Raw genomic sequence first — 54987 nt, forward strand, 5'->3', positions numbered from 1 at the left:
CCCGCCCCGAAATGGCCCGCATCTGGGAGCCGGAGAACCGCTTCCGCATCTGGTTCGAGATCGAGGCGCACGCCTGCGACGCGCAGGCCGAGCTGGGCGTGATCCCGAAGGAGGCCGCCAAGGCGGTGTGGGAGCGCGGCAAGTGGGAGATCGACCGCATCGACGAGATCGAGCGCGAGACCCGGCACGACGTCATCGCCTTCCTGACCAACCTCGCCGAATATGTCGGTCCGGAAGCCCGCTTCGTCCACCAGGGCATGACCTCGTCGGACGTGCTGGACACCTGCCTCGCCGTCCAGCTGACCCAGGCCGCCGACCTGCTGCTGGCCGACATGGACGCCCTGCTGGCCGCGCTGAAGCGCCGGGCCTATGAGCATAAGAACACCGTCACCATCGGCCGCAGCCACGGCATCCATGCCGAGCCGACGACCTTCGGCCTGAAGCTAGCCGGCCATTACGCCGCCTTCGCCCGTGGGCGCGAGCGTCTGGTCCAGGCGCGCCAGGACATCGCCACCTGCGCCATCTCCGGCGCCGTCGGCACCTTCGCCAACATCGATCCGCGGGTGGAGGAGCATGTCGCCGCCAAGCTCGGCCTGTCGGTGGAGCCGGTGTCGACCCAGGTCATCCCGCGCGACCGCCACGCCTTCTTCTTCTCCGTGCTGGGCGTGATCGCGTCGAGCGTCGAGAATCTGGCCACGGAAATCCGCCACCTGCAGCGCACCGAGGTGCGCGAGGCGGAGGAGTATTTCCACCCCGGCCAGAAGGGCTCGTCGGCGATGCCGCACAAGCGCAACCCGGTGCTGTCGGAGAACCTGACCGGCCTGGCCCGCATCGTGCGCGCCGCCGTCGTCCCGGCACTGGAGAACGTCGCGCTGTGGCACGAGCGCGACATCTCCCACAGCTCGGTCGAGCGGATGATCGGCCCCGACGCCACCGTCACGCTGGACTTCGCCCTGGTGCGCCTGACCGGCATGATGGAAAAGCTGGTGGTCTATCCGGAGCGCATGCAGAAGAACCTGGACGACCTGGGCGGGCTGGTCTTCTCGCAGCGCGTCCTACTGGCCCTGACCCAGGCCGGCATGAGCCGCGAGGACAGCTACAAGGCGGTGCAGCGCAACGCCATGCAGGTGTGGGAGAAGGGCGGCAACTATCTGGACCTGCTGTCGAACGACGCCGACATCGCCAAGCACATCGGCCGCGACAAGCTGGAGCCGATGTTCGACATGACCTACCACACCAAGCATGTCGACACGGTGTTCAAGCGCGTGTTCGGCGAGTAACAGGCGTCTCCTATTGAATGAGGGGCGTCCGGGCCGTTACGGCGTCTTCCGCAGGGCGGCAAAGACTTGCCGGTGGATGACAAACGGCCCGGCCGCACCTACTCTATCTCGATAAGCGTGTGCCCGGGCGGGGCAATCCTGAACAGAGCGAGGACCAGACCCATGGCGATGGAAGCCGCCACGATCGAAAAGCTCATCAAGGAAGGCATCCCGGACGCGGTCGTGGAGATCGCGGACCTGCGCGGCGACGGCGACCACTATGCCGCACTCGTCACCTCCGCCGCCTTCAAGGGCAAGAGCCGGGTGCAGCAGCACCAGATGGTCTACGCATCCCTCCAGGGAAAGATGGGCGGCGAACTGCACGCCCTGGCGCTGACCACCGCGGTGCCGGAAGGCGCCTGACGCAAGGCTGCCGGAAGGCGCCTGATCAAAGTTGCAACGGACAAGGCCCCGGCGCCGCCGGGCCTTAATCGGAAGGGTTATCAGGTCATGGTCGATCAGAACGTCGTCGAGCGCATCGAGCAGGACATCAAGAACAACGATGTCGTGCTGTACATGAAGGGGACCCCGGTGTTCCCGCAGTGCGGCTTCTCCGCCGCCGTCGTCCAGGTGCTCAGCCACACCGGCGTCAAGTTCAAGGGCGTCAACATCCTGGAGGACCCGGGCCTGCGCCAGGGCCTGAAGGAATACTCGAACTGGCCGACCTTCCCGCAGCTCTACGTCAAGGGCGAGCTGGTCGGCGGCTGCGACATCGTCCGCGAGATGTACGAGTCGGGCGAGTTGCAGACCCTGATGGCCGACAAGGGCGTCGCCACCGCCGCCTGACCGCATCGCCGGTCCGGTGAGAAACGGAAAAGCCCCGCTCCGGCGGGGCTTTTTCATGCCCGGCACCTTTTCCATGCCGGGCATTTTCGATACCCGACGCCAGGATGACGTGTAGCGATGCCGGCCGCGCAGCCCGGCCATGCCCGGCGGCCCGCTGCCGGATTGCCCAAACAATGTGCTAAACGGACGGTATGGCTCAGACCCCGCCGCCCGCCAAGGCCCCGACCTCCACAACCGCCGCGTTCGTCGCGGCGCTTGCCTCCTACCTGATCTGGGGGCTGGTCAACCCCGTCTTCTTCAAATCCCTGGGCGATGTCGGCGCGGTGGAGATCGTCGCCCACCGCGTGGTGTGGACCGTGGTGCTGGTCGGCATCGGCGTGCTGGCGACCCGCGGGCCGGCGGCCGTCGTCGCCGCGGTCGGCAACTGGCGCCGGCTGGGCATCCTGGTGGTCACCACCCTGCTGGTCACCGTCAACTGGACCGTCTTCATCTGGGCGGTGGTGAACAGCCGGCTGGTCGAAGCCAGCCTGGGATACTTCATCAACCCGCTGGTCAATGTGCTGCTGGGTGTGCTGTTCCTGAACGAACGGCTCAGCCGCGGCCGGATGCTGGCGGTCGCCATCGCCGCGGCCGGCGTCGGCAGCCTCGTCGTCAGCTATGGCGCCGTGCCCTGGGTCGCGCTGTCGCTGGCACTGTCCTTCGGCTTCTACGCCCTGGTGCGCAAGAAGGCGGCGATCGATCCGGTGATCGGACTGCTGGTGGAAACCGCCCTGCTGCTGCCGGCGGCGCTGGGTTATCTGCTGTGGCTGGGCAGCGACGGCGCCTTCGGCCATGGCTGGGGGGAAAGCACCCTGCTGGTGCTGGCCGGACCGATGACGGCTGTGCCGCTGGTGCTGTTCATGATCGGCGCGAGCCGGCTGACCATGACCACCCTGGGTCTGCTGCAATATGTCGGGCCGACCGGGCAGTTGCTGCTGGGCGTGCTGGTCTATGGCGAGGCCTTCACCCACAGCCACGCCATCACCTTCGCCTGCATCTGGGTGGCCCTCGCCGTCTTCACCGCCGACGCGGTGCACAGCCACCGCGCCACCACCCGCGCCGCGGCAGCTGCGGAGTAGGGGTCAGCGCGGCGTCAGGCCATGGGCGATGGTGTGGGCCAGCGTGCCGACCATCGCGCAGATGCCGGCATCGTCGCGGCCGAACACCACCTGATCGAGAAAGCCCAGCCCGAAGCTGAGCGTCGCGATGCCGGCCGCCACATTGGCGAGGTCGGCGTCGGCGGCGATGGCGCCGCGGTCGCGATAGCCCTCCAGCCGCTTCAGCAGGCAGGGGATGCGGCTCTCCGACAGGGTGCGCGCCATCTCGTCCGCCACCGCCTGATCGACCAGGGCGCGGGCCAGCACGACGCGGGTGAAGTCGCGGCATTTCCAGCTGTGCTTCAAATGGGCATGCAGGAAGCGGGCGAGATCGGTTTCCAGATCGTCGTCCGGCGGCGGCAGGTCGCAGCCACCGGACTCCTCGCGCCAATAGCGCTCGACCACCGCCAGCAGCAGCCCGCTCTTTCCTGAGAAATAGCGCTGGATCAGCTGTTCGTTCACCCCGGCCCGCCCGGCGATCTCCCGGGTCGTCGCCGCGTCGAAGCCGCGCTCGGCAAACACCACCTTGGCGGCGTCGAGCAGCGCGCTTTCCGTCGCGGCACGGTCACGCTTGCGCGCGCCGCCCTCGCAGGCGCCCTCGGTGCCGTTTCCGGGGCAACAGCCGTCGGCTTCAGTGCTTGCGTCCAAGACCCGTCCCTCTCCAGTCCGCCCCGCCGCCGTCATGACGGGCCGCTTCACGATAGGCAGCGTCATGTCGGACGGCTTCATAATAAGTATGCAGATACATACTTGACAAGCGGCAGGCGTCGGTTCAAGTATGTACTCACATACATACAAGCCCTCACCCCAAAAGCCTATTGCCCAACAGGGGGTATTCCCGCCATGCCGCACAGCAACGACACGCACAGCACCGCCACTCCGGATCTGTTCACCCCGCTGCGTCTCGGCGCGATCGAACTGCCGAACCGCGTCGTCATGGCGCCGATGACCCGCAGCCGCGCCGGCGACGGCAACTGCCCGACCGCGCTGACCGCCGAATATTATGCGCAGCGCGCATCCGCCGGCCTGATCATCACCGAGGCGACGCAGGTCTGCGACACCGCCCAGGGTTATCCCAACACGCCGGGCATCCACACCGACGCCCAGACCCTGGCATGGCGCGCGGTCGCCGACGCGGTGCACACGGCCGGTGGGCGGATCGTCACCCAGCTCTGGCATGTCGGCCGCATTTCCCACCCGCGCTTCCAGCCCAAAGGCGCCGCCCCGGTCGCCCCGTCGGCCATCGCGGCGAAGGGCCAGCTCTACACCGGCGCCGGCATGGAACCCTTCCCGGTTCCGCGCGCCCTTGAAACCGCCGAAATCCCTGCCTTGGTCCGTCATTTCGCCGACGCCGCCAAGCGCGCCGTCTTCGATGCCGGCCTGGACGGCGTCGAGATCCACGCGGCCAACGGCTATCTGATCGACCAGTTCCTGCGCGACAGCACCAACACCCGCACCGACCGGTATGGCGGGACGGTGGAGAACCGCTGCCGCTTCCTGCTGGAGATCCTGGAGGCGACGGCCCATGCCGTCGGCGCCGACCGCATCGGCGTCCGCCTGTCGCCGACCGGCGTGTTCAACGACATGAAGGACAGCGACCCGCTGCCGCATTTCCTGGCGATCACCAAGGCGCTGAACCCCTTCAACCTCGCCTATCTGCATGTGATCGAGGGCAAGCCCGGCCACCACATGGCCCCGCCGGAGGGCGCGCCGCACGTGGCGTCCACCCTGCGCGCCGCCTACAAGGGTCCGTTCATCCTGAATGGCGGCTACAGCCGCGGTGACGCCGACGCGGCGCTCGCCAACGGCGAGGCCGATGCGGTCAGCTTCGGCGAGGCCTTCATCTCCAACCCGGACCTGCCCGTGCGCCTGCGTGCCGGCGCCTCGCTGGCCGAGCCGGACCGGACCACCTATTACGGCGGCGATGCCAAGGGTTACACCGATTACCCGGCGCTGGAATCAGTCGCCGCCTGACGAGTTTGCGGTCCCAAATTCCCCGAATGGGGCCGCAATTCCTCTCGACGTGAGAGAGCGCGTCGTGAGCGCGTCGTGAGACGCAAATCCCCCCTGCCCCCGGCCCGGTTCCCCCCTGGGCCGGGGGCTTTTTTTGGGGGGACTGCCTTATCTGGCCGGGTCGCTCACGCCGCCCCGCCCTCTCCGTCCAACCCGCGGGCAAGTGCCGCGATGGTGCCGTAGCCGACCTGATCGGCCGGGTCGATCTCCGCCATCTTGGCGAGGATCGCCAACGCCTTGTCGCGGTTGTGGCGGCGCAGTTCGATGAAGGCCAGCGCCTTCATGGTGAACAGGAAGAAGCGCGCCGGCCCGGCCGCCGTCCAGTCGGTGGAGCCTGCGGTCAACCGCGACCAGTCGGCGGGAAAGCCGCCCTGGAGAGCCGCGGCATCCAGCCCGATGCGGGCCACCCGCTCCGCCTCCCCCAGCTTCTTGCGGTTGAAGTAGAATTTGTAGAGCGCGTAGAAGACCGGCAGCACCCGCGGTCCCTTGCGGTGGGCCTCCCACAGCAGCGCCTCGCAGGCCTCGGGCACGTCGCGGGCCTTCACCGCCTCCTGCAAAAGCTCGTCGATCTGTTCGGGCACGTCGCCGAAGGCCATGCGGCCGTTCGACATCCGGAGTTCGATCGGTTCGTCGCTCATCGCTTCCCTCGCCTGTGTTTTCCGCTGCTGCAATCAACCATCCGACGCACCGACGACGCCCCCATGGTACGCGCGGGGACGCCGGGAAAGACCACATTATTTTTGTGCGGCGAAGTGTCGCGGCTGTCGCGAATCCGACACGCACCAAACCCGACAAAACCGTTTGTAGGCGAAACATTGTCGGACTTTCGCCACGCCTGCCTGACCTGACAATCCTGTTGTTTCAATGACTTGATAGATTGGCACACCGCTTGCTTTTAACCTCGTCAGATTGGCCGGCACCCCGGCAACGCGGCTTGAGGAGGCGGGACATGGTGACTCTGACGGATGCGGCGGTCTCCACCCTGGAACAGGTCCTGGCGAAGTCCGGCGGTGCTGCCGCCGGCTTGCGGATCGCGGTGACCGACGGCGGCTGCGCCGGCCTGAAATACCAGATGGGCCTGGAGGCGGCGGCGGGCGACGACGACACGGTGCTCAGCTTCGGCCCCGTCACCATCTTCGTCGACGCCAACAGCCAGCCCTTCCTGTCGGGCGTGGTGGTCGATTTCGTCGAGGGCATCGAAGGCTCGGGCTTCAAGTTCGACAACCCGAACGCGACGAGCAGCTGCGGCTGCGGCAAGTCCTTCTCGGCCGGCGACGGCGGCGGGGGCTCCTGCTCGACGTCGTCGTCGAGCTGCGGATCGTCAGCCCCCTACTCGACCCACTGATCCCGCTTTCAGATAGCTCTTCCCCTAGGCGCGCACCCCACGGAAAGGCAGCAGCGACATGTGGAACTACACCGACAAGGTCAAGGAACACTTCTTCAACCCGAAGAACTCCGGTGTCCTGGACAGCGCCAACGCGGTCGGCGAGGTCGGCTCCATCACCTGCGGCGACGCGTTGCGTCTGATGCTGAAGGTCGATCCCGACACCCAGGTCATCCTGGACGCCAAGTTCCAGACCTTCGGCTGCGGCTCGGCCATCGCCTCCTCCTCGGCGCTGACCGAGATGATCATCGGCAAGACGGTGGACGAGGCGCTGACGCTGACCAACCGCGACATCGCCGAGTATCTGGGCGGCCTGCCGCCGGAGAAGATGCACTGCTCGGTCATGGGTGCGGAGGCCCTGCGTGCCGCCATCGCCAACTACAAGGGCGAGGAGTGGGTCGACGACCACGAGGAAGGCGAGCTGATCTGCAAGTGCTTCGGGGTCGACGCCGCGATGATCGAGCGCGCGGTGACCGTCAACGGCCTGACCTCGCTGGAGGAAGTCACCCACTACACCAAGGCCGGCGGCTCCTGCCAGACCTGCCACGAGAAGATTGAGGAGGTGCTGGAAGCGGTGATGGCCAAGACCGGCGCGCTGAAACCCGCCGCGAAGCACACCCCCGGCACCGTCGGCCTCGACGCCATCAAGCCGCTGCCGGCCAAGCCGGAACCGGCCGCCGCGCCCAAGCTGACCAACGTGCAGCGCATGCAGGCCATCATGTCCGCCATCGAGGAGATGCGCCCGCAGATCCAGCGCGACGGCGGTGACGTGGAGCTGGTCGACATCGACGGCAAGGACATCTACGTGCGGCTGACCGGCGCCTGCTCCGGCTGTTCGCAGTCGGCCGGCACCATGATGGGCGTGCAGATGAAGCTGGTCGAGGCGCTCGGCGAGTTCGTCCGCGTCAAGCCGGCGTCCCTCATGCCGGCCCATGCGGGCTAAGGGGAGGAACCGGCGATGACGATCCCGAACACGACCATTCCCAACCGGGGCATCTATCTCGACAACAACGCCACCACCCGCGTCGACCCCGACGTGCTGGCGGAAATGCTGCCGCTCTTCACCGAGCATTTCGGCAACCCGTCCTCGATGCACGCCTTCGGCGCGGCAGTCGGCGGCAAGATCGAATGGGCGCGCAAGCAGGTGCAGGCTCTGCTGGGCGCTGCGCATGACAGCGAGATCGTCTTCACCTCGGGTGGGACGGAAAGCGACAACACCGCGATCCTGTCGATCATCGAGGCCTATCCGAAGAAGCGCGAGATCGTCACCAGCGTGGTCGAGCACCCCGCCGTGCTGGCGCTCTGCGACTATCTGGAGAAGAAGCGCGACTACAAGATCCACCGCATCCCGGTGGACGGCAAGGGCAACCTCGACATCGACGCTTACCGGGCGGCGCTGTCGGATCAGGTCGCCATCGTGTCGATCATGTGGGCCAACAACGAGACCGGGACGATCTTCCCGATCGAGGAACTGGCGCAAATGGCCAAGGCGGTCGGCGCCGTCTTCCACACCGACGCCGTCCAGGCGGTCGGCAAGATCCCGATGAAGCTCGCCGACAGCGCCGTCGACATGCTTTCGCTGTCCGGCCACAAGCTGCACGCCCCCAAGGGCATCGGTGCGCTGTACGTCAAGCGCGGCCTGCGCTTCCGTCCGATGCTGCGCGGCGGCCACCAGGAACGCTCGCGCCGCGCCGGCACCGAGAACGCGCCGGCCATCGTCGGCCTGGGCGCCGCCGCCCACCTCGCCCTCAGCCACATGGGCGAGGAGAACACGCGGGTGAAGGCGCAGCGCGACCGGCTGGAACAGGCGATCCTGGCCGCCGTGCCGGCCTGCTTCGTCACCGGCAACCCGGACCACCGGCTGCCCAACACCTGCAACATCGCCTTCGAGTTCATCGAGGGCGAGGCCATCCTGCTGCTGCTGAACGAGCAGGGCATCGCCGCGTCCTCCGGATCGGCCTGCACCTCGGGGTCGCTGGAGCCGAGCCACGTGATGCGTGCCATGGGCGTGCCCTACACGGCGGCGCACGGCGCCACCCGCTTCTCGCTGTCGCGCGACACCACCGACGCCGAGATCGACCACGTCATCGCCGTGGTGCCGGGCATCATCGCCAAGCTGCGCAGCCTGTCGCCCTACTGGCAGCAGGAAGCCGGCAAGCCCAAAGAGTTCGCACCCGTTTACTCGTAACACCGGAATCGCAGGCCGGGTCGGTGGCCCGTCCCGGCACCCCGCCCGACGACACCCCGTCGGGGCGGGTCCCCGGCCCGGCCTGCGACATTTATCAACGGGGACAGCCGGTCCCCGCGCGCGAGGTGCCCCCATGCCCACCACCTTCGCCACAATCAACGACACCACGCTGCGCGACGGCGAGCAGACCGCCGGCGTCGCCTTCACGCTCGATGAGAAGATCGCCATCGCCAAGGCACTCGACGCCGCCGGCGTGCCGGAGCAGGAAATCGGCATCCCGGCCATGGGCGAGGAGGAGCGCGAGGGCATCCGCGCCGTGGCGTCGCTGGGGCTGAAAGGCCGGCTGATGGTGTGGTGCCGGATGCATGACGCCGACCTGAAGGCGGCGCTGTCCTGCAATGTCGGCTTCGTCAACCTGTCGATGCCGGTGTCGGACATCCACATCACCAGGAAGCTGAAACGGAGCCGCGCCTGGGCGCTGGCCGAGATCGAGCGCCAAGTGAAGCAGGCGCGCGACCATGGGCTGGAGGTCAGCGTCGGAGGCGAGGATTCGTCACGCGCCGACATGGATTTCCTGATCGCCGCCGCCACGGTGGCGCAGGAAGCCGGCGCCCGCCGTTTCCGCTTCGCCGACACGCTCGGCGTGCTCGATCCCTTCCAGACGCGCGCCTGCATCGAGCGGCTGCGCCGCGCCACCGACCTGGAGATCGAGATCCACGCCCATGACGATTTGGGCCTCGCCAACGCCAATTCGCTGGCCGCGGTGCTGGGCGGCGCCACCCACGTCAACACCACGGTGAACGGGCTGGGCGAGCGCGCCGGCAATGCCCCGCTGGAGGAGGTGGTGGTGTCGCTGAAGCACCTCTACCACATCGACACCGGCGTCGAGACGCGCTCGCTCGGCACCATCAGCGATCTGGTGGAGCGGGCGTCCAACCGGCCGGTGGCGGTCAACAAGTCGATCGTCGGCGCCGCCGTCTTCACCCACGAGGCCGGCATCCATGTCGACGGGCTGCTGCGCGACCGCAGCACCTACCAGAATTTCGACCCGGCCGAGGTCGGGCGTGAACACCGCATCGTGCTTGGCAAGCATTCCGGCACCGCAGCGGTGAAGCTGGCCTATGAGGGGCTCGGCATCGCCTGCGACGACGCCGCCGCACAGGCGGTGCTGCCGCGCGTCCGCGCGCTGGCCACCCGCGCCAAGCGGCCGCCGACTCCCGAGGAACTGCACGCCTTTCTGGAGGCGGCGACATGACGAAGGCCAGAACTCCTCCGGGAATCGTCGCCCTGCTGCGCGAGGACGTCGCCTGCGTGTTCGACCGCGACCCGGCGGCGCGCAACGTCCTCGACGTGCTGACCTGCTATCCCGGCATCCATGCGCTGGTGATCCACCGCGTCGCCAACGCAGCCTGGCAGCGGGGGCTGCGCTGGCCGGCGCGTTTCCTGTCCTATGTCGCCCGCGCGGTGACCAACATCGACATCCATCCCGGCGCCCGCATCGGCCGCCGCTTCTTCATCGACCATGGCGCCGGGGTGGTGATCGGCGAGACGGCGGAGATCGGCGACGACGTGACTCTCTACCACGGCGTGACGCTGGGCGGCACGTCCTGGACCAAGGGCAAGCGGCACCCGACGCTGATGGACGGCGTGCTGGTTGGTGCCGGCGCCAAGATCCTGGGACCGATCACCGTCGGCGCCGGCGCGCGGGTCGGCGCCAATTCGGTGGTGACCAAGCCGGTGCCGCCGGGCATGACCGTGGTCGGCATCCCCGGCCGGGTGGTGCGGCCGGAAGCACACCGCCAGTTGTCCGACCCCCACCTTTCCAATCACGGCATCGATCTGGAACATCATCTGATGCCCGATCCGGTCGGCAAGGCCATCGCCTGCCTGATCGACCACATAAACCGCATCGAAGCCCGGCTCGAGGCCCACACCGCAGCGGAAACGTCACAGTTTCCTGCTAAAAGCATCCGCCTGTCGGAATTTCGCCTGAACGACATACACAGCGATATACGCTTGGACGGTGTGGCCTGCAGTTCCTGCGGCAACATCTGCGACCAGGAGGGGTGCGCCCCCTCGCCTTCCACCCAGCAGCACGCGTGAGGAGCCTTCGACGATGAGCGATTTCACCGACGACCTCGACGATCTGGAGACCGCGGAAGACTTCCTGCGCTTCTTCCACGTCACCTACGACCAGCGTGTTGTGAACGTGAACCGGCTGCACATCCTGCAGCGCTTCCACGATTACCTGTCCGACGACATCGGCATGGAAGGGCTGGACGACGACGGCACGGCGGCGCGCTACCGTTTCCACCTGGAACGTGCGTACCAGGATTTCGTCGTCTCCAACGCTATCGCGGAAAAGACCTTCAAGGTCCACAAGGAAGAGGCGCGCAAGATGGCCGACCGCTTCGTCCCGCTGGACAGCCTGCTGGGCACGCCGGTCGGCTGAACCGCCGGCGCCGTTTTGCGGAGCAAGGGGGCGCCTGCAGCGCCCCCTTTGTCGTCAGTGGATTTTGCTCTCGTTCGGGCTGCCGTCGCGGCGGTAGACATGGACGTGGTAGGCCGCCATCGGATTTTCGTCGAGATAGCGGAGCAGCTCCTGCTCCGTGCGTGGCGTGGCGCCGCGGATCAGCACCTGCCAGGCGGGCTCCATCGTCGCGCGCATGGTCTCACTGTGCGGCAGCATGATGAAGCCGGCCCATTCCGGGTCGAAATCGGCCAGATAGCTCTTGGTGTAGTGCTTCATCATCGCCGCGTCGTTGACGTTGACGCTTTCCATGTTTTCAAAACAGACGCGCAGATCCATCGCCGGTCTCCTCATGCAAAAAGGCCGCAAACCCGCAGATAACCCGTCCGACAGTTTGCAAGGGACGGGTGCAGGCCCGCGATGCTCGCTCGTGAAAACAGCCTTAACAGTCAGATGGTACGCCGCAGGTGTGAAAAACAAGGGTTCGCGGACAGCCCAGCCGACGCTTTTCCACCCTCACCCATGCAAGGGACGCAGGCTGCACCATTGGTCATAACCCCGCCTTTTCAGGTTCGCCGATTGCACGACTCCTGTAAAATCATTGTGACACTCCTTGCACGATCATGATGACCGACCTATCGCCTGCCTCCGACAGTCCTGTCCGCATCCTCATCGTCGAAGACGAAAGCCTCGCCGCCATGGCTTTGGAGGAGGTCCTGGGCATGCTCGGATTCGCCGTCGTCGGGATCGAGGACAATGCGGATGACGCGGTCGCGACGGCGGAGCGGCTGCGTCCGGACATCGTGATGATGGACATCCGCCTGCGGGGGCCGCGCGACGGGATCGAGGCCGCGGCGGCGATCCGCAAGCGGACCGGCATCCGCTGCATCTTCACCTCCGCCTTCGGCGACCCCGAAACCCGCCACCGCGCCGCCGAATGCGATCCTTTCGGCTTTGTCCGCAAGCCCTATTTCCCGGCCGAACTGCAACGGGCGCTGGGGCAGGCGACAGAGGCGTTGCAGAGCCGGGTGTAGAAAAGCGTCGGCGGAAGCCTCCTCCCTTCCGAAAACAGATCGGCCCCCGCGCGTCACCGCGCGGAGGCCAACCGGTTCAGGGGAAAGACAATGGAAGACCGGATCAGCCGAACTTGTAGCTGATGCCGTACCCGCCACGCGGATAATCCCAGGCGATGTTGCCCTTGTCCTGGCAGACGACACGGCAGGTACCGCATTCCAGGCAGCCGTCGGTCACCAGCGTCACGCCGCCGGTTTCGTTCTTGCTGTAGCAGGCCGCCGGGCAGCAGAAGGTGCAAGCCTGCTTTTCGCAGGTCTGGCAGGCCTCCACGCTCTTGATCTGGATGTGCGGCCGGCTTTCGTCGACGATGTAGCGGTTCTGATAGAGCTTCTCTTCGACCTTCACCATCATGGTCATCGCACGGCCCTCACCAGCTTGATTGCGTCACCGACCAGTCCCATCACCGAGCGGCGCTTGATGAAGGACTTCATGATCTGCTTTTCCTTCGACTTCTTGTCGACGCTGTCCACGGTGAACCAATTGTGGGCTGCCGCGGTGATTTCGTCGGGATAGGCGCCGAAGAACTGCTTGTTGCCATGCATGATGCCGGGCAGTTCGCGATACTTCTTCAGATCCTTCATGATGAAGCTGTCATCCAGCTTCTTCTTGTAGGCGGCCAAGTTCGGCGCGCTGAAGCCCTTGCCGGCGGACTTCAGCTCGATCACCGTCTCCGCCGCCATCCGGCCCGACGCCATGGCAAGGTTGGAGCCCTCGCGGTGGGCGGCGTTGTTGAAGTGGGCGGCATCGCCAACGACCATCCAGCCATCGCCATAGAGCTGCGGAATCGCCTTGTAGCCGCCCTCCGGGATCATGTGGGCGGCGTATTCCTTCATCTCCGCCCCTTCGATCAGCGGCTTGATGACGGGATGCTTCTTCAGATCCTCCAGCATCCGGTAAGGCGGGCAATCGCCGTTCTTGAAGTCGGAGATCAGGCAGCCGATGCCGATCGTCAGCGATTCCTTGTTGGTGTAGAGGAAGGCGGTGCCGACCATCCCCTTGGTCACCTTGCCCATGATCTCGATGACGACGCCCTCGTCCTCCTTGATGCCGAAGCGCTGCTGGATCAGCTCCGGATCGATGAAGAGGATTTCCTTGACCGCCAGCGCCACATTCTCCGGTGCCGCTTCGTCCTGCAACCCGGCGCGCTTGGCGAGCAGGGCGTTGACGCCGTCGGCCATGATGACGACGTCGGCGTGAATCTCGCCGCCTTCGCGGTCGGTGCGGACGCCGATGACCTTGCCCGACGCATCGCGGATCAGCTCGGTCACCGTCGTCTCGCAGATCTGGAGACCGCCAACCTTGCGGATCTGCTCGCCCCACCATTTGTCGATGTTAGCGCGGATGATGGTGTAGCGGTTCGGCTTGTCGCTGTTGAAGGCTTCCGAGCGGTAGTTGGTGCCGACGTAATTGTCGTCACCCAGCAGCCAGACGCGCTGTTCGATGATGTGGCGCTCGGTCGGGCAATCGTCCCGGAAGTCCGGAATGATCTTCTCCAGCTCATGGGCGTACATGATGCCGCCCTGGACGTTCTTGGCGCCGGGATACTCGCCGCGCTCGAGCTGGAGCACCTTCAGCCCCTGCTTTGCCAACGTGTAGGTGGCGGCGTTGCCGGACGGGCCGGCACCGATGACGATGGCGTCGAACTTTTCGACCATGTCGACAGGCTCCTTTCTCGTCCGGCGGTCAGCCGGCCATGCGGTTGACGGAGAGGCGGCGGCCGAAGGCATCGGTCAGCGCCGGCAGGATCTTCAGCGCGTCGCCGACCAGCCCGAGATGGGCGAAGTCGAAGATCGTCGCGTTCGGATCGGTGTTGATCGCCAGGATCAGGTCCGACTTCTCCATGCCGACCCGATGCTGGATGGCGCCGGAAATGCCGGCGGCGATGTAGAGCTTGGGCCGCACCGTCTTGCCGGTCTGCCCGACCTGACGGTCGTTGGTCGCCCAGCCGGCCTGGACCAGCGGGCGGGTCACTCCGACCTCGGCGCCCAGAATCTTGGCGAGATCGAAGACCAGCTTCATGTTCTCGACCTTGCCCAAACCCTTGCCGGCCGACACGATAATGTCGGCAAAGGCCAGCTGCGCCTCGTTCTGCTCGCGGTCGGCGATGAAGTTCAGGACCTTGGTGACGATGTCCTCTTCGCGCAGGTCCGGCTGGATTTCGATGACGCGGCCGATGCGGGCGTCGTCGCGCTCCGGCATCGCCATCACGCGCGGGCGCACCGTCGCCATCTGCGGCCGGTAGGCCAGCGTCTGGATGGTGCAGAGCAGCGTGCCGCCGAAGGTCGGCCGGGTGGCGGCCAGCGAGCGGTTGTCGGCGTAGATGTCCAGCTCGGTGCAGTCGGCGGTCAGCCCGGTCGCCAGCGTGGTGGCGATGGCGCCGGCCAGATCGCGGCCCAGCGTGGTGGCGCCCAACAGCACGATTTCCGGCTTATGGGTGTTCACCACGTCGGTCATGACGCGGCAATAGGGATCGGTGCGGTAATCGGCCAGTGCCGGATCGGTCACCTTGTAGACGATGTCGGCGCCATAGCCGATGGCGTCGCCGCAGATGCGGTTCAGGTCGGGGCTTTCGGCACCCAGCACCACGGCACCGACCTCCACCCCCAGCTTGTCGGCCAGCTTGCGGGCTTCGCCCAGCAGCTCCAGCGACACGGAGTGGACGATGCCGCGCTCCTGTTCGACGATCACCCAGACGTTCTTGTAAATTTTCAGGTGTTCGGGAAGCTGGAACTTGCGGCCCTGGGGCTTGCTCGGTTCGCTCATCGTCGGGTCTCCCGCGGGTAAATCGTCAGAGCCCGGCCGCGGCGCGGGCGAGCAGGTCGCCGGCCAACTTGGGCTGGGCAGCGAAGATGGCGTCGATGGCGGCGGCGGCCATCGCGTCGGGGGTGTCGGCGTCGGCCACGATCATCTTCGCCTTCTCCGCCCGCGGCTTCGGCACGAACACCTTCGACACCACGGTCGGCGAGCCCTTCAGCCCGACGCGGCCTTCCTCGGCTCCGGTGAAATCGCGGCTCCAGGTCTTCAGCTCGTAGCGGGCGGCGCGGAACAGATCGTCCATCTTGCCGAAGCGGATGGTGTTGGTGCCCTCCAGCATGGTGATCATGCAGGGGAGCTTCGTCTTCAGCACCTGCACGCCGCCTTCGGAGCGGCGCTGCACCACGATCTCCTTCGAGGCGGTGTTCAGATCCTCGATCCTGGTGATGTAGGTCAGCTGCTCGAAGCCGAGGCGGGTGGCGATGCCGGGGCCGACCTGGGCGGTGTCGCCGTCCACCGTCTGCTTGCCGCAGAAGACGATGTCGACCGGGTCCTCCTCGGACAGCTTCTGGATGGCCGAGGTCAGGGCGTAGGAGGTCGCCAGCGTATCGGAGCCGGCGAACTTGCGGTCGGTCAGCAACACTGCGTCGTCGGCTCCCAGCGACAGCGCCTTGCGCAGCGAGGTCTCCGCCATCGGCGGCCCCATGGTCAGCACGGTGACGCGGGCGCCCACCTTGTCCTTCAGCCGCAGCGCCTCTTCCAGCGAGAACAGGTCGAAGGGGTTGATGATGGCGGGCACGCCCTGCCGCATGATGGTGTTGGTGACGGGATGGATGCGGATCTGGGCGCTGTCGGGCACCTGTTTGATACAGACGACGATGTGCATCCCGTTCTCCTTGGCTTCCGCTCTCGCTGTGGCGCGCATGTGGGTTTGGGGCCGGCACCGGGCCGGGATACACCCCAGACAGCAAGCAGCGTGCCAGCCGGCGGAGGCCGGCCAAGTCACGGGAAACACTGGAGATTTTCAAAAGTCGGAAAGTGCCCTCCCCGTGTCGCAAAGGCGACAAGGGGAAGCTGATGTCGGTTTCGCTACAGCCGCGGCGGGTGCGGGCTCAGACCGTTTCGATGTGGGCGACGACCCGGTCCAGCTCTACGCCGATACGGGCGACCATGTCGGCGATGCCGTCGAGCCGGTGGTCGATCACCGCCAGTTCCACCGCATCGGCGGCGGCGGCAAGGTCGCGGGCGCCGACGGTGCGCGAGGACCCCGCCAGCTTGTGGGCGGCCTGCCGAACCTCGTCCCAGATCTCGCCGGCCAGCGCGTCGACCAGCCAATGGTGCGAAGCGCTGTTGGAGGTCACGAACTCCCCCAGCAGATGCCGGACGAACTCGCTGTCGCCGTCGAACAGCGCGGTCAGCGCCTCAAGATCGAGCGGCGGCAAATCGGCGATGGCGGGAGCGGCGGCAGGAGCATGCCGGGGCGAGGGCTGGGGTTCCGGTTGCTGCAACCCGCCGGTCACCGGTTCCTTGTTCTGCAACGGATCGTCCAATTCCTCGCCCTCCCCGCTTTCGCCGTCCGCCGGCGGCAGGAAACGGTCCACCACCCGGCGCAGGTCGGCAAGGCTGACCGGTTTCGCCAGCGTGTCGTCCATGCCCGCGAGAAGGCAAAGCTGGGCCTCGTTCTCCGTCGCGTTGGCGGTGATGGCGACGATGGGCAGGCGAGCCCCGCTTTCCCTCTCCGCGGCGCGGATGCTGCGGGCCAGCTCCATGCCGTCCATCTCCGGCATCTGGCAGTCGGTCAGCAGCAGGCCATGGCCGCCGGCCCGCCACAGGGCCAGCGCCTGGGCACCGTCCTCCGCCGTCTCCATCACATGGCCGAGCAGGGTCAGCTGGCGCTGGATGACCTGACGGTTGGTCGGATGGTCTTCCGCCACCAGGATCAGCCGGCCCCGTGCCCGCGCCTCCTCCACCGTGGGCAGTCGGCGGCGGCCGGCGGCCGGGGCGGCGGGCTCCGGCGCGGGTTGCCGGTCGGCGCGCCCGCCCTCCCCTGCCGCCATCCGGCCGGCGGCGGCCAGGATGGCGCGGACCAGCCCGACCCGGCGCACCGGCCGGCCGAGCACCATTGTGCCGGCACCGGAGGCACCAAGCTCCGCCGCATCGCCGGAACTCAGCGCGTCGCCACCGATCACCACGCGCCCGCGCACCCGGCCGCGCGGGTCGCGGTCCAGCGCCGCGGTGTCGGTGCCGAGCGTGGCGACCAGAACATCGCAGGCGGCGGTCGGCAACAGGGTGCGCAAGGCGGCGTCGGCGTCGGCCGCCTCCACCACCTGCGCGCCGTCGGCGTTCAGATAGCGGGCGAGAAAGCCACGCTCCTGCGCATCCGCCGCCAGGAGCAGGACGGTCACCCCCTGCAGCGGCGCCCGCTGCGTCACGGCCGGTTCGTCCACCGCAACCAGATCGGCGGCGAAGGTGAACCAGAAGGTGGAGCCGACATTGACCTCGCTGTTGACGCCGATGTCGCCGCCCATCAGTTCGGCCAGGCGCCGGCAGATCGACAGCCCCAACCCGGTGCCGCCGAAGCGGCGGGTGGTCGATGCCTCCGCCTGGGTGAAGGGGCGGAACAGGCGGGTCTGGTTTTCCCTGGAGATGCCGATGCCGGTGTCGGTCACCGCGACGCGGATGATGACGCGGTCGCCGTCGAAATGCGCCAGTTCCACCCGCACGGTGACCGAGCCGGACTGTGTGAACTTCACCGCATTGCCGGCGATGTTGAACAGCACCTGCCGGATGCGGACCGGATCGCCGACGACCTCCGCCGGCAGGTCGGGGTCGATGTAGGTGACCAGCGACAGCCCCTTGGCCCTGGCCCCCGGCGCCAGCGTGTCGGCCACCCCCTCCACGACATTGGCGAGCGCCACCGGCACCCGCTCCAGGTCGAGCCGGCCGGCCTCGATTTTTGAGAAGTCGAGGATGTCGTTGATGATGGTCAGCAGGGCGCCGGCCGATTCCCGCACCACGCTGACCAGTTCGCGCTGGTCGCCGGTCAGGCTGGTGTGCTCCAGCAACTCCAGCATGCCTTGGATGCCGTTCATCGGCGTGCGGATTTCGTGGCTCATCGTCGCCAGGAACAGCGACTTCGCCTGATTGGCCGCCTCCGCCTCCGACCGCGCCGCCTCGGCCGCCACGCGCGCCGCCACCAGATCCTGCGTGCGCTCCGCCACCTGCCGTTCCAGGCTGCGGTTCAGCTCGGTCAGTTCCTCGTACAGGTGGACGTTGTCGAAGCCGATGGCGACCTTGGCGCAGAACACCTCCAGCAGCCGCCGCTCGTCGGCCGTCAGGGCGCGGCCATGCCCGAGATAGACCACGGTGTCGTGCCGGCGGGTGGCGGAGCGGAAGACCAGGACGCTGTGCCCGCGCTCATAGCGGTTGCGGCCATCGGCCAGCGCTGCGGTCACCGCCTGCGCCGCGTCGGGCGGCAGCGCCAGGAACAGCGGGATCCCCTCCATCCCGACATGGCAGCCGGCACCGCCCAGCACCAGCGGCTCCGACGGCCGCGGCCCGTCGCACAGGCGGCTGACCAGCGCCACCCCGCCCGACACCCCACCCGACATCAGTCCATTGGCCGGCGGGCAGACGCCGACGATCTGGGCCACGGCATGGCGGACGAACTCCGCCATCGTCCGCTTGCCCAGCAGGGTGGAGGAGGAGTCCAGGATGCGTTCCAGCCCCTCCCGGTGGTCCTCGATGGCGGTGATGTCCTGATAGCCGCGCAGCGCGGCGACCACAGAGGTGAACAGCTTCTGCGCCGTCAGCTCGGTCTTCGATTTGTAGTCGTTGATGTCATAGCTGAGGATGACGTCGCGTTCCGGCGCCTGCCCCGGTTGGCCGGTGCGCAGGATGATGCGCACACGGCGGTTGCTCAGCTCGCTGCGGATATAGCGGACCAGCCGCAGGCCGGCATCGTCGGATTCCATCACGACGTCCAGCAGGATCACCGCGATGGCCGGGTTGTCGCGCAGAACACCGCGTGCCTCCGCCGCGGTGGCGGCCGACAGGAACTGCGCCGGGCGTCCTTCAAAGGTGAAGCCGCGCAGCACCATCTTGGTGGTGGCATGGATGGCCGGGTCGTCGTCGACGATCAGGATCAGCCAGGGTTCGACCGGCTCCGCAGCCTCGGCAACCGCCTCGACGGCGGGCTCCTCCTCCGCGAACAGGAATTCGTCGCTCATCACGGTCCCCCGCCGAACTTGCCGCGCTTTTTCCACCCCGACACGCGGCCCAAAGCGCCGGCGACCTTAGCATATGTCGGGGAATGGCCGCCAGTTCGGCCCCCTCCGGCGGCCATCGGGCTGAAAGGGTGGATTTGCCGGGCGGCAGCCGCCATGGTGGCGCCGTTTTCCATCGCGCATGTGCCGTCATGAACCTGCTTGCCTGCATCCACGACAAGGCCCCGCTGATCGAGGCGCGGGATCCCGACCTGGGCGACCTGTTCCCGCCCGGCTTCCTCGACCTGTACGAGGTGCACAGCTACCGCAACGCGGCGCGCATCCTGGCCCATGCCTGCACGGCCGAGTTCCGCGAGATCACCGAACGGCTGATGGAGTTTCGCATCCGCACCGAGGACATCGTGGCGTCCGGAGGCAACAAATCGCAGATCGCCAAGACGATGGAGCGGATGCTGAACCCGCTGGGCTGGAACGAGACGCGCATCCGCGGCGACCTGTTCATCACCAAGATGATCGTGACGCATGAGGAAAAGCGCCGCGTGGCCGGCAAGAACCGCGGCCGGACCGTCACCGAACAGCGCCAGCGCGAGGAGCTGTACAAGGTCAACGGCTTCATCGACGGCCACAAGATCGACTTCGTGAAGGGACGGGTGTCCTTCGACCTGGAATGGAACAGCAAGGACCAGACCTTTGACCGCGACCTCTACGCCGCCCGCACCTTCTACGAATGCGGCATCATCAATGCCGGCGTCCTGCTGACCCGCAGCGCCGAACTGATCCCGCTGTTCACCGAGGTGGCGCGGCGGGTCGAGATGAAGAATTTCCAGAACAAGTACGGTGCCAGCACCACCTGGATGAAGAAGCTGCTTTACCGGCTGGATGCCGGCCGCGGCGGCGGCTGCCCGGTGCTGGCGCTCGGCATCCGTCCGGCGCTGGTGTCGGATTTCGACGAATGGAAGGACAGCCATCCGGTGGTCCGGCAGGCCGCGACCTTCGATGTCGATACCGGTGCGGAGGACGAGGACGATCTGTGGTGAGGGCGCCAGGGAGCCCTCACCGCCCTCCTCACGCGAACTTGCGGTCGGTCAGCAGCAGCCGCACCGCGAAGCCCAGGAACAGCACGCCGGCGATGCCGTCCAGCGCCGTGCGGACCCGCGGGCTGGACAGCACGCGCCGCGCGGCCCCGGCACTGAGTGCCGCGATGCCGACCAGATAGAGACCGCCCAGCACCGAGATGATGTTACCGAGGATGAAGGTCTGCAACGCCACATGGCCCAGGTCCGGGGCGATGAACTGGGGCACGAAGGCCAGCTGGAACAGGATGATCTTCGGGTTCAGCAGGTTGGTCAGCAGCGCCTGGACGAAGACGCGGGACGTGCCCGCCGGGGCCGGGGCCTCGATGGACGGAACGGGTTCGGCACCGCGGCTGGCCCAGACGCTCCACAGCGACCGCAGGCCGATCCAGGCGAGATAGGCGCCGCCGGCATAGCGCAGCAGGTCGAACAGCGACGCCGACGCCGCGATCAGGGCGGAGATGCCGGCGGCGGCCAGCAGCGAATGGACGGTGTTGCCGACGCAGATGCCGATGGTGGCCACCACGCCCGCCTGCCGGCCATCGGCGATGCTGCGGGTCAGCACCAGAAGCGAGTCCGGTCCCGGTGCCAGGACCAGCACACAGACGGCGACCATATAGAGTTGCAGCAGGTGGAGGTCGAGCGGCAGGGTCATCGCGTAACGGACCTTCGGCGAGAGGTTCGGGTGCTCAGTCGGGCCAGCGGCGGTGGATCCACAACCATTGCGCCGGCCGGTCGCGGATCCAATCCTCCAACAGTCGGTTCAGCCTTTCCATAAGAATTCGCGCATCCGCATTGCGGTCGCCGCTGGTCGGGTATTCCTCCGGCGGCAGGACGGTGACGCGGAAATGGGCCCCCTCCAGCCTCTCAGTCCGCGCCGGACACAGCGGGAGCTGCATCTTCATGCCGAGGACGGCAGCCGCCGGAGCCGTCATGGCGTCGCGACCGAAGAAAGGCACCGGAATGCCGTCGTTCATCTTCTGGTCGATCAGCATGCCGACATGGCCGCCCTTGGTCAGGTGGCGCAGCAGGATCCTGGCACCCTCGGGCCCCTTGGGGATCTGCATGCCGGTCGCCGCCCCGCGCAGCTTCACCAGCAGTTCGCCGACCATCGGGTTGTTGGGCGCGCGGTAGACCAGCCCCAGTTCCAGCCCCAGCATGCGGGAGGCGACCGACTGGACCTCCCAGTTCGCCAGATGGCCGGAGACCAGGATACCGGCCTTGCCGTCCTCGCGCAGGGCGTCGACATGCTCGGTGCCGACCACCTCGATCCGTTCGCGGCCGATCTGCTCCAGATGCGGGTATTCGGCGATGGTACGGCCGAGATTGTCCCACATGCCGCGAATGATCGCGTCGATCTCCGCCCCGCCCTTCTCCGGGAAGGCGCGGGTCAGGTTGCGCCGGGCGCGGGCGCTGTTGGGCAGCCACGGCCCCACCGTCCGGCCGATCCAGCCGCCGAGCGCCGATGCGCGGTCGAGCGGCAGCATCCGGAACAGACCGCAGACGCCATGGACCAGCAGCGCCTCCAGCGGATAGCCGATGCGGCGCGTCAGCCATTTCTGCAACGGGCTACGCGGCTTGGCCATCGGGGCTTCCTTTCAGCGAAACATGCGTCAGCAGCGCAGCGAGCGCGCTCTCGTCGGCCCAGCGCACCGACACCGGCAGGACGGCGATCTTCGCCCGCAACTCCGGCGGCAGGCGGATGGCGTCCTTGGCGGTGGTGACGGGCAAGGTGCCCAGCGCCGTGGCGCGGTCGATCAGTGCCGCCACCTCGGCCGGACGGTAGGGGTGATGGTCGGCGAAGGGCACCCGCTCCGCGATGCGGGCGCCGAGCGCCTCCAGCGTGGCGAAGAACTTCTCCGGACGGCCGATGCCGGCGAAGGCCAGCACGTCGCGCCCGGCGAGACGGGCGGCGGCCTCCGGATCGGGCTCCAGCCGGGCGGTCAGCACCGGGCGTCCGCCGGCCAGCGCCGCCAGACCGTGACGGTCCTCGCCCAGGATCACCAGCGCATCGGCGCGGGCGAGGCCGTCGGCCACCCGTTCCCGCAGCGGCCCCGCCGGAACCAGCCGGCCGTTGCCGAAGCCGACCGCGCCGTCGGCGACGATCAGCGACAGATCCTTGTGCAGGGCCGGGTTCTGGAAGCCGTCATCCATGACGATTGCCTTGGCCCCGGCGGCAACCGCGCGCTCCGCCCCAGCCAACCGGTCGCGCGCCACCCAGCAGGGCGCCGCCCCGGCCAGCAGCAGCGCCTCGTCGCCGACGTCGGCGGCGGTGTGGCGGCCGGGATCGACCGCCAGCGGACCAGCCTCCCGCCCGCCATGGCCGCGGGTCAGCGCATGGACGGCGACACCGCGGGCCTGCAAGGCCGCAATCACAGACAGCCCGACCGGCGTCTTGCCGGCGCCGCCCGCCACCAGATTGCCGACGCAGACCACCGGAACGCCGACCTTGCGCGGAACGGTTCCGGCGATGCGCCGCCGCCCGGCCAGCCCATAGAGCGCACCCAGCGGCGCCAACAGGGTGGAGGCGAGACCGGGCGGCCGGTACCAAAAGGCGGGGGTCTTCACGGCGGCGCGTCCCCTCAGGCAGCCGTCCGGATGCCGGCCGCGCCCAGCACCGGGGCCAGCGCCGCCAGCGCCCGGTCGATGATCCGCCGGTTGTCGGCGGTCACCCGTGCCGCACCCGCGACGATGCGGTCTCGTGCACGGTCATCGGTCAGCAACCGGCGCGCCTCGCGGGCCAGCGCCTCGCCGTCCGCCACCGGCAGGGCGCCGCCGGCGGCTTCCAGCATGTGGGTGATCTCGCCGAAATTGAACATGTGCGGCCCGTACAGCACGGCACAGCCCAGCTGCGCCGGCTCCACCGGGTTCTGTCCACCATGGGGGATGAAGGAGCCACCCATGCACACCACCGGTGCCGCACGGTAGAACAGCCCAAGCTCGCCCATGGTGTCGGCGACATAGACGGCATGCTCGGGACCCGGCAGGTGATGCCCGGCGGTCCGTTGAAGAACCGGCAGCCCGCGCGCCCGCATCAGCTCCGCGATGGCGTCGCCGCGATGGGCATGGCGTGGGGCGACGACCGTCAGCAGGCCGGGCAGCACCGGGGCCAGCGCAGCATGGACCGCCGCGGCGATCTCGTCCTCTCCCGGATGGGAACTGGCGAGCAGCCAGACCGGCCGGCCGGCCAGGGATGCCCGCAGCGGCTCCATCGCATCGGCGACGGCGGGGGGAGGCTCGGCGGAGAATTTCAGGTTGCCGACGCTGGCGACGCCGGAAGCGCCGAGCCGGCGCAGCCGCTCCGCATCGCCTTCGGTCTGGGCCAGCGTCACCTGGAAGGTCGACAGCAGGCCGCCGATCAGCCCCGGCACGTTGCGCCAGCGCGAGAAGCTGCGTTCGGACATGCGGGCATTGACCAGCGCGGCCGGGATGGAGCGGGTGCGGATGCCGGCCAGCAGGTTCGGCCAGATCTCCGACTCCGTCCACAACACCGCGTCGGGCCGCCAATGGTCGAGGAAACGGTCGACCGCGCCCGGCAGATCGACCGGCACATACTGGTGGATCGCACGCCGCGGCAGCCGCCGGCCCATCAGCTCGGCCGAGGTGACGGTGCCGGTGGTCATCAGCACGGTCAGGTCGGGCGCGCCTTCCAGCAGCCGGCCGACCAGCACGAGGACCGAATTCGCCTCCCCCACGCTGGCCGCGTGGATCCAGACCAGCGGACCGGCCGGCCGGGCTTGCGATGCCATGCCGAACCGCTCCGCCTGGCGCGCGGGGTCTTCCTTGCCGGCAGCACGGCGCCGGTCGAGATAGAGGCGCACCGCCGGCCCGGCAACGGTCGTCAGGCCACGGTAGAGGGAATGCAGCATCAAGGCCCGGAACAGGAGACGTACGACAACGGGCGCGTTGCCGGTGCCCCTGATACGGACCACCGGCGACGCGCCCGGCGGCACCTTAGCACGCGGCAACGGTTCCGTAACAGGGGCCGGTGCGACGCAGGCCCCTCACCGTTCCCTCAAAACGTCACAAGCGCCAACCGCGCGGAAAAGGCTGCGGCGTATCCCGAATGCCTTCCCGCTTACGAAAAGGGTCGCAGGTTCGACAGGAACTGTTCGGCCGAGCGGCGCCAGGAGTAGCCCAGCGCATAGTCCCGGCAGGTCTGCGCCGGGATCGCCAGCGCCCCTTCGACCGCGCGCTTCAGATCCTCGTCCAGGCAGCCTGCGCCGGAGCCGTCGACCACGTCCAGCGGTCCAGGCACCGGATAGGCCGCCACCGGCACGCCGGACGCCAGCGCCTCCAGCAACACCAGCCCGAAGGTGTCGGTGCGCGACGGGAAGACGAAGACGTCGGCGGCGGCATAATGCCTCGCCAACTCCTCGCCATGCTTGGCGCCGACCCAATGGACGGCGGGATACTTGCGCTGCAATTCCTCCCGTGCCGGGCCATCGCCGACCACCACCTTGGTGCCGGGCAGGTCGAGGCGCAGGAAATCCTCCAGGTTCTTTTCCACCGCGACGCGCCCGACATACATCGACACCGGGCGCGGCAGATCGAGGAAGTCCTTGTCGCGGGGCCGGAACAGCTCGGTGTCGACCCCGCGGGTCCAGCGGCGGATGTTGGCGAAGCCGCGGGTCGTCAGCGCGTCCTCGATGGTCTGGGTCGCCACCATCACCGCCGAGGACGGCTTGTGGAAGCGGCGCACCACCGCATAGGACAGCGCCAGCGGGATCGGGGCGCGGTCGCGCACATATTCGGGAAAGCGGGTGTGGTAGGCGGTGGTGAAGGGCTTGCCGTGCTTCAGGCAATAGGAGCGTGCGGCAAAGCCCAGCGGCCCTTCGGTGGCGATGTGGATGCAGTCGGGCCGCAGCCCGTCGATCATCGCCCACAAGCGCCGCTTCGCCCCCAGTGCCAGCCGGATTTCCGGATATGTCGGCATCGGCAGGGTGCGGAAGCGGTCGGGGCCGATCACCTCGACGCTGTGGCCCATCGCCTCCAGCTCCGCGCGCACGGTGCCGATGGTGCGCACGACGCCGTTCACCTGCGGGTGCCAGGCGTCGCTGACGATCAGGATGTTCACGCCGCTTCCCGTTCCTTCGCCGTGAGTTCCTTCGCCTTGATCTTGCCGCCGGTGGGACTGCTGCTGGGACCGGTGGTGGCAAGCCGCTGCGCCATGACCTCCGTCCAGTGGATGATTTCCAGCGCGCCACTGTCGTGCTCGACCAAGGCGGTGCAGGACTCGACCCAATCGCCGTCGTTGCAATAGAGGATTCCTTCGATGTCGCGCATCTCGGCGGTGTGGATGTGGCCGCAGACGACGCCGTCGACCTTGCGGCGGCGGGCTTCCTCGCCGAGCGCCTCTTCGTATTTGCCGATGAATTCGACCGCGGTCTTCGCCTTGTGCTTCAGGTAGGCCGACAGCGACCAGTAATTGAAGCCGAGCTTGCGGCGCACCCAGTTGAACAGGGTGTTGACGTGCAGCAGCGTGACGTAGGCGTGGTCGCCGAGCAGGGCCAGCCACTTGGCGTAGCGCACCACCGCGTCGAACTTGTCGCCGTGGGTGATCAGCAGGCGGCGGCCGTCGGCGGTGGTGTGGACCCATTCGTCCACCACATGCACGCCGCCGAACTGCAGCCCGACGTAATCGCGCGCCGCCTCGTCATGGTTGCCGGGGATGTAATAGACCTCCACCCCCTTGCGGGCGCGGCGCATGATCTTCTGCACCACGTCATTGTGGGCCTGCGGCCAGTACCAGCTTTTCTTCAGCCGCCAGCCATCGACGATGTCGCCGACCAGGTACAGGTGATCCGATTCGGTGTGCTTCAGGAAATCGAGAAGCAGTTCCGCCTGACAGCCGCGCGTTCCAAGATGAACGTCGGATATCCAAATGCTGCGGTACCGCTTGACCGCTGGGACGGCGTCCATCTTCCGCTCCGTCGTCGCCATGGCCGATGGCCATCAAGACAACTGCCGTATAAAGGAAAGAGGCACTCCTTGACAACGATTTGAAACACCCGCACCTATTCGTCACAACGATTTGGGCTATCGTCATACCGCCGCAGTTTTACTGCAACGGAACCGCCACGAGCCCTTCACTGTTCTGCAACAGAAGGCGCCCTTCGCGCCGGCCAGGGAGAACGAATCGGTGCGCGACACGGTTCTGATGGATGAAAGTCCGGCGGTTGGCATGGGCAGCGGCGAGGATGCGGCCATCGACATGCGACGGCTGCTGGTGATCCACAACCCGACCGCCGGCGGGCGGCGGGCACGGCGGCTTCGCGCGGTGGTCGCCCGGTTGGAGGCCCGCGGCATCGGCGTCACCGTCAGGCCGACCGGCAGGCGCGGCGATGCGGAGGCGTTTGCCCGCGCGGCCGATCCCGCCGAGGTGGACGCGGTGGTGGCGGCCGGCGGCGACGGCACCATCAACGAGGTCATCAACGGACTGGCCGCCCATGCCGAGGCGGGTCGGCCGCTGCCGCTCGGCATCGTGCCGATGGGCACCGCCAACGTGCTGGCGGCCGAGTTGGGCCTGACGATGGATGCGGAGCGCATCGCAACGGCGATTGCCAGCGGACGACGGACGATGATCTGGCCGGCGCAGGCCAACGGACGGGTGTTCTCGCTGATGGCCGGGGTCGGGCTGGACGCGCGGGTGGTGGAGCGGGTCGATCCCCGGGTGAAGCGGCTGATCGGCAAGGGCGCCTATGTCGCCGAGACGCTGGTGCAACTGGCGACCCGGCCCGACCACCGCTATCGGGTCACTCTGGACAATGGCGACGGCTGGGGCGAACCGCAGGAGGTGGCGTCGGTCATCGTCGCCAAGGGGCATTTCTACGGCGGCCGCTTCATCTGCGCACCCGATGCGCGGCTGACGGAGCCGGAGTTGCATGTCTGCCTATTCCCGCGCGGCGGGCGGCTGAACGCGCTGCGCTATGTCTGGGGCGTCACCGCCGGGCGGCTGGCGCGCTTTCCGGACTACCGCGTGGTGACGGCCAGGCGCGTGCGGATCGAGGGGCCGGCCGGCGACGGGCTGTTCGCCGATGCGGTGCAGGGCGACGGCGACGTTCTGGCGCGGTTGCCGGTGGAGATCGCGCTGGCGGGGTGGCGGTTGCCGGTGTTGGCGGGGTGAAGTTTTCCGATCACCGCGACGGCGGCAGGCCCCGCGCCGCCCGCGCCTGCTCCTGCAACGCCACGTAATGGTGCCAGACCAGCCGAGCCGCCAGTGAGCGATGGGGCCGCCACGGCTCCGCCACCTCGATCAGCTGCTTAGCATTCGGTTTGTCCGCCCAGCCCTTCAGCCGCTGGACGCCCAGCTGAATCGCCAGATCGCCGATGGGCCAGATGTCCGGCCGGTCGAGCGTGGTCATCAGGTAGACCTCGGCGCTCCAGCGGCCGATGCCCTTCAGCGCGACGAGCCGGGCAATCGCCTCCTCGTCGGGCAGGTCGTGGATGATGTCGAAATCGAGCCGGCCGCTCGCCACCGCCTCGGCGAGGCCGCGGGCGTAGCCGATCTTCTGGCGGGAGAAACCGCAAGCGCGCAAGCTGTCGTCGTCGAGCGCCAGGATGGCGTCGGGGGTGACGGTGCCGCCCAGCCGGTCCTGCAGCTTGGCCCAGAGCGCCAGCGCAACCTTGGTGGAAAGCTGCTGCTCCATCACCATGCGCAGCAGGCCGACGAATCCGGTCGGCCGGCTGAAATCCCGGATTACCGGGCCGCCGACGCGCAGGCATTCGGCGAAAATGGGGTCGAGCGCGGCCAGATGGTCAACACTCATCTGCCGCGCTCCACTCCGGAAACCGCTGAATCAAGAAACCGCTTAATCAAGGCTGCCGGCGGATCAGGCCACCAGCTCGATGGCGTAGTCCTCGATCACGGTGTTGGCGAGCAGCTTGCTGCACATCGCCTCGACCTCTTTGCGGGCGGTCGCCTCGTCGGTGCTCTTGAGCTGCAGCTCGATCACCTTGCCGGCGCGGACGTCCTCGACGCCGTCGAAGCCCAGCGTGTGCAGCGCGTGCGCAATGGCCTTGCCCTGGGGGTCGAGAACGCCGCGCTTGAGGGTGACGTGAACCTTGGCCTTCATCGGATGTCCGCTCGCTTTACGGTGTTGGGTGGAGGGGTGGTTGCTGGATGGCGGTCACTGGATCGTCTTGGGACCCTTGACGTCGCTCGGCCCGCCTTCCGGCAGGATGCCGAGGCGCCGCGCGACCTCCTGATAGGCTTCCTCGACACGGCCCAGATCCTGGCGGAACCGGTCCTTGTCCAGCTTCTCGTTGGTCTTGACGTCCCACAGGCGGCAGTTGTCGGGGCTGATCTCGTCCGCCAGGACGATCCTCATCTCCTCGTTCTCCCACAGACGGCCGAACTCCAGCTTGAAGTCGACCAGCTTGAGCCCGATGCCGAGGAAGAGGCCGGACAGATAGTCGTTCACGCGCAAGCTGAGCGCGACCATGTCGTCGAGATCCTGGGGAGCCGCCCAACCAAAGGCGGTGATGTGCTCCTCCGAGACCATCGGGTCGTTCAGCTCGTCCGACTTGTAGTAGTATTCGATGATCGACCGCGGCAGCGGCGTGCCTTCGGGAATGCCGAAGCGGCGCGACAGGCTGCCGGCGGCGACGTTGCGGACGACGACCTCGATCGGGATGATCTCCACCTCGCGCACCAGCTGCTCGCGCATGTTCAGGCGGCGCATGAAGTGCGTGGGCACGCCGATCTCAGACAGACGGCTCATCAGATACTCGGAGATGCGGTTGTTCAGCACCCCCTTGCCGGTGATGACGCCCTTCTTCTGGTTGTTGAAGGCGGTGGCGTCGTCCTTGAAGTACTGCACCAGGGTGCCCGGCTCCGGCCCTTCGAAGAGTACCTTGGCCTTGCCTTCGTAGATGCGCCGGCGTCGTGTCATCGTATCTTCGTCCAAATACGTAAGGACCGGTCAAGCGAGCTTGCCGGCCCAGGAATGTGCCTGAGTGATATAGCAAGCCGGGTGCACGAACACAACGACGGGGGCTGGAGGGCAGGATTGTGCCGCCGGTTTACAGCTCCGCCGCCTCACAGCTCCACCGGCGCATAGTCCACCGCATGCGGCCGGCCGGGAGCGAAGTGCCAGATCGGGTTCAGGTCGGGACGCTCCACCCGCGGCACCGCGAGAAGCGAGCTGGACGAGGTTCCGAAGCCGCTCGGCAGCAGGAAATCCATGGCGCCGCGCTCGTCCGGCGTGCCCTCCCAGATGCGGCTGCCCATCAGTTCCGGCCAGCCGCCCCAGGCGAAGCTCTCCGCGTCGAGCGCGTCGAGGGTCGGCGGAATGGCATGCTCGAACAGCGGACGGTAGAAGGCGGTGCGCGGGTCCTGCGGGTCGTCCATCTCGAAGGCGGTCAGCATGTGTACGCCGGCGGGGATCGACGACACCTCCGGCCGGTGACGCGGGTTGGCGCCGCGGTGGACGACCAGGAAAGCGTCGCGGTTGTCGGCGACCACCAGATTGAACGGGCGGTAGGCGCGGATGTCGAGATCGGCGAAGCTGCGCGCCGCATCGGCGGCATCGGCATGGTCGAGCGCATCCAGCACCAGTTCGCCGCGCGACCGCTTGCCGGCCTCCGGCCCCAGCGTGCCGAAGCGGTTGAGGATGACCGCCACCACCCCCTCGTCGTTCAGCCCCATCCAGGAACCGCCGGCCAGCTCGTCCAGCCCGGCGACCACGTTGGGTCGGTCGGGCCAGTGGCGGGCCGGTGGCAACCAGGGGCGCCCCACCATCTCGTCACGGTTCCCGGCGACGACCAGCGGCCAAGTTGCATCGGGTCGCCGCAGGAGAATCACACTGCACATGCCTTGCCCTGTCTTTCGTTCGAGTCTTTTGTCGTGCCCGTCTTCGGCGGCATCCGAGGGTATCCCGCCGACCGGGGAGGCTCTGCAGAATATCCGCGGGTGCGACGCGGCGGGGCAGTGACGACAGCCGCCGTCGGGCTATATTATCTTCATATAAGGGAGCGAAACCAATAAAGGAGCCTGGGTCCCCATGACGACCTTCGACGACCGCGAAAAGGCTTTCGAGAACAAGTTCCAGCACGACGAGGACCTGCTCTTCCGCATCCGCGCCCGGCGCGACCGGCTGGCCGGCGAATGGGCCGCCGACCTGATGGGGCTGTCCGGTGGCGACGCCGAGGCCTATGCCCGCCAGATCGTGGACACCGACATCGCGACCCCCGGCCCGCACGACATCCGGGACAAGCTGAGCGCAGACCTGCACGCCCGCGGGGTCGACATCTCCGACCACCGCGTCGAAAAGCAGATGGCGCATTTCCTGGACATCGCGCGCCAGCAGGTCACGCAGTCCTGAGTGGAACGGGCCTGAGTGGATCGGGCCTGACGGGAACGGGCCTCCGCACGTCCTTCGCGACCCCGCCGACCCGATCCCGGCGGGGCGCCTACTCCGCTGCGCGGTGCAGGACGCGCTGGCCGGCATAGTCGGCGATGCGGCGGATCAGCGTGTCGATGTCGCCCTTCAGCCGGGCGAAGCCATCGTGGCGCTCCAGCGTCTCCTCGTTCATGTAGAGGCGGCGGTTGATCTCCAGTTGGATCGAATGGCGGCCACGCGCCGGCTCGCCATAGCGCGCCAGCAGTTCCACGCCTTTGTAAGGATCGTTGATCGCCACCCGATGGCCGAGGCCGCGCAGGGTGTCCGCCACCAGCCGGACGAAACCCGGCTCGCTGGTGGTGCCGTCGCGGTCGCCGATGACGAAATCCACCGCCAGCGGATCGCGCCCGTCCGGCCGCAGCGACGACGGCATGGAATGGCAGTTGACGTGCCACACGGCGCCGAACCGCTCCGCCAGCCCGTCCAGCGCCATCCGCATCTGGGCGTGGTACGGGCGGTAATAGCGGTCGATGCGGTCGGCAACCGCCGACGCCGGCAGCTTCCCGTCATAGAGCGGCACGCCCGGCCGTAGCATGGCCCGGATCAGGCCCATGCCCAGCGTGCTGCGCGGGGTCGGACGCACCGGCAGCGGCAGATCACCGTCGATCATCGCCGGGTCGATGTCGTCGACGGCACGGTTCACATCGATGCAAGTGCGCGGGAACAGCGCGCACAGCAAGGTGGCGCCATGGTCGGGGGCAGTGGCGAACAGCTCCTCGACATGGGTGTCCTCGGCCTGACGCAGCAGCGGATGCGGGCAGATCACCCGGAAATCGTCGGGATAGATTCTGCCGCTGTGCGGCGAATCGAACAGCACCGGGAGGCGCCGGCCGACCGGGTCGTTGCGGACCAGAACGTCATCGATCACGAAGCTCATCGACCTGCCCCGACCAGACGACCCACAACCAGATAGCCCCCACCCAGGAAACCCGGGCGGAACAACCGCCAGTCCAAGTGCCGCAACGTCCACCGCCGCCCTTATCGATCCGACGGATCCTATAACCCATGCGTCAACTCGCAGTCGACGGCAATTCGTCATGATGCTGCCATGCCGCCGCAACATTGCGCCAGGCGCATCAGCCAAAAAAACCGCGGCTGCGCACCGGCCCGCACTGGCGTGGAGTCGCTTGGTTCGCCATACTGTTCGGAGCGCCCACCGCTGGCGAGCTTGCCGCTTGACCGACCCGCTCTTCGCCCCCGTAGAACTCACGCCGCCCGACATCGCGCCCTACCGGCGCGGCAACACCGGCATCGACCACGTCACCAGCCTGTCGGCGGCGGAGCCCGGGCCGCACGTGGTGCTGAACGCGCTCGTCCACGGCAACGAACTGTGCGGCGCCATAGCGCTGGACGCCCTGCTGCGCATGGGATTGCGGCCGACGCGCGGGCGGCTGACCTTCGTCTTCGCCAACACTGCGGCCTACGCCACCTTCGACCGCCAGAACCCCTACGCGTCGCGCTATCTGGACGAGGATTTCAACCGGCTGTGGTCACCGGAGCATCTCGACGGCCGGCGCGACAGCATCGAGCTTCGGCGTGCCCGCGCCCTGCGGCCGGTCTATGAATCGGCGGATCTGCTGCTCGATCTCCATTCGATGACGGCGGACACCGCACCGCTGACCCTGTGCGGACGGACCACCCGCGGGCGCGATCTGGCGCTCGGCCTCGGCTATCCGGCCTGGGTGGTGGCGGACGGCGGGCATGCCGGGGGCAAGAGACTGATCGATTACGGCAACTTCGCCAAGCCCGAGGGGTCGCACACCGCCATCCTGGTCGAATGCGGCCAGCATTGGCGGACGGAAGCCGCGACGGTGGCGCTGGAAAGCTGCCTGCGCCTGCTTCTCGGCCTGGAGATGATCGAGCAACCGGCGAACGGTCCGCGCATGCGCCCGCGAACCGATCCGCAGCGGCTGGTCGAGGTGACCGAGGCCATCACCGCCGCCAGCGAGCGCTTCCGCTTCACCGCCCCCTTCGTCGGGATGGAGGTAATCGGCCGCGCCGGAACCGTCATCGGCTGGGACGACGGCCGCGCGATCCAGACCCCTTACAACGACTGCGTTCTCATCATGCCCGCCCGCCGCGTGAAGGCCGGCCAGACGGCGGTGCGGCTGGGGCGGATCGTCGGGTGAGGCTGGATGTGGGGGCGGACCGGCCCCTCACTTCGCCGCAGGCTTGCCCTTCGTCCAGGTCGCGTTCGCGCTGAACAGCGGCACGGTGGAGATCGAGGTCTTGGCCGAAGCGTCCTTCACCTGTCGGCTGTACACCACATAAACCAGCGTGTCGTTCGGCCGGTCATAGATGCGGCGGATGGCGATCGACTTGAAGATCAGGCTTTTCCGTTCGGAGAAGACCTCCTCCCCCTTCTGCGACAGGTCGATGTCGCCGACGGTGACCGCCCCGGTCTGGCGGCAGGCGATGGAGGCGTTCGACGGATCCTCGAACCAGTTGCCCTTGCTCAGCCGGTCGATCAGGCTGCGGTCGAAATCGACCAGATGGCAGGTGATCCCCTTCACCTTGGGGTCCTCGATGGCCTGAACCTGAAGTCCGTTGCCGGTCCAGTCGTTGGAGAAGCGGCCGATCACGTCGTCCGCCGCCGCCGCTGACGGCAGCGTCAGCCCGGCGGTCAGCAGGCCCAGAACCAAAAGGCCGGCGGAAACGTTCATCAGGGGAAACGGGCTGCGCATCGCGACTGGGTCTCCGGCAAGGACGGGCGGGGACCGCGGGCAGCGCGGTCCGGCAAAACACTCCCCTAGATCGGAGGATCGGGCGCCACCGTCAAGCGCCCACCTTCGGAGGTCCGGCCACCGCGATGACAGACCGCAGCCAGTTCGCCTCGATTCCCCCCGCGCATCCTACTGCGCCAGAGGCTCCGCTCGCCGGAACGCCGGAACCGGCGACAGAGCCCGTGCCCCCGCCCGGCCATCGCCGCAATCCGCAAACCATCGCAACCGTCGGCCTGTTCGTCATCGCCCTGCTGTTCGCGCTGTATTTCGGGCGCGACGTGCTGCTGCCGATCATGCTGGCGCTGATCCTGAGTTTCCTGCTGCGGCCGCTGGTCCGCGCGCTCTACCGCGTCCGCGTGCCGGAAGGCATCGGCGCCGCCATCATGGTGCTATCGCTGTTCAGCGGGGTGCTGCTGGCGGTCTACACCCTGTCGGGCCCGGCGGCGGAATGGGTCAACCGCATGCCGCGGGTCATGCACGAGCTGGAGTTCAAGCTCGGCGACATCCGCGCCGGCATCGACCGCGCCCGCGAAGCGTCGCGCCAGATCGAACAGATCACCAAGGAGACCGGCAACGAGGCCGGACCGGTGCGCGAGGTGGTGGTGCGCGGCCCGACGCTGATGGAACAGGCGGTCAGCCAGGTCGAAACGGTGCTGGCCAATGTCGTGATCCTGCTGGTGCTGCTCTACTTCTTTCTCGCCCGCGGCCGGCATTCGCTGGAGGCGCTGATCGGCACCATGCGCAACATCGACGACCGGGTGCATTACGCCATGGTCGCGGCGACACTGCAGCAGAATATCGCCGCCTATCTGCTGACCATCACGGCCATCAATACCATCCTGGGGCTGGCGACCGGCCTGCTGATGTGGCTGTGGGGATTGCCCAACCCGGCGCTGTGGGGGGTGATGGTGGCGCTGGCCAACTACATCCCCTTCATCGGCCCGGCGGTGATGACCGGCGTGCTCTTCCTGGTGTCGGTCCTGACCTTCGACAGCCTCGGCACCATCATCCTGCCGCCGCTGTCCTTCGTGGCGCTGACGACCATCGAGGGCAATTTCCTCACTCCGATGATCGTCGGCCGCCGTCTGTCGCTGAACCCCATCGCAGTGTTCGTGTCGATCCTGTTCTGGGGCTGGCTCTGGGGCATTCCGGGAGCGCTGCTGGCCGTGCCGATCCTGGCGATCCTGAAGATCCTGTTCGACGCCCACGAACCGCTGAAACCGGTCGGCGCCCTGCTGGGCGACTGAGGGGAGCCGACGCCCCCCTCATGTCTCCCTCACGCCACCGAGGCCAGCGGCAGGTTCACCAGCAGGTTCTGCGGCTTCAGCGTCAGCCGCCGCGCTTCCGTCATCGCCAGCCCCAGATAGACCGGCCGGTCGGCAAGGTCGGGGCGCATGGCGGCGGGATCGGCGAAGTCCAGGCGGAACAGGGCGAGGATGCGGGCCAGCCGCTCCTCCCCCACCTCGACCCCGTTGTACAGGTCGTTGAGGATCGCGGATGCTGCGCTGTCCAGCCCGACATGCCAGACCCAGCGGTCGTCGCGGATGGTCTGCACCGGCTGGATTCTGACGGTCACGCCCAGGAAATGCCCGACCCAGGCCTCCAGCACGCGGGCCAGCGCGTCCAGCCCGGCAGCGGCGAAGGTGATGTCCAGCACCGTGTCGTGGCGGCCGTCGCGTCCCCAGTAGAGCGGGTGGTTTGTCTCGTCCAGAATGTCCAGCTCGACGCTGCGCGGGGTGGTGCCGGCCTCCACGACGAGGCGGCCGAGCGAGCCGAAGCCGCCGGACGCCGCCATCGTCTCCACAGTCTCGGCATCGGCGACGCGGACGCGGCCGTCCTCCACCGACACCGTCTGCTCGCGGAAGAACAGCTCCCCCGCCCGCGCCCGCAGTCCGGACGGCGTTTCGTCGAGGATGCCGCGCAGGATGGCGTGGACCAGCTGGTCGATGAACAGGCCGGGCACGCCGCGGGCACCCTCGCGGAACAGGCGGATGTAGCAGCCCTCCAGCGTCCCGGCGGCGAGCAACCGGTCGCGGAAGGCCAGCCAGACCTGGAAATTCTCCCGTGCGTCCGCATCGGCGATGGCGTCGAGCAGCGGCGCCGGCACGACGCGCGCCGGATCGTCCAGCAGGGCGGCGTGCAGCGTGCGCTCGGCGTCGCAGGCCTCCTCCGGCGGACGCATCTCGGGCCGGAGCAGGTAGGCGCGCAGAAAATCGGGCGTCACCGCCAGATGGTTGTCGGCGTCGCGGGTCAACAGGTGGAAACCGGACGCCGTCCAGAAATCGGTCATGCTGCTGGGCACCTTTGGTCCTGAAGGCGCCTATCGGACGACAGAGCCGCCGGCCGGCGCAAGTGTCTTGTGCCCGGCCCCCTTGCCGAGGGTCCTGTCGAGAAAGGCGTCGATGTCCGCCCACACCCGGTCGCGGATGGCGTCGCATTCCATCAGCACCTCGTGCCGCGCGCCGGGATAGCCGACGAGATGGGCGTTGCCGAGGCGGGCGGCCACCATGCTGTGGGCCTCCGCCCGCACCACCCGGTCCTCCGGCGCGCTCAGCAGCAGCACCGGCGTGCGAACCCGCTCCAGCGGCAGGACGTGGCGCAGCGCATCCTCCGCATCCAGGGCGGCGGCGACCCAGGCGAAGCTGACACCGCCGACGCGCAGCTCCGGCCGCTCGGCAAAAGGTCCATGGTAGGCGGCATACCGCCGCGGGTCGGCGGTGATCTTGTTGTCCAGGCTGAAGCGCCCATCGGCCGGATCGTAATCGCCCTGCCCCAGCGCATAGCGCGCGCCCCAGCCGCAGGCGAGCCCAAGGCTGGCGAGCACCCGCACCAGCCAGCGCGGCAGCGGCCCGCTGTGGATGGCATACATCGGCGCCGCCAGCAGGACGGCGGCGTAGCGGTCCGGATCGTCGGCGGCATGGCGGACAAGCGCCAGAGTCGCCACCAGCCCGCCCATCGAATGGGCCAGCAGGATCACCGGCCCGCCCGTCTCCGCCGCGACCGGCGCCACCACCTGCCGATGGATTTCGTCGAGATCGTCCACCAGGGTCGCGAAATCTGTCAGGTGATGGATCTGCCGGTTGGGCAAAGGCCGGTCGGACAGGCCCTGGTTGCGCCAGTCGACCGCCACGACGCGGAAACCGCGGGCGGTCAGCGCCTCGGTGGTTTCGGCATATTTCTCGATGAACTCCGCCCGGCCGGTCAGCACCAGCGCCGTGCCGCGGGCCCGCTCCGGCATCGGCCAGACGGCCACGCGCAGCCGAGCCCCGTCGGGCATCGTCACCTGACGCATCTCAGCCGGGGCGGACACACCATTGGCGAGGTGATCCGCCGCAAATTCGAATGCAGTCCAGGCGGCATCATCGGCCATGCTTTCTCCCCTGACCGTTGTGTTGTGGACCGGAGGGGCGCCCCCGAGGGCAACCCACTCCGAATTCGTCAAGATATAAGAAACCAGAAATAGTGGCGATGTCTTGTCCCACTCCTGCGAGGGAACTCTTTTCCTTGAATGGCGTTGGTCCGCCGTTGGAGGTGTACCGATGAAGACAACACGCATTATCGTCCTGGCGCTGACCGCCGCGACCCTGTGCGGGACTGCCGTCCCGGTGCTGGCGAACGGGAAGGCCAAGGTTCCGCCCGTGCATGTAGAGCATGAGGATGGCGAGGAGATCCTCGTCCACAAGGGGGAAGCGTCCTTCTACAGCCAGAAGTTCCATGGCCGCACCACGGCGAACGGCGAAACGATGAACCAGAACAAGGCGACCGCCGCCTCGCGCACCCTGCCGCTGGGTTCCAAGGCCACCGTCACCAATCAGGAGAACGGCAAGAGCGTCGACGTCATCGTCAACGACCGCGGCCCCTATGTCGACGGCCGCGTGATCGACCTGTCGCGCTCCGCCGCCAAGAAGCTGGACATGATCGAGGACGGCACCGCCCCGGTGAAGGTCGAGGTCAAGCCGTCGGAACAGCCGACCGACACCGCCCGCGAAAAGGTCGAGGAGAAGGTCGACCAGCTGACCCCCGGCAATCAGGTCGCCCAGGGCGAGGGCAACCGGAACAGCGGAAATTCCGGCGGGAGCAGAAGCGACACAGTGTCGCACTCCGGCTCCGGCAAGTAATGCTGCGGCGCGGCGAAAAGGGCTTCCGATTCGCCGCGCCTGCCACCCTTATTATATTGCATCGCCAAACCAACCGTCACCATACGGTCAAACCGTTGAAAAGAACAGGACTTCGCCACCGACGCTCCAGACGGTGGCGAAACAGTCGCATCCATGGCGCCATATCGGTCGGAGCGGCTCGGGCTTTTATGATAAGTCCATGATCCGGCGTGATTTCTCCTGCATTACCTTGGTTTGTAAGTAATCCTTTACCGTCGTTCCGGCTTCCATTGACGCAAAGCCTGCCGGACGGAGCGGCCGGCGTCCTCGCCAACTTGCGCAGGACGTTAGAGATTTTTTTGCATTTTTGGAGGAGACGTGGTGCCATTCCCATCGCTGCGGTGCACATGACGCATTGCAGCGAACGGCACGGCGCCCGGGCGTCAGATGCCGGAACAGGCACCGAGAGAAAGAGGAATTGCTGCGATGGACGACGTGCGTCAGGTCCGCAAGGATACCGAAGGCTACTGCATCGAAGACCTGTCCGTCGGCATGACGGCCAGCTTCGCCAAGACGGTGACGGAAGCCGACATCGTCCTGTTCGCGGGCATTTCCGGCGACACCAACCCGGTCCACATCAACCAGGAATATGCCGCGACCACCATGTTCCAGGGCCGCATCGCCCACGGCATGCTGACGGTCGGCTTCATCTCGGCCGTTCTCGGCACCAAGCTGCCGGGGCCGGGCTGCATCTACATGAGCCAGACCCTGAAGTTCAAGGCGCCGGTCCGCGCCGGCGACACCGTCACCGCCCGCGCCACCGTCACCGAACTGATCCCGGAAAAGCGCCGCTGCGTCATCAAGACCGTCTGCACCGTCGGCGAGACCGTGGTGGTCGAAGGCGAAGCGCTGCTGATGGTTCCGTCCCGCGGCTGATCGCATAGGGCCAATCGGCCTGTCTGCGAGCGTAAAACACGCCGGCGCGTTTACCCCGCGCCGGCGTCGGTCTATATAGACGCCCGAGCAAGCGGACCCGCCGGGGTCCGCCCACAGCACCGGGGCGCGCATGCGACTGTACAGACACACCGCCGACCTGCCGGCCGAAGAGCGGGGCGCCGTCGTGGCGCTCGGCAATTTCGACGGCGTCCATCGCGGGCATCAGACGGTCATCGGCACCGCCCAACGCCTCGCCGCGGAATTGAGGGTGCCGTCCGCCGTCGTCACCTTCGAGCCGCACCCGCGCAGCGTCTTCCGTCCCGACGACCCGCCCTTCCGCCTGACGCCCTTCCGCGTCAAGACCCGCCACATCGAGGCGCTGGGCGTCGACCAGCTGATCGTCTGCCATTTCGACGACGGCTTCCGCCACAAGACCGCGCAGGCCTTCGTCGACGAAATCCTGGTCGGCGGGCTGGGCGTGCGGCATGTCGTCTGCGGCTACGACTTCCTGTTCGGGCACAAGCGGTCGGGGGATCCCGCCTTCCTGCTGCAGGCCGGGCGCACCCAGGGCTTCGGCGTGACCGAGGTCGGGCCGGTGTCCGACGAGCAGGGCGGCGTCTATTCCTCCACCCGCGTGCGCGACGCGCTGACCGCCGGCCGGCCGCGCGAGGCCGCCCATGTGCTGGGCCATCCGTGGGAGATCGAGGGACGTGTCGTCCATGGCGACCAGCGCGGCCGCACCATCGGCTTCCCCACCGCCAACATCGAGCTGGGCGAGTATCTGCGCCCGGCCTTCGGCGTCTATGCGGTGCGCGCCGGCATCGACCGCGCCGGTGAGACGGTCTGGCTGCCGGGCGTCGCCAATCTCGGCGCCCGCCCCACCGTGGACGGCACGGTGGCGCGGCTGGAGGCCCACCTGTTCGATGTCGATCTCGACCTGTACGATCTGCATCTGCGGGTCCAGATGATCGACTTCCTGCGGCCGGAGATGAAGTTCCCCAGCTTCGGTGCGTTGAAGGACCAGATCGTGCAGGATGCCGCCGCCGCCCGCGCCGTGCTGGCGGCCGGCTGACCGGGAGGGGAATTGGATGGAACGGGTCCTGATGCTGCTGTTCATGCTGAACCAGGGCGGCCCGACCACCCTGGAGTTCGCCAGCATGGAGCAATGCAAGGCGGCCGAGCCGATCATCATCCAGAACTACCGCGAGATGACCGGCAACACCGTGCTGTCACGCTGCATCCGCATGACGCTGCCGGCCAACCGGCCGGGATGAACGCGCAGCAGGCTTGAACAGGCGGGCGGCGATCCGCACTGGCGGCGGTGGTTTCATCTGATACAGTGCCGCCCCGTCCCCGCTTCCCGCCGCAAGCCGTCCCGAACCTCCATGCCCCGTCCAGACTCCCTGACCATCCGCATCCTGCTGACGGCGCTGGTCGCCTTCGGCCCGCTGTCCACCGACCTGTATCTGCCGTCGCTGCCGACGCTGGTGCGGGTGTTCGGCACCGACGTCGCCACGGTGCAGCTGACCCTGTCGATCTTCCTGGTCGGCTTCGCGGTGTCGCAGCTGGTCTATGGCCCGATGTCGGACCGGTTCGGCCGGCGCCCCACCCTGCTGGTGGGGGTGACGATCTATCTGGCGGCCAGCGCCGTCTGCGCGATGACCAGCAGCATCGATGCGCTGATCGCCGCCCGCTTCTTCCAGGCGCTGGGCGCCTGCTGCGGCCCGGTGGTGGCGCGCGCGGTGGTGCGCGACGTGTTCGGGCGCGACCGGGCGGCGACGGTGCTGGCCTATATGTCGATGGCGATGGCGTTGGCCCCGGCGGTGGGGCCGATGCTGGGCGGGGTGCTGACGGAATGGTTCGGCTGGCGCGCCAACTTCGTGCTGCTGACCGTCTTCGCCTGCTGCATCCTTGCCGCCGTGTGGTCGATGCTGGGCGAGACCAACGCACATCGCGACGAGGACGCCCTGAGACCGAGCCGGCTGGCGGCGAACTACCTGCTCCTGCTGCGCAACCGCGGCTTCCTCGGCTATGTGCTGGTGGTCGCCTTCTCCTACAGCGGCATCTTCTCCTTCATCTCAGGCTCGTCCTTCGTGCTGATCGAGCAGATGCACCTGACGCCGGCCCAGTATGGCGCCAGCTTCGGCGCGGTGGTGCTGGGCTACATGCTCGGCACCTTCCTGGCCGGGCGGCTGACGCCGCGGCTGGGGGGGCCAAGGATGATCCGGATCGGCACGCTGCTGTCGATGGGCGGCGGGCTGGTCGGCGGGGCGCTGGCGCTGGCCGGGGTGCTGCACCTGCTGGCCATCGTGGTGCCGGTCTTCCTGTTCATCCTGGGCACCGGGCTGACCCTGCCGAACGCCAGCGCCAACGCCGTCGGTCCCTACGCCACCATGGCCGGGCTGGCCTCCTCGCTGCTGGGCTTCGCGCAGATGGCCATCGCCGCGGTCATCGGCATCGTCGTCGGCCACATGAACGACGGCACCGCCCTGCCGATGATGGGGGCCATCGGGCTGGTCGCCCTGGGGGCGTTGCTGGCGCACCGGCTGCTGGTCATCCCCGCGGCGACGAGCGGGCAATCCGCCTGATCCGGCCCTGATCGGCGGAGTGACGGGAGGAATGGCGGGAGGTGCCGCGGCGCTTCCGAGCCTTCCCGGCATCGTCGCCGTCCTCTTTGCCCAACTGCGGGAAGCGATCCAGCAGGATGGTGAACAGGATCGTCACCAGCAGGCACAGGCCCAGCGTCATCCCCGCCAGCATGTAATATCCGGCGCCGCAGGCGATCCCCAGCGCGCCGGCCACCCAGATCACCGCAGCGGTGGTCGCCCCGCGCACGCTGTCGCCCGAGCGGAACATCACGCCGGCACTGATGAAGCCGACCGCCTGGGCGACGCCCTGGATGACGCGGACGGGATCGCTCGGCCGTTCGTCCCCCGTCGCCTGCAGCCCGGCGTAAAGCTCCAATGCAACCAGCGTGGTCAGCGCACAGCTGATGGATATCAGCGTATGCGTGCGCAACCCCGCCGCCTTGCCCCGCATCTCGCGGTCGAGTCCAAGCAAAGCGCCGCAAATGGCCGCCGCCAGCAGCCGCAGCCCGATTTCCTCGGCAGTCAGAACACTGGTCAAGCCCATGAAATCGCTCCGGTTTTTCTGCCCTCCCAACGGTCTGCCACTTTTTTGGGGCAGACGGCATTTTTCACTTTGCAATCGTTCGCGTTGGATCTATGTAACGCGAACTCGCAAGCGCACGTGCCGCTGGCCCGCCCCTCGGCGTCTCCGAGATGTGGTTATGCAACGACGTAACGCGTGATCCCCGACCGTCCCTTAAACAAGGCGGCGACTTGGAGGTTACGATGGTTGATGTTGTTGTGGGTGGGCGCGTGCTCACCCGTCTCCGAAATTTGCCGCTCCTGGACCATACGGACAGAACAGGGTTCTGTACGGGGAAATCCAGTATTGGCGGCTTGAGCGCCTGATCAGCTTTTTCAGTTGCTGATCGGCCCGCTCGGCCGCTCCGTTCCCCCCGACTTCGCCCTTTCCGTTCCATCATCTTGCGTCCCAGGAGACTGAGATGACCCAGAAGATTGCGCGCTTTTTCGAAGAGCAGCGCCCGCAGACCCCTTGTCTCGTCATCGACCTGGATGTCGTCGAGCAGAACTACAACGATCTGCACGACGCCCTGCCCGACGCCCGCATCTTCTATGCGGTGAAGGCGAACCCGGCCGCGGAAATCCTCAGCCTGCTGGCCCGTCTCGGCTCGGCCTTCGACTGCGCCTCGGTCCCGGAAATCCAGATGGCGCTGGCTGCCGGCGCCACCCCGGACCGCATCTCCTTCGGCAACACCATCAAGAAGGAGAGCGACGTCCGCCGCGCCTTCGAGCTGGGCGTGCGCCTGTTCGCCTTCGACAGCGAGCCGGAACTGGAGAAGATCGAGCGTGCCGCCCCCGGCGCCCGTGTGTTCTGCCGCATCCTGACCTCGGGCGAAGGCGCCGAATGGCCGCTGTCGCGCAAGTTTGGCTGCGACCTGCCGATGGCGCGCGAGCTGCTGCTGAAGGCCCGCGACATGAACGTGCAGCCCTATGGCGTGTCGTTCCATGTCGGCTCGCAGCAGAAGGACCTGATGCAGTGGGACCACGCAATCTTCCAGGTGGCGCAGCTGTTCCGCGAGCTTGAGGTGCTGGGCGTCGACCTGGGCATGATCAACCTGGGCGGCGGCTTCCCGACCCGTTACCGCACCGACGTGCCGGAATGCACCGCCTACGGCCAGGCGATCTTCGACTCGCTGCGCACCCACTTCGGCAACCACCTGCCGGAGACCATCGTGGAGCCGGGCCGCGGCATGGTCGGCAGCGCCGGCATCATCGAGAGCGAAGTGGTCCTGGTGTCGCGCAAGTCGGCCGAGGATCCCAAGCGCTGGGTCTACCTGGACATCGGCAAGTTCGGCGGTCTGGCCGAGACGATGGACGAGGCGATCCAGTACCCGATCGAGGTGCTGGGCGACGAGCAGGATGAGGACCGCGAGGCGGTGATCCTCGCCGGCCCGACCTGCGACAGCGCCGACGTGCTGTACGAGCGTGCCGACTACAAGATGCCGATGGGCCTGAAGTCCGGCGACCGCGTGCGCATCCACGCCACCGGCGCCTACACCACGACCTACTCGGCCGTCTGCTTCAACGGCTTCGAGCCGCTCAAGCACTACTGCATCTGAGGATACGGGCGGGGGGTTGCCCTGCCCCGCTTCAGTCCACCAAGAGAAAGCCCGCCTGCCGGTTCACCCGGCGGCGGGCTTTCTCTTTTCCAGCCGGCGATTTTTTGTGCAGCTTATTTTTTGAGCACGCCTAAGCATCGGGCAAAGAAAAAGGCCGCCTCCGATCAACGGAAGCGGCCTTTTTCAGTGCGTTCGCCGGCCGGCGTACAGGCGCTCATTCGCGCCAGAACGGCTTCGACATCTCGCGCTCGGCATCCAGGCGGCTGAAGCCGATGTCCTGGAGCATACGGTCGTCCAGATAGCCCAGCTCGCGGCGGGTGACGACGCGCTGGCGCCACAGGCCCAGCAGGTTCGAGGCGATTTCGACGACATGGCCGAAGGTGGTGTTGGCGTGGCCGGTCTCGGCCGAGTGCAGAAGGGTTGCCATGATGGAGATTCCTGAGATGTCTTGTTTTGGAGGGTCCGCCGGTCGGCGATCACGTCCTCCTTGTGTGGAAATATAATTATGCTTCTTTGAGCCATGTTGCCACCCCCGACGGCAACATGCCCGCTTTGCAGGCAGCGAAGAACTCACCATGGAATGTCACCGATCTGTGGCAAATTCGTCATTGCGGATACTTACCGTTCGCCAGACTGACAATAAAGGACCCCCACACCGGCACCCGCTGGACAAGGCAGACCGACTTGGGCGATGTATTGTTTTACTTACGGATCAATCCAGCAGACCAGTGGACAGGCTCATGAGCAGCAACCCCAGCCCCGCCGGCACCCCCGCCGGCCAGCAGTTCGAAACCATCGGCTTCGATGGCGACGACACGCTCTGGCACAATGAATCGCTGTTTTCGATGACGCAGGACCGCTTCCGCGCCCTGCTGGCCCACGCCGCCGACCCGACCGACCTGGACCGCCGCCTGCTGGAGGCGGAGCGGGCGAACCTCGGGGTCTATGGCTATGGCATCAAGGGCTTCGTGCTGTCGATGATCGAGACGGCGATCGCAGTCACCGACGGCCATGTCCCCGCCCGCGACCTGCAGAGCCTGATCGACTTCGGCAAGGCGATGCTGGAGCATCCGGTGGAGTTGCTGCCCGGCGTGAAGGAAGTGGTGGAAACGCTGGCCGGCCGTCACCGGCTGGTGCTGATCACCAAGGGCGACCTGTTCGACCAGGAAAGCAAGATCGCGCGCTCCGGTCTGTCGGACCTGTTCCAGGCGGTGGAGATCGTCAGCGAGAAGGACCCGGCCACCTACCGCCGGGTGATGGACCGCCACGGCATCGACCCGGCCCGCTTCCTGATGGTCGGCAACTCGGTGCGTTCCGACATCCTGCCGGTGCTGGCGACCGGCGCCCATGCCGTCCATATCCCCTATGCCATCACCTGGGCCCATGAAGAGGCCGAGGTGCCGGATGAACATTACCGCCGGCTGGAGTCGGTTCGCGACTTGCCGGCATTGCTGGCCGACTGGTAAGGAGCCCTGACGATGACCCTGCCCATCCCCCTGTCGCTCCTGGCCGACCTCGACGGCATCACCCCCGAAACGGGCGCACCGGCAGCCGAGCGCATCCTGTCGGGCGCGCCGGTCTTCACCAGTTGGAACGGCTACGAGTCGCCCGATGGCAAGCGGTTCGCCGGCACATGGCGGTCGACGCCCGGCTCCTGGCGCATCGTCTATGACGAGTGGGAATATTGCGAGATTCTGGAAGGCGAAAGCGTCGTCGCCCATGACGATGGCCGGTCATGGACCTTGAAGGCCGGGGACCGTTTCGTCATCGAACCGGGATTCCAGGGAAGCTGGACGGTGATCGCGGCTACCACAAAGCGCTATGTGGTGATCCTGCCCTGACCCTAACCGGTGATCTCGACGGACTGCTGGACGGTGTTGTGACTGAGGATGGTGACGGCCTTGCGCCCGATCTCCACCGCCAGCACGCCCAGGACGAGGATGGAGGCGACCAGCATCAGGCGGGCGATGTCGCGGGACCAGACGCGTTTGCGGGCATTGGCCCGGCGATGTGCGCGGAGTACCGCCTGAGCGGCACGGCCGGGCAGACGCTGTCCCATCCAGGCGGTGGCGGCCATGATGCGCTCCCTCACCATTCCCAACAATCGATATGCTTTTATATAAAATTTTATCTTGTTCGGCAAGAGACGAGTCCCGCAGCGGATTGCCGCAGGACTCACCCCGCAGAGGCGACGCTTACTCCTTGAAGGCCACCTCGCGCTGGCGGCGGAAGGCCGGCAGCAGGATCAGGGCCAGCAGGCCGGCGGCCACCGCCATCAGGCCGGCGCTGATCGGCCGGGACACGAAGATGCCCAGGTCGCCATGCGACAGCAGCATCGCCCGGCTGAGATTCTCCTCCAGCAGCGGGCCGAGGACGAAGCCGAGCAGCAGCGGCGCCGGTTCGCAGTCCAGCTTTTTCAGCACATACCCGAACAGGCCGAAGCCGGCCATCATCACCACGTCGAAGACGTCGTTGCGCAGGCTGTAGGTGCCGATGCAGCAGAAGACCAGGATGGCGGGAAACAGGTAGGCGTAGGGAACGCGCAACAGCCGCACCCAGATGCCGATCAGCGGCAGGTTCAGCACCACCAGCATGATGTTGCCGACCAGCATGCTGGCGATCATGCCCCAGAACAGGTCGGGCTGCTTGGTCATGATCTGCGGGCCCGGTGTGATGCCGTGGATCATCATCGCGCCGATCATCAGCGCCATCACCGCGTTGGACGGAATGCCGAGGCTGAGCATTGGGATGAAGCTGGCCTGGGCGCCGGCATTGTTGGCGGCCTCCGGTCCGGCGACGCCCTGGATGGCGCCCTTGCCGAAGGCGGACGGATCGCGCGCCACCTTCTTTTCCAGCGCGTAGGAGGAAAAGGCGCTCAGCGTCGCCCCGCCGCCGGGCAGGATGCCGAGGAAGGCGCCGAGAGCCGTGCCGCGCACAGCGGCCGGCCAGGCGTCCTTGAAGTCCTGCCAGCTCGGCCACAACCGATGGATCGGCGACGGTTCGATGCCGCGCCCCTCCGTCTCCTCCAGGTTGATGATGATGTCGGCCAGACCGAACAGCCCCATGGCGAGCGGCACGAAGTCCAGCCCGTCGTAAAGCTGCGGGATGTCGAAGGTGAAGCGCATCTGGCCGGAATTGACGTCGGTGCCGACCATCGACAGCAGCAACCCGATCAGGATCATCGCCACCGCCTTGACGACGGAGCCGTGGGCGAGGATCACCGCACCGATCAGCCCGACCAGCATCAGCGCGACATATTCCGACGGACCGAAGGCCAGCGCCACCCCGGCAAGCGGCGGACCGGCGACGGCGATGACCAGCGTGGTGACGATGCCGGCGAACAGCGAGGCCAGTGCCGCGGTCGCCAGCGCCACGCCGCCGCGGCCCTGGCGCGCCATGGCGTTGCCGTCCAGGCAGGTCATGACGGACGAGGATTCGCCCGGCAGCTTCACCAGGATGGCGGTGGTCGAGCCGCCATACTGGGCGCCGTAGAAGATGCCGGCCAGCATGATCAGCGCGCCGACCGGTGGCAGGTAGAAAGTGATCGGCAGCAACAGCGCCACCGTCGCCGTCGGCCCCAGCCCCGGCAGAACGCCGATCAGCGTGCCGATCAGGGCGCCGAGGAAGCAGTAGAGCAGGTTCATCGGCTCGACCGACACGCCCAGCCCGAGCCAGAGATTGGCGAAGACGTCCATCATGGCCAGATCTGGAGCGGCAGGCCCAGTCCCCAGGAGAAGATGGCGACGCAGGCGGAGGCCAGCGTGGCCCACAATGCGGTGAAGGGACCCGGGCGCAGCGGCCGGCCGGCCAGCCCGCCGATCCCGATCAGCGCCAGGATGGCGAGCACCAGTCCCAGCTTGTCGAGCAGGGCGGCGAAGGCCACCACCGCGACGGTGATGGCGACCGACGGCCTCCATGCCCAGGCCAATGCCGCCGGCGCATCGGCGGTCAGGGCGCGAAACATCGTCGCGAGCCCCGACAACAGCAGGAAATAGCAGACGAGCCGCGGGAAGAAGCCGGCCTGCATCAGGGCCAGCGACCCGGCCTCCCAATTGCGCGCCAGCCACAGGCCGCCGAGTGCGATGGCGGCGAGCAGCAGCCCGGCCGCCAGGTCCTGGGGCGATCTCAGCCGGAAGGCAGCCGGCCGTGGCGATCTCAGGGTATGTGTCATTGGATGGATGTCCGCTCTCTCAGGCACGCGACGGCGAGTAGGCCGGGTGCAGCGCTCTCGCTTCGTGGAACGAGTTCATCGGACGAGGGGCACGGGAGGGAGCGGGCCCGCGCCCAACCGGGCGCAGTCCACACTGGCCGTTCCGAACCCTCGGCACCCGAATCCGCGGGTTGCATTATCGTCGCGCAGCGCATCTCCGTCGAGTGTCATATGCATGACGTTGCGCGCTTTAATTCGCGATAAAAGGAAATTTTCAAACTTTATCCGCGGCATTTCGCGCGGAGACACCCTTTTCGATATCAATAAATTTAGTCAATACACGCACAAGCGACGGCGTGTGGATGCGGGTGCCGAGGCGAGCGGAGCCGGCGCCGGCCCCATCGGCACGAAAGAAGGGATGGAGCGATGACAGCAGCGACCCGATTACTGCGCATGGCCGGCGGCCGTGCCGCATCCCTTTTCGGCACGGCACTCGCGGCGCTGGTTCTGTGCGCTGCGGCCGCCCCGATGGCGCAGGCCGCCTATCCGGAGAAGCCGATCACCATGATCGTGGCCTATGGGGCCGGCGGATCGACCGACGTGACGGCCCGCATGCTGGCGCCCTACATCGAGCGGTATCTGGGAGGCGCCCGGATCGTCATCCTGAACCGTCCCGGCGCCGGCGGGGAAATCGGCTTCGCCGCCATCGCCGACGCCGTGCCCGACGGCTACACCATCGGCTTCATCAACACGCCGAACCTCATCACCATCCCGATCGAACGGCAGGCGCGCTACGGCCTGGATCGGCTGGATCCGCTGGTGAACATCGTCGACGACCCCGGCGTGATGACCGTCCGCGCCGACAGCCCGTTCCGCTCGGTCGCAGACGTGGTCGCACAGGCCAAGGCCAATCCCCGCGCTCTCACCGTCGGTTCGACCGGCATCGGCTCCGACGACCATCTCGCCATGCTCCTGCTGGAACGGCAGGCCGGGGTTCACCTCACCCATGTGCCCTTTCCCGGCAGCGCCGAGAATTACCGGGCGATGCTGGGCCAGCACATCCAGATCTGCGACCAGAATCTGGGCGAGGGGCTGCGTGGACTCGCCGGTGGCGATCCGGTGCGGATGCTGGGCGTGATGAGCCGATCGCGCTGGGACATGGCACCCGACCTGCCGACCTTCCGCGAGCAGGGCTATGCCATCGACATGGTGTCGATGCGCGGCATCGGTGCTCCGAAAGGCCTGCCGCCGGAGATCCGCCGCCCCCTGATCGAGGCGATCACCAAGGCCGCCATGGATCCGGAATTCCAGGCCAAGGCGCGCGAGACCTTCCAGCCGCTGCGCATCGTCGGCCCCGACGCCTTCACCGCCGAGTTGATGCAGCTGGACGGCGAGTTCCGCAGCCTGTGGACCGAGATGCCCTGGAAGTGACGGCCTGGATATAAGAACCGATCGCGAAACGATCTCTTCTGTTACGCATTCATTCCGGTATCGTAACGGATCGGATCGGTCATTCCGGCTTCGGAAAAGCCCTTGAGACGCAGCAGGCAGCTGTCACAGGCGCCACAGGACAACCCCTCCGGCGTCGGATCGTAGCAGGAGTGGGTGAGGCTGTAGTCCACCCCCAGCTCCAGCCCGCGGCGGACGATGGCGGCCTTGTCCAGCGTCATCAGCGGTGCATGGATCCTGAAGCGGCTGGTGCCTTCGACCCCGGCCTTGGTGGCGAGGTTGGCGAGTGTTTCAAACGCCGCGATGTATTCGGGCCGGCAGTCGGGATAGCCGGAGTAATCCAGCGCATTGACGCCGATGAACAGGTCGGATGCTCCCAGCGTCTCCGCCCAGGCCAGCGCAAAGGACAGGAAGACGGTGTTGCGCGCCGGGACATAGGTGACGGGGATGCCCTCGCCCAGCCCGGCCTGCAGATCGGCGGTGCTGTCGTGCTTCGGCACGGCGATGGAGTCGGTCAGGGCCGAGCCGCCGAAGGCGCGCAGGTCGATGTCGGCGATCACATGCCGCTCCACCCCCATCGCCGCGACCACCCGCCGCGCCGCTTCCAGCTCCACCGAATGGCGCTGGCCGTAACGGAAGCTGAGCGCATTGACCCGGTAGCCCTCGGCCTTGGCGATGGCGAGCACCGTCGTCGAGTCGAGCCCGCCGCTGACCAGCACCACCGCGTCCCTGACACCGTTCCGATCCGCCATCGCACACCTGCCTTTCCGAAACCGTCCGCCGACAAGGCGGACATCCCGCGACAGCTTCTGGCACATCCGGGCGGCACAGGCCAGATCAGGACATCGACGCCAGCAACTCCGCGATGGTCATGATGCGCGAGGGCGGCAGCCGGATGGTGGCGGTGCAGCCCTGCCCCGGCGCGCTGTCCAACGTCAGCGTGCCGCCATGCGCCTCCACCAGACGCAGCGCCAGCGGCAGGCCGAGACCGATGCCTTCGTGACGGCGGGTGACGGTCTGGTCGATCTGGCCGAAGGGGGTGAGCGCCTTCGCGACGTCCTCCTGCCGCATGCCGACGCCACGGTCGCACACCGACAGCTCCACCCAACCATCGGCGGCGAGCCCGGCGGAAAGGCTGACCGGACCACCCGGATGGCTGAACTTGATGGCGTTGGACAGCAGGTTCCCCAAGGCCTGCCCGAGGCGGCGGTCGTCGCCGCGAATCGGCGGCAGGTCGCCATCGGCCATCACCTCGACCATCACGCCCTGACGGGTCGCATGGAAGCGCAGATCCGCCACCGCGCGCTCGATCAACGCCGACAGGTTCACCGATCCTTCGACCAGCGACAACCCGCCGGCATCGACGCGCGCCATGTCGAGGATGTCGTCGATGATCGCCAGAAGTTGTTCGCCGGCCTGCCGGATCGCCCCGACGCAGTCAGCCATTAAGTCATTCTGCCGCCCGCCCGCCGCGGCAGTCCCGGCTTGCGTCTCCAACAGTTGGGAGAAGCCGATCACCGCATTCAGCGGGGTGCGCAACTCGTGGCTCATCGTCGCGATGAAGGTCGATTTCGCTTGGTCCCCGGCCTCCGCCGCCTCTTTGGCGGCCAGAAGCTCGGCTTCGACCCGCCGACGCTCGGTCACGTCGCGAAGAATGGCGGTGTAGAGCCGCCGCCCCTCCACCTCGCTGGCGCTGACCGACAACTCGACAGGAAAGCGGGTGCCGTCGGCACGTTCCGCCTCCGCCGCACGGTCACGGGCGACCAGGGCGGTGGTCTGGCCGGGAGCGAACTCCAGCCGGATGCCGCCCTCCTCCCTCAAATCGGCCAGCGGGATCAGGCGGTCGAGCGGGCGCCACAGCAGGTCGCCCGCCGCAACGCCGAACATCGCCTCCGCCGCACGGTTGAAGCTGAGCAGCACGCCCGCCTCGTCGACGGTCAGGATCGCATCGGCGGCGGTGTCGAGAACCGCCTCGTTGCGCGCCTCCGACAGGCGGAGCGCGTTGGCGGTGAGGACATATTCGCTGACGTCGGTGATGGTGGCGATGGTGCCGCCATCCTCCAGGCGGATGCGCTGGCACAGCACCCGGCGGTCGGCCCCCGTCCCGTCCGGATCGTGGAAGCGGAAATCGGTCGTCGCGGCATCGCAGCCCGAGTCCAGCCGCCAATCCGCCGCCACCCGCTCCCGGTCCTCCGGATGTACGGCATCGAGCCAGCCCCTGCAGAGCAGCCGGTCGGGCTCCAGCCCGGTGATCCCGGCCAGACGGGCATTGGCGAACTGCACCTGCCCTGTGGAATCGGCCTGCAGAATGCCGACCGGCACCGCCTCCGCCAGGATGCGGTAACGCGCCTCGCTGGCGCGCAGCCGCTCCGACAGGGCGATGTGGTCGCTAATGTCGCGGATGTTCAGCACCAGCCCGCCGATGGCCGGGTCGGCCAGCTCGTTGCGGGTGGTGACCTCCAGCCAGCGCCAGCCGCCATCGGCATGGCGGAAGCGGAAAACGGCGCGGCCGCTGCTGCCCGCCGGAGCGTTCACACGGAGTTGCAGCCTGTGCTGCGCCTCCTCCACATCGTCGGGGTGGATATGCTCGCCGAGCGATGCGCCGGCCAGCGCCTTCGGCGGATAGCCCAGCAGGTCGCCCGCGGACTCGCCGATGTGGCGCACGCGCCCGTCCGGCGACAGCACAGCGACAAGCTCGCGGCGATCCTGGAACAGGCCGCCGATCCTGAGTTCCCTGGACAGGCCATCCTGCAAGACGACACCCCCGACCCTGATGCGGACAGCGGGATTGCGCTCGATCCCGCCGTCCGCAGGGTAATCAGTGGGCGTTAACGGTTCATGTCAGGATCAACCCCACTCCGGGTGCATGATTTCCGCGTTGAAACCCCTATCCCCGCCGCAGGGACAGGAAGGAAGCCAAGGCTTCCAGCACCGAATCGGGGGACTCGGTCATCACCATATGCCCGGTCTGCGGCAGGACGACGACCTGCGATGTCTTGACGCGGGCCGCCAGCGACCGTCCGGCCTTCGCCGGGGTCATCTTGTCGAGCGCCCCCAGCAGGAACAGCGCCGGACAGGCAACCATCGCCGCGGCATCGGCCCCCTGCCCATAGTCGTTGCAGGCGGCGAGGTCGACGCCCAGCACGCCCGGACGCACCGAAGCCATCAGCCGGCGCCCGCCGGGGATCAGCGCCAGCCCCGGCGTCGGGCAGCCGCCGCCCTGGGCACCGCCATGGCCGCGCGGGCCGGAGCCCCAGCCGATCACCATCTCGATGGCCGACTGTTCGCCGGCATGGGCCGCGGCCAGCAGGTCCGGATGGACCGGCATCCGCTCCGCCACGCCCAGCAGTGCCACCTCCTCGACCCGGCCTCCATGGCGAGCGGCGGCGTCCAGCGCCACCAGCGCGCCCATGGAGTGGCCGACCAGCGCCGCCCGCTCCAGCCCGGCGGCGTCCAGCAGGGCGATCACCCAGTCGGCGATGGCGGCGATGCTGTCCAGCGGCCCGCCGCCGGAACGGCCATGGCCGGGCAGATCGACCGCCAGGACGGAGCGGCCATGGTGGGCGAGATAGCGGCTTTGCAGGCTCCACACGCTGTGGTCCATGCCGGCGCCGTGGATCAGCACGACAGCCGGACGGGCGGGGTCGATGTCCCGGCCGCCGGTGTGGATGAAGACGGGGTTTCCGTTGACGGTCAGCTGCATGGCGCGGCCCTCAGCCCTTGGTGGCGGCGCGCAGCGCCTGCTTCAGATCGTCGATCAGGTCTTCGCAATCCTCCAGCCCGATGGACAGGCGGATCATGTCCTCCCCCACCCCGGAGGCCTTGAGCGCCTCGGCATCGAGCTGGGCGTGGGTGGTGCTGGCCGGATGGATCACCAGCGACTTGGCGTCGCCGACATTGGCGAGGTGCGAGAACAGCGTCAGCGACTCGATGAAGCGCCGTCCGGCCTCGCGGCCGCCGCCCTGCGCGCCGGCCCGGATGCCGAAGGAGATGATCGAACCGGCGCCATGCGGCAGCAGCCGGGCGGCCAGAGCATGGTCGGGATGATCGACCAGTTCCGGGTAGGAGACCCAGGCGACCGCCCCCTTCTCCGAATTCAGCTCCCCTTCCAGGAAGCAGACGACCTTGCGGGCGTTGTGGATGTGGCACTTCATCCGCAGCGGCAGCGTCTCCACGCCCTGCAGGATCTGGAAGGCGTTCATCGGGCTCATGCAGGCGCCGAAGTCGCGCAAACCCTCGGCACGGGCACGGACGATGAAGGCGGCCGGGCCGTATTCCTCGGCGAAATCGATGCCGTGATAGCCGGCATAGGGCTCGGTCAGGGTCGGGAACTTGCCCGACGCCTCCCAGTCGAAGCGGCCGCCGTCGATCACCACACCGCCGATGGCGGTGCCATGCCCGCTCAGCCACTTGGTGCAGGAATGCATGACCAGATCGGCGCCATGCTCGAAAGGCCGGCAGAGATAGGGGGTGGTGAAGGTCGAGTCGATCAGCAGCGGGATCCCGGCCTCGTGGGCGATGGCCGCGACCTTCGGCACGTCCAGCACCTCCAGCCCCGGATTGCCCAGCACCTCGCCGAAGACCAGCCGGGTCTCATCACGGATCGCGGCGCGGATGCCGTCGAAGTCGCGCGGGTGGACGAAGGTCGTGGTGATGCCGAAGCGCGGCAGGGTATAGGCCAGCAGATTGCGGCTGCCGCCATAAATGGAGGATGAGGCGACGATGTGCCCGCCCGCCCCCATCAGCGTCATGATGGCGAGCGTCAGCGCCGCCTGTCCGCTGGCGGTGCAGACCGCGCCCACCCCGCCTTCCAGCGTCGCCAGCCGCTCCTCCAGCACCGCGACGGTGGGGTTGGAGATGCGCGAATAGATGTGGCCGGGCCGCTCCAGGTTGAAGAGCGCCGCCGCCTGATCGACGTCGCTGAAGACGTAGGAGGAGGTCAGGTGGATCGGAACCGCCCGTGCCCCGGTGGCCGGATCGGGCTTCTGCCCCGCATGCAGGCTCTGCGTGTCGAACTTCAGGAACTTGGCGCCCGCCATGCTCCCCCCTCCCCTCGAAGTTGGCACCGAAAATTAAAAGAGGGCCGCCTGCGATGGAGCGGCCCTCTTTGCTTTTCAGCGTCTTATTTGCCAGCCCTGTTCAACCCGCATTCCTGCGGCATCGACGGTGCGGAAGCGTATGGAGACGTGACGCGCGCGTCAAGGTGGTTGGATCGACGAAAAAGCCAGTCGTTGGACAAGTTTACGCGAATGAGAACAAGTTGCAACAAGTAGCGGGAGGGACTAAAAGGCAGCGATGGCTTGGTCCCTCGAGGCCCGGCCTGTCCGAAGAAGAGGTTGGAATGAAGATCTCCCGCTCCCGGTTCGTCCGGTCGCTCGCCCTTGCCTCCGCTCTCGCCGCCCTGCCGGTCGTGGCCCTCACCGGCACCGCCTCGGCGCAGACGGCCCCCACCCAGGCGACGCCGAGTGCCGATGGCATCACGGTCTACAACGCCCAGCACGCCAGCCTGACCAAGGAGTGGGTGGAGCGCTTCACCCGCGAGACCGGCATCAAGGTGACCGTGCGCAACGGCAGCGACATGGAGCTTGGGAACCAGATCGTGCAGGAGGGCGCCGCCTCCCCCGCCGACGTGTTCCTGACGGAGAATTCGCCGGCGATGGCCCTGGTCGACAATGCCGGGCTGTTCGCGCCGCTCGGCGCCGAGACGCTGGCCCCGGTGCCCGAGAGCTTCCGCCCGGCCAACGGCCATTGGGTCGGCATCGCCGCCCGCTCCACCGTCTTCGCCTACAACACCGGCAAGCTGACGCAGGACAAGCTGCCGAAATCGCTGCTCGACCTCGCCAACCCGGAGTGGAAGGGCCGCTGGGCCGCCTCGCCCGCCGGTGCCGACTTCCAGGCCATCGTCGGCGCGCTCCTCCAGCTGAAAGGCGAGGCGGCCACCGCCTCCTGGCTGAAGGCGATGAAGGAGAACGCCAAGCCCTACCGCGGCAACAGCGTCGCCATGAAGGCGGTGAATGCCGGCGAGGTCGAGGGCGCGGTGATCTACCATTATTACTACATTGGCGATCAGGCCCGCACCGGCGGCGAGAACAGCAAGA

At 67.6% G+C, this 54987-nt stretch carries 59 protein-coding genes (1 of these 59 cut by a window edge); 28 read left to right on the forward strand and 31 right to left on the reverse strand.

Translation table 11 applies throughout. The features are described 5' to 3' along the window. The 4 genes from purB to rarD form a co-directional block, all read left to right on the forward strand. Positions 1–1280, forward strand: a 1280-nt coding sequence (purB, locus tag TSH64_RS34710; protein WP_109453351.1) for an adenylosuccinate lyase, incomplete at its 5' end; no start/stop codon positions are given. A 162-nt stretch (positions 1281–1442) separates the two neighbouring features. Then, on the forward strand, positions 1443–1682 hold the full coding sequence (locus tag TSH64_RS34715) for a BolA family transcriptional regulator (RefSeq protein WP_012973287.1): 240 nt from the start codon (positions 1443–1445) through the stop codon (positions 1680–1682). A gap of 87 nt (positions 1683–1769) precedes the next feature. Continuing rightward, positions 1770–2105 carry a Grx4 family monothiol glutaredoxin gene (gene grxD / locus TSH64_RS34720; protein WP_085088255.1) on the forward strand — a complete coding sequence of 112 codons (336 nt, stop codon included), beginning with the start codon at positions 1770–1772 and terminating at the stop codon, positions 2103–2105. A gap of 191 nt (positions 2106–2296) precedes the next feature. After that, complete coding sequence (gene rarD / locus TSH64_RS34725) at positions 2297–3223, forward strand: EamA family transporter RarD (protein WP_109452071.1); 927 nt, start codon at positions 2297–2299, stop codon at positions 3221–3223. Positions 3224–3226: 3 nt separating this feature from the next. Here rarD and TSH64_RS34730 read toward each other — a convergent pair whose 3' ends face one another. Next, entirely contained in the window at positions 3227–3889 is a 663-nt protein-coding gene (locus TSH64_RS34730) for a TetR/AcrR family transcriptional regulator (RefSeq protein ID WP_109452073.1), read from the reverse strand. Positions 3890–4084: 195 nt separating this feature from the next. Here TSH64_RS34730 and TSH64_RS34735 point away from each other — a divergent pair, with 195 nt between their 5' ends. Then, the gene (locus TSH64_RS34735) at positions 4085–5215 is read left to right on the forward strand and encodes an alkene reductase (RefSeq protein ID WP_109452075.1); all 1131 of its coding nucleotides are present in this window, start codon (positions 4085–4087) and stop codon (positions 5213–5215) included. Positions 5216–5379: 164 nt separating this feature from the next. On the opposite strand, the gene TSH64_RS34740 is transcribed toward TSH64_RS34735, so the two are convergent. Continuing rightward, positions 5380–5892: a hypothetical protein gene (locus TSH64_RS34740; protein ID WP_109452077.1), complete on the reverse strand. Its 513-nt coding sequence runs from the start codon at positions 5890–5892 to the stop codon at positions 5380–5382. Between the two features lie 311 nt (positions 5893–6203). On the opposite strand from TSH64_RS34740, the gene TSH64_RS34745 reads away from it, so the two are divergent. From TSH64_RS34745 to TSH64_RS34770, 6 genes are all read left to right on the forward strand, one after another. Beyond that, a complete protein-coding gene (locus TSH64_RS34745) occupies positions 6204–6599 on the forward strand; it encodes an iron-sulfur cluster assembly accessory protein (protein ID WP_109452079.1) in 396 nt (131 codons plus the stop codon). Between the two features lie 58 nt (positions 6600–6657). Beyond that, positions 6658–7581: a Fe-S cluster assembly protein NifU gene (nifU, locus tag TSH64_RS34750; protein WP_109452081.1), complete on the forward strand. Its 924-nt coding sequence runs from the start codon at positions 6658–6660 to the stop codon at positions 7579–7581. A gap of 15 nt (positions 7582–7596) precedes the next feature. After that, positions 7597–8826 carry a cysteine desulfurase NifS gene (nifS, locus tag TSH64_RS34755; protein WP_109452083.1) on the forward strand — a complete coding sequence of 410 codons (1230 nt, stop codon included), beginning with the start codon at positions 7597–7599 and terminating at the stop codon, positions 8824–8826. A 133-nt stretch (positions 8827–8959) separates the two neighbouring features. Beyond that, positions 8960–10081: a homocitrate synthase gene (gene nifV / locus TSH64_RS34760; RefSeq protein WP_109452084.1), complete on the forward strand. Its 1122-nt coding sequence runs from the start codon at positions 8960–8962 to the stop codon at positions 10079–10081. Between the two features lie 23 nt (positions 10082–10104). Next, the gene (cysE, locus tag TSH64_RS34765; RefSeq protein ID WP_348770343.1) at positions 10105–10929 is read left to right on the forward strand and encodes a serine O-acetyltransferase; all 825 of its coding nucleotides are present in this window, start codon (positions 10105–10107) and stop codon (positions 10927–10929) included. A gap of 13 nt (positions 10930–10942) precedes the next feature. Then, complete coding sequence (locus TSH64_RS34770; protein ID WP_109452086.1) at positions 10943–11278, forward strand: nitrogenase-stabilizing/protective protein NifW; 336 nt, start codon at positions 10943–10945, stop codon at positions 11276–11278. A 54-nt stretch (positions 11279–11332) separates the two neighbouring features. On the opposite strand, the gene TSH64_RS34775 is transcribed toward TSH64_RS34770, so the two are convergent. Next, entirely contained in the window at positions 11333–11635 is a 303-nt protein-coding gene (locus tag TSH64_RS34775; protein ID WP_109051293.1) for a hypothetical protein, read from the reverse strand. A 284-nt stretch (positions 11636–11919) separates the two neighbouring features. Here TSH64_RS34775 and TSH64_RS34780 point away from each other — a divergent pair, with 284 nt between their 5' ends. Next, the gene (locus tag TSH64_RS34780; protein WP_247873338.1) at positions 11920–12330 is read left to right on the forward strand and encodes a response regulator; all 411 of its coding nucleotides are present in this window, start codon (positions 11920–11922) and stop codon (positions 12328–12330) included. A 103-nt stretch (positions 12331–12433) separates the two neighbouring features. Here TSH64_RS34780 and TSH64_RS34785 read toward each other — a convergent pair whose 3' ends face one another. The 5 genes from TSH64_RS34785 to TSH64_RS34805 form a co-directional block, all read right to left on the reverse strand. After that, on the reverse strand, positions 12434–12727 hold the full coding sequence (locus TSH64_RS34785; protein ID WP_109452087.1) for a ferredoxin family protein: 294 nt from the start codon (positions 12725–12727) through the stop codon (positions 12434–12436). Continuing rightward, positions 12724–14025, reverse strand: a complete 1302-nt coding sequence (locus tag TSH64_RS34790; RefSeq protein ID WP_109452088.1) for an FAD-dependent monooxygenase — start codon at positions 14023–14025, stop codon at positions 12724–12726. Before TSH64_RS34790 ends, TSH64_RS34785 begins: the two co-directional genes overlap by 4 nt. 28 nt (positions 14026–14053) lie before the next feature. Then, entirely contained in the window at positions 14054–15133 is a 1080-nt protein-coding gene (locus tag TSH64_RS34795; protein WP_109452089.1) for an electron transfer flavoprotein subunit alpha/FixB family protein, read from the reverse strand. Between the two features lie 25 nt (positions 15134–15158). Further along, positions 15159–16010, reverse strand: a complete 852-nt coding sequence (locus TSH64_RS34800) for an electron transfer flavoprotein subunit beta/FixA family protein (protein ID WP_109452091.1) — start codon at positions 16008–16010, stop codon at positions 15159–15161. 226 nt (positions 16011–16236) lie between these two features. Next, entirely contained in the window at positions 16237–19353 is a 3117-nt protein-coding gene (locus TSH64_RS34805; RefSeq protein WP_109452093.1) for a DUF3369 domain-containing protein, read from the reverse strand. A gap of 188 nt (positions 19354–19541) precedes the next feature. On the opposite strand from TSH64_RS34805, the gene TSH64_RS34810 reads away from it, so the two are divergent. Beyond that, positions 19542–20387 carry a BglII/BstYI family type II restriction endonuclease gene (locus TSH64_RS34810; protein WP_109453355.1) on the forward strand — a complete coding sequence of 282 codons (846 nt, stop codon included), beginning with the start codon at positions 19542–19544 and terminating at the stop codon, positions 20385–20387. Positions 20388–20415: 28 nt separating this feature from the next. Here TSH64_RS34810 and TSH64_RS34815 read toward each other — a convergent pair whose 3' ends face one another. The 6 genes from TSH64_RS34815 to TSH64_RS34840 all read right to left on the reverse strand — a co-directional run bounded on the left by TSH64_RS34815 (position 20416) and on the right by TSH64_RS34840 (position 26345). Next, positions 20416–21078 (reverse strand): LysE family translocator, encoded by a 663-nt coding sequence (locus tag TSH64_RS34815; protein ID WP_109452102.1) that lies wholly within the window; start codon positions 21076–21078, stop codon positions 20416–20418. A gap of 34 nt (positions 21079–21112) precedes the next feature. Further along, positions 21113–22009 carry a lauroyl acyltransferase gene (locus tag TSH64_RS34820; protein WP_109452105.1) on the reverse strand — a complete coding sequence of 299 codons (897 nt, stop codon included), beginning with the start codon at positions 22007–22009 and terminating at the stop codon, positions 21113–21115. Then, entirely contained in the window at positions 21993–22991 is a 999-nt protein-coding gene (lpxK, locus tag TSH64_RS34825) for a tetraacyldisaccharide 4'-kinase (protein WP_109452107.1), read from the reverse strand. Before lpxK ends, TSH64_RS34820 begins: the two co-directional genes overlap by 17 nt. 14 nt (positions 22992–23005) lie before the next feature. Then, entirely contained in the window at positions 23006–24292 is a 1287-nt protein-coding gene (locus TSH64_RS34830) for a 3-deoxy-D-manno-octulosonic acid transferase (protein ID WP_109453357.1), read from the reverse strand. Positions 24293–24501: 209 nt separating this feature from the next. Further along, complete coding sequence (locus tag TSH64_RS34835; RefSeq protein WP_109452109.1) at positions 24502–25500, reverse strand: glycosyltransferase family 1 protein; 999 nt, start codon at positions 25498–25500, stop codon at positions 24502–24504. Continuing rightward, on the reverse strand, positions 25497–26345 hold the full coding sequence (locus tag TSH64_RS34840; protein WP_109453359.1) for a UDP-2,3-diacylglucosamine diphosphatase: 849 nt from the start codon (positions 26343–26345) through the stop codon (positions 25497–25499). The genes TSH64_RS34835 and TSH64_RS34840 overlap by 4 nt, the downstream gene beginning before the upstream one ends. A 220-nt stretch (positions 26346–26565) precedes the next feature. Between TSH64_RS34840 and TSH64_RS34845 the strand changes: the two genes are divergently transcribed. Beyond that, positions 26566–27549 (forward strand): YegS/Rv2252/BmrU family lipid kinase, encoded by a 984-nt coding sequence (locus TSH64_RS34845; RefSeq protein WP_109452111.1) that lies wholly within the window; start codon positions 26566–26568, stop codon positions 27547–27549. A gap of 10 nt (positions 27550–27559) precedes the next feature. Here the strand turns inward: TSH64_RS34845 and TSH64_RS34850 are convergent, their stop codons facing one another. From TSH64_RS34850 to TSH64_RS34865, 4 genes are all read right to left on the reverse strand, one after another. Next, complete coding sequence (locus TSH64_RS34850; RefSeq protein WP_109452113.1) at positions 27560–28192, reverse strand: DNA-3-methyladenine glycosylase; 633 nt, start codon at positions 28190–28192, stop codon at positions 27560–27562. A gap of 63 nt (positions 28193–28255) precedes the next feature. Continuing rightward, the gene (purS, locus tag TSH64_RS34855; RefSeq protein WP_014246942.1) at positions 28256–28498 is read right to left on the reverse strand and encodes a phosphoribosylformylglycinamidine synthase subunit PurS; all 243 of its coding nucleotides are present in this window, start codon (positions 28496–28498) and stop codon (positions 28256–28258) included. Between the two features lie 54 nt (positions 28499–28552). Continuing rightward, complete coding sequence (gene purC, locus TSH64_RS34860) at positions 28553–29317, reverse strand: phosphoribosylaminoimidazolesuccinocarboxamide synthase (RefSeq protein ID WP_042697247.1); 765 nt, start codon at positions 29315–29317, stop codon at positions 28553–28555. 146 nt (positions 29318–29463) lie between these two features. After that, complete coding sequence (locus tag TSH64_RS34865) at positions 29464–30237, reverse strand: NRDE family protein (RefSeq protein ID WP_109452115.1); 774 nt, start codon at positions 30235–30237, stop codon at positions 29464–29466. A gap of 190 nt (positions 30238–30427) precedes the next feature. Here TSH64_RS34865 and TSH64_RS34870 point away from each other — a divergent pair, with 190 nt between their 5' ends. Then, on the forward strand, positions 30428–30748 hold the full coding sequence (locus TSH64_RS34870) for a DUF1476 domain-containing protein (RefSeq protein ID WP_109452117.1): 321 nt from the start codon (positions 30428–30430) through the stop codon (positions 30746–30748). Positions 30749–30836: 88 nt separating this feature from the next. Here the strand turns inward: TSH64_RS34870 and TSH64_RS34875 are convergent, their stop codons facing one another. Further along, entirely contained in the window at positions 30837–31703 is an 867-nt protein-coding gene (locus TSH64_RS34875; RefSeq protein ID WP_109452119.1) for an N-formylglutamate amidohydrolase, read from the reverse strand. Positions 31704–32001: 298 nt separating this feature from the next. Between TSH64_RS34875 and TSH64_RS34880 the strand changes: the two genes are divergently transcribed. Beyond that, entirely contained in the window at positions 32002–32955 is a 954-nt protein-coding gene (locus tag TSH64_RS34880; protein ID WP_109452121.1) for a succinylglutamate desuccinylase/aspartoacylase family protein, read from the forward strand. Between the two features lie 27 nt (positions 32956–32982). Here the strand turns inward: TSH64_RS34880 and TSH64_RS34885 are convergent, their stop codons facing one another. Beyond that, entirely contained in the window at positions 32983–33510 is a 528-nt protein-coding gene (locus tag TSH64_RS34885) for a CreA family protein (protein WP_109452123.1), read from the reverse strand. A gap of 221 nt (positions 33511–33731) precedes the next feature. Here TSH64_RS34885 and TSH64_RS34890 point away from each other — a divergent pair, with 221 nt between their 5' ends. After that, complete coding sequence (locus tag TSH64_RS34890; RefSeq protein ID WP_247873339.1) at positions 33732–34796, forward strand: AI-2E family transporter; 1065 nt, start codon at positions 33732–33734, stop codon at positions 34794–34796. A gap of 29 nt (positions 34797–34825) precedes the next feature. Here the strand turns inward: TSH64_RS34890 and TSH64_RS34895 are convergent, their stop codons facing one another. Together TSH64_RS34895 and TSH64_RS34900 are read right to left on the reverse strand one after the other, a co-directional pair. Continuing rightward, entirely contained in the window at positions 34826–35839 is a 1014-nt protein-coding gene (locus tag TSH64_RS34895) for a DUF6352 family protein (protein ID WP_109452127.1), read from the reverse strand. A gap of 30 nt (positions 35840–35869) precedes the next feature. Further along, positions 35870–36919 (reverse strand): alpha/beta hydrolase, encoded by a 1050-nt coding sequence (locus TSH64_RS34900; protein ID WP_247873340.1) that lies wholly within the window; start codon positions 36917–36919, stop codon positions 35870–35872. 169 nt (positions 36920–37088) lie between these two features. Between TSH64_RS34900 and TSH64_RS36710 the strand changes: the two genes are divergently transcribed. The 5 genes from TSH64_RS36710 to TSH64_RS34925 all read left to right on the forward strand — a co-directional run bounded on the left by TSH64_RS36710 (position 37089) and on the right by TSH64_RS34925 (position 41170). Continuing rightward, entirely contained in the window at positions 37089–37667 is a 579-nt protein-coding gene (locus TSH64_RS36710; protein WP_109452129.1) for a septal ring lytic transglycosylase RlpA family protein, read from the forward strand. 465 nt (positions 37668–38132) lie between these two features. Continuing rightward, on the forward strand, positions 38133–38582 hold the full coding sequence (locus tag TSH64_RS34910) for a MaoC family dehydratase (protein WP_042697280.1): 450 nt from the start codon (positions 38133–38135) through the stop codon (positions 38580–38582). A gap of 130 nt (positions 38583–38712) precedes the next feature. Further along, entirely contained in the window at positions 38713–39654 is a 942-nt protein-coding gene (locus tag TSH64_RS34915; RefSeq protein WP_109452131.1) for a bifunctional riboflavin kinase/FAD synthetase, read from the forward strand. Positions 39655–39670: 16 nt separating this feature from the next. Next, positions 39671–39856: a hypothetical protein gene (locus TSH64_RS34920; RefSeq protein WP_109452133.1), complete on the forward strand. Its 186-nt coding sequence runs from the start codon at positions 39671–39673 to the stop codon at positions 39854–39856. A 111-nt stretch (positions 39857–39967) separates the two neighbouring features. Further along, entirely contained in the window at positions 39968–41170 is a 1203-nt protein-coding gene (locus tag TSH64_RS34925) for a multidrug effflux MFS transporter (RefSeq protein ID WP_109452135.1), read from the forward strand. Here the strand turns inward: TSH64_RS34925 and TSH64_RS34930 are convergent. Next, a complete protein-coding gene (locus tag TSH64_RS34930) occupies positions 41136–41714 on the reverse strand; it encodes an MgtC/SapB family protein (RefSeq protein WP_109452137.1) in 579 nt (192 codons plus the stop codon). The two genes, TSH64_RS34925 and TSH64_RS34930, sit on opposite strands and share 35 nt — an antisense overlap. A gap of 439 nt (positions 41715–42153) precedes the next feature. Here TSH64_RS34930 and TSH64_RS34935 point away from each other — a divergent pair, with 439 nt between their 5' ends. Beyond that, positions 42154–43290 carry a type III PLP-dependent enzyme gene (locus TSH64_RS34935; RefSeq protein ID WP_109452139.1) on the forward strand — a complete coding sequence of 379 codons (1137 nt, stop codon included), beginning with the start codon at positions 42154–42156 and terminating at the stop codon, positions 43288–43290. 214 nt (positions 43291–43504) lie between these two features. Here TSH64_RS34935 and TSH64_RS34940 read toward each other — a convergent pair whose 3' ends face one another. Beyond that, positions 43505–43717 (reverse strand): DUF1127 domain-containing protein, encoded by a 213-nt coding sequence (locus TSH64_RS34940; protein ID WP_098740467.1) that lies wholly within the window; start codon positions 43715–43717, stop codon positions 43505–43507. 313 nt (positions 43718–44030) lie between these two features. Between TSH64_RS34940 and TSH64_RS34945 the strand changes: the two genes are divergently transcribed. Beyond that, a complete protein-coding gene (locus TSH64_RS34945; RefSeq protein WP_109452141.1) occupies positions 44031–44756 on the forward strand; it encodes an HAD family hydrolase in 726 nt (241 codons plus the stop codon). Positions 44757–44768: 12 nt separating this feature from the next. Continuing rightward, the gene (locus tag TSH64_RS34950) at positions 44769–45131 is read left to right on the forward strand and encodes a cupin domain-containing protein (protein ID WP_109452143.1); all 363 of its coding nucleotides are present in this window, start codon (positions 44769–44771) and stop codon (positions 45129–45131) included. A 2-nt stretch (positions 45132–45133) separates the two neighbouring features. On the opposite strand, the gene TSH64_RS34955 is transcribed toward TSH64_RS34950, so the two are convergent. The 3 genes from TSH64_RS34955 to TSH64_RS34965 form a co-directional block, all read right to left on the reverse strand. Beyond that, positions 45134–45367, reverse strand: a complete 234-nt coding sequence (locus tag TSH64_RS34955; protein WP_109452145.1) for a hypothetical protein — start codon at positions 45365–45367, stop codon at positions 45134–45136. Between the two features lie 118 nt (positions 45368–45485). Next, positions 45486–46988, reverse strand: a complete 1503-nt coding sequence (locus tag TSH64_RS34960) for a tripartite tricarboxylate transporter permease (protein WP_098740471.1) — start codon at positions 46986–46988, stop codon at positions 45486–45488. Then, positions 46985–47461: a tripartite tricarboxylate transporter TctB family protein gene (locus tag TSH64_RS34965; RefSeq protein WP_109452147.1), complete on the reverse strand. Its 477-nt coding sequence runs from the start codon at positions 47459–47461 to the stop codon at positions 46985–46987. The genes TSH64_RS34960 and TSH64_RS34965 overlap by 4 nt, the downstream gene beginning before the upstream one ends. Before the next feature lie 214 nt (positions 47462–47675). Between TSH64_RS34965 and TSH64_RS35495 the strand changes: the two genes are divergently transcribed. Both TSH64_RS35495 and TSH64_RS34970 read left to right on the forward strand, forming a co-directional pair. After that, complete coding sequence (locus tag TSH64_RS35495) at positions 47676–47870, forward strand: hypothetical protein (protein WP_146208108.1); 195 nt, start codon at positions 47676–47678, stop codon at positions 47868–47870. Positions 47871–47893: 23 nt separating this feature from the next. Beyond that, positions 47894–48871: a tripartite tricarboxylate transporter substrate binding protein gene (locus TSH64_RS34970; protein ID WP_109452149.1), complete on the forward strand. Its 978-nt coding sequence runs from the start codon at positions 47894–47896 to the stop codon at positions 48869–48871. Between the two features lie 41 nt (positions 48872–48912). Here the strand turns inward: TSH64_RS34970 and queC are convergent, their stop codons facing one another. From queC to TSH64_RS34990, 4 genes are all read right to left on the reverse strand, one after another. Continuing rightward, positions 48913–49641 (reverse strand): 7-cyano-7-deazaguanine synthase QueC, encoded by a 729-nt coding sequence (queC, locus tag TSH64_RS34975; RefSeq protein WP_109452151.1) that lies wholly within the window; start codon positions 49639–49641, stop codon positions 48913–48915. Positions 49642–49726: 85 nt separating this feature from the next. Next, positions 49727–51643, reverse strand: a complete 1917-nt coding sequence (locus TSH64_RS34980; RefSeq protein ID WP_247873341.1) for a PAS domain S-box protein — start codon at positions 51641–51643, stop codon at positions 49727–49729. Between the two features lie 133 nt (positions 51644–51776). Then, complete coding sequence (locus TSH64_RS34985; protein ID WP_109452153.1) at positions 51777–52592, reverse strand: alpha/beta hydrolase; 816 nt, start codon at positions 52590–52592, stop codon at positions 51777–51779. Positions 52593–52602: 10 nt separating this feature from the next. Then, positions 52603–53928 carry an O-acetylhomoserine aminocarboxypropyltransferase gene (locus TSH64_RS34990; RefSeq protein WP_109452155.1) on the reverse strand — a complete coding sequence of 442 codons (1326 nt, stop codon included), beginning with the start codon at positions 53926–53928 and terminating at the stop codon, positions 52603–52605. Positions 53929–54230: 302 nt separating this feature from the next. Here TSH64_RS34990 and TSH64_RS34995 point away from each other — a divergent pair, with 302 nt between their 5' ends. Continuing rightward, a protein-coding gene (locus TSH64_RS34995; protein ID WP_109452157.1) for an iron ABC transporter substrate-binding protein crosses the window boundary here: on the forward strand, positions 54231–54987 show its 5' portion. Its footprint extends 302 nt past the window's final position; 757 of the gene's 1059 nt are visible here — the first part of the coding sequence; the start codon lies at positions 54231–54233; the stop codon falls past the right edge of the window.

It is taken from the genome of Azospirillum sp. TSH64 (assembly GCF_003116035.1).
Classification (GTDB): domain Bacteria; phylum Pseudomonadota; class Alphaproteobacteria; order Azospirillales; family Azospirillaceae; genus Azospirillum.

Coding starts and splice junctions, on each gene's coding strand:
- TSH64_RS34715 (WP_012973287.1), top strand. CDS start 1,443: ATGGCGATGGAAGCCGCCACGATCGAAAAGCTCATCAAGGAAGGCATC.
- grxD (WP_085088255.1), top strand. CDS start 1,770: ATGGTCGATCAGAACGTCGTCGAGCGCATCGAGCAGGACATCAAGAAC.
- rarD (WP_109452071.1), top strand. CDS start 2,297: ATGGCTCAGACCCCGCCGCCCGCCAAGGCCCCGACCTCCACAACCGCC.
- TSH64_RS34735 (WP_109452075.1), top strand. CDS start 4,085: ATGCCGCACAGCAACGACACGCACAGCACCGCCACTCCGGATCTGTTC.
- TSH64_RS34740 (WP_109452077.1), bottom strand. CDS start 5,892: ATGAGCGACGAACCGATCGAACTCCGGATGTCGAACGGCCGCATGGCC.
- TSH64_RS34745 (WP_109452079.1), top strand. CDS start 6,204: ATGGTGACTCTGACGGATGCGGCGGTCTCCACCCTGGAACAGGTCCTG.
- nifU (WP_109452081.1), top strand. CDS start 6,658: ATGTGGAACTACACCGACAAGGTCAAGGAACACTTCTTCAACCCGAAG.
- nifS (WP_109452083.1), top strand. CDS start 7,597: ATGACGATCCCGAACACGACCATTCCCAACCGGGGCATCTATCTCGAC.
- nifV (WP_109452084.1), top strand. CDS start 8,960: ATGCCCACCACCTTCGCCACAATCAACGACACCACGCTGCGCGACGGC.
- TSH64_RS34770 (WP_109452086.1), top strand. CDS start 10,943: ATGAGCGATTTCACCGACGACCTCGACGATCTGGAGACCGCGGAAGAC.
- TSH64_RS34775 (WP_109051293.1), bottom strand. CDS start 11,635: ATGGATCTGCGCGTCTGTTTTGAAAACATGGAAAGCGTCAACGTCAAC.
- TSH64_RS34780 (WP_247873338.1), top strand. CDS start 11,920: ATGATGACCGACCTATCGCCTGCCTCCGACAGTCCTGTCCGCATCCTC.
- TSH64_RS34785 (WP_109452087.1), bottom strand. CDS start 12,727: ATGACCATGATGGTGAAGGTCGAAGAGAAGCTCTATCAGAACCGCTAC.
- TSH64_RS34790 (WP_109452088.1), bottom strand. CDS start 14,025: ATGGTCGAAAAGTTCGACGCCATCGTCATCGGTGCCGGCCCGTCCGGC.
- TSH64_RS34795 (WP_109452089.1), bottom strand. CDS start 15,133: ATGAGCGAACCGAGCAAGCCCCAGGGCCGCAAGTTCCAGCTTCCCGAA.
- TSH64_RS34800 (WP_109452091.1), bottom strand. CDS start 16,010: ATGCACATCGTCGTCTGTATCAAACAGGTGCCCGACAGCGCCCAGATC.
- TSH64_RS34805 (WP_109452093.1), bottom strand. CDS start 19,353: ATGAGCGACGAATTCCTGTTCGCGGAGGAGGAGCCCGCCGTCGAGGCG.
- TSH64_RS34810 (WP_109453355.1), top strand. CDS start 19,542: ATGAACCTGCTTGCCTGCATCCACGACAAGGCCCCGCTGATCGAGGCG.
- TSH64_RS34815 (WP_109452102.1), bottom strand. CDS start 21,078: ATGACCCTGCCGCTCGACCTCCACCTGCTGCAACTCTATATGGTCGCC.
- TSH64_RS34820 (WP_109452105.1), bottom strand. CDS start 22,009: ATGGCCAAGCCGCGTAGCCCGTTGCAGAAATGGCTGACGCGCCGCATC.
- TSH64_RS34830 (WP_109453357.1), bottom strand. CDS start 24,292: ATGCTGCATTCCCTCTACCGTGGCCTGACGACCGTTGCCGGGCCGGCG.
- TSH64_RS34840 (WP_109453359.1), bottom strand. CDS start 26,345: ATGGACGCCGTCCCAGCGGTCAAGCGGTACCGCAGCATTTGGATATCC.
- TSH64_RS34850 (WP_109452113.1), bottom strand. CDS start 28,192: ATGAGTGTTGACCATCTGGCCGCGCTCGACCCCATTTTCGCCGAATGC.
- purS (WP_014246942.1), bottom strand. CDS start 28,498: ATGAAGGCCAAGGTTCACGTCACCCTCAAGCGCGGCGTTCTCGACCCC.
- purC (WP_042697247.1), bottom strand. CDS start 29,317: ATGACACGACGCCGGCGCATCTACGAAGGCAAGGCCAAGGTACTCTTC.
- TSH64_RS34865 (WP_109452115.1), bottom strand. CDS start 30,237: ATGTGCAGTGTGATTCTCCTGCGGCGACCCGATGCAACTTGGCCGCTG.
- TSH64_RS34870 (WP_109452117.1), top strand. CDS start 30,428: ATGACGACCTTCGACGACCGCGAAAAGGCTTTCGAGAACAAGTTCCAG.
- TSH64_RS34875 (WP_109452119.1), bottom strand. CDS start 31,703: ATGAGCTTCGTGATCGATGACGTTCTGGTCCGCAACGACCCGGTCGGC.
- TSH64_RS34885 (WP_109452123.1), bottom strand. CDS start 33,510: ATGCGCAGCCCGTTTCCCCTGATGAACGTTTCCGCCGGCCTTTTGGTT.
- TSH64_RS34895 (WP_109452127.1), bottom strand. CDS start 35,839: ATGACCGATTTCTGGACGGCGTCCGGTTTCCACCTGTTGACCCGCGAC.
- TSH64_RS34900 (WP_247873340.1), bottom strand. CDS start 36,919: ATGGCCGATGATGCCGCCTGGACTGCATTCGAATTTGCGGCGGATCAC.
- TSH64_RS36710 (WP_109452129.1), top strand. CDS start 37,089: ATGAAGACAACACGCATTATCGTCCTGGCGCTGACCGCCGCGACCCTG.
- TSH64_RS34910 (WP_042697280.1), top strand. CDS start 38,133: ATGGACGACGTGCGTCAGGTCCGCAAGGATACCGAAGGCTACTGCATC.
- TSH64_RS34915 (WP_109452131.1), top strand. CDS start 38,713: ATGCGACTGTACAGACACACCGCCGACCTGCCGGCCGAAGAGCGGGGC.
- TSH64_RS34920 (WP_109452133.1), top strand. CDS start 39,671: ATGGAACGGGTCCTGATGCTGCTGTTCATGCTGAACCAGGGCGGCCCG.
- TSH64_RS34925 (WP_109452135.1), top strand. CDS start 39,968: ATGCCCCGTCCAGACTCCCTGACCATCCGCATCCTGCTGACGGCGCTG.
- TSH64_RS34930 (WP_109452137.1), bottom strand. CDS start 41,714: ATGGGCTTGACCAGTGTTCTGACTGCCGAGGAAATCGGGCTGCGGCTG.
- TSH64_RS34935 (WP_109452139.1), top strand. CDS start 42,154: ATGACCCAGAAGATTGCGCGCTTTTTCGAAGAGCAGCGCCCGCAGACC.
- TSH64_RS34940 (WP_098740467.1), bottom strand. CDS start 43,717: ATGGCAACCCTTCTGCACTCGGCCGAGACCGGCCACGCCAACACCACC.
- TSH64_RS34945 (WP_109452141.1), top strand. CDS start 44,031: ATGAGCAGCAACCCCAGCCCCGCCGGCACCCCCGCCGGCCAGCAGTTC.
- TSH64_RS34950 (WP_109452143.1), top strand. CDS start 44,769: ATGACCCTGCCCATCCCCCTGTCGCTCCTGGCCGACCTCGACGGCATC.
- TSH64_RS34955 (WP_109452145.1), bottom strand. CDS start 45,367: ATGGCCGCCACCGCCTGGATGGGACAGCGTCTGCCCGGCCGTGCCGCT.
- TSH64_RS34960 (WP_098740471.1), bottom strand. CDS start 46,988: ATGATGGACGTCTTCGCCAATCTCTGGCTCGGGCTGGGCGTGTCGGTC.
- TSH64_RS34965 (WP_109452147.1), bottom strand. CDS start 47,461: ATGACACATACCCTGAGATCGCCACGGCCGGCTGCCTTCCGGCTGAGA.
- TSH64_RS35495 (WP_146208108.1), top strand. CDS start 47,676: ATGACGTTGCGCGCTTTAATTCGCGATAAAAGGAAATTTTCAAACTTT.
- TSH64_RS34970 (WP_109452149.1), top strand. CDS start 47,894: ATGGCCGGCGGCCGTGCCGCATCCCTTTTCGGCACGGCACTCGCGGCG.
- queC (WP_109452151.1), bottom strand. CDS start 49,641: ATGGCGGATCGGAACGGTGTCAGGGACGCGGTGGTGCTGGTCAGCGGC.
- TSH64_RS34985 (WP_109452153.1), bottom strand. CDS start 52,592: ATGCAGCTGACCGTCAACGGAAACCCCGTCTTCATCCACACCGGCGGC.
- TSH64_RS34990 (WP_109452155.1), bottom strand. CDS start 53,928: ATGGCGGGCGCCAAGTTCCTGAAGTTCGACACGCAGAGCCTGCATGCG.